The following is a 57671-nucleotide window of genomic DNA, read 5'->3' as shown; positions in this document are numbered from 1 at the left end:
AGTGACTATATAGATGAGGCTAAAAAAGAGGTGGATAATAACTTTAAAAGTGAATTAGAATGTGAAAACATAAGTGATGAATATGAGGGACAAGTTATAATAACGCTTTTGCTACCATACATCGATAGAGCAATATATTATGAAACAAAAAATAGAAGAAGGTTTTCAAAAGAAGACGTTGAATTAATTAATATAGAAAAAATAAATGATTATAGAAATTCAAATGATTATAAAGTAAAAGTCAAGGCTTACTATAAGGCTGAAGAAAGCTTTAATATGGAGTTTATAATTAAATCGAGCAGAATAGAAATAAAAAAAGTAGAAAAAATATAAGGGTTTTTGGCAATAATACTTAATAAGATAGGGGTGAAAATAATGAAAAAATTTTTTCCTATGATACTTACAAGTATTATTGTCATTTTGTTTTTAGGAATATTTATTTATTCTAAACAAAATTATTCACAGGCTAGTATGGAAAATATAGCAGGATTTGTGGATAACAGATTAGTAACTGTTAGTAATTTTAAAAACAGTATATTAGTAAAGCCAAAAGAGAGGGAGGCTATGGTAGGTTATATATTTTATCCACAAAATAATATAGATGAGAAATCTTATATTCCTGTTATGGCAGAAGTTGCACAACGAGGTTTTAATATATATATAATAAAAACTCCGCTGCATTTAAATTTAAATACAAATAAGCTTGGTGAACAAATAGTATCTACAAATCAATATATAAAAAAATGGGTTATTGGAGGAGTTGGTGAAGGTGAGAAATCTGCAAGCGATTTTCATGATAAAATAAAGGAGACTGGAAATGCTGAACTAGTATTATATAATGATGTTATTCCGGTCTTAGATGGAAGTAATTATTATTGTGATATAGACTATAAAGAAAATGTATTAGAGAGTAGCAAAAATTTGCTTAAATATTTAAATAAAGTTAGGAATTAAGATGTCTTAAGGATAAATTTATTATATATTTGCAAAAATTTAAGAGTAAATTAAGATTAGTGAATTAAACTAGTATTTATATGAAATACGGTTTAGTAAAGGAGTTATGTGATGGAATGTAGAGAATCTTATGATATAGGGAAAAATGAAAAAATAATAGGGTTAACAGAGGAACAGGTGAAAGAGCGAATTTTAAGGGGAGAAACAAATAAAATTCCTAAGGCTCCATCAAAAACCTTTCCACAAATTTTAAGATCTAACTTTTTTACTATGTTTAATGCACTAAATCTTGTTCTTGCAGCAGCAGTAATAATTGCAGGTTCGCCTAAAAATGCAATATTTGCAGGTGTAATAGTTGTAAATAGTTTAATTGGGGTTATACAGGAAGTTAAAGCAAAGAACATAATAGAAAAGCTTTCAGTAATTAGCGAAGCTAATTGTAATGTAATAAGAAGTGGATTTATTAGAAGAATAGGAATAGAAGAGATAGTAAAGGATGATATAGTATATGTTACATCCGGAGATCAGATTTTGGCTGATGGAGTTTTAAGTGAAGGAAATGAACTTGAAATAGATGAATCAATGCTTACAGGAGAAGCAGATCCTATTCATAAGAAAAAAGATGATAAAATTCTTTCTGGTAGTTTCGTTGTAGCTGGGGAAGGATATATGAGAATTACTAAGGTTGGAGCTAATACATATTCTTCAAAACTTGCAAATGAGGCAAGAAAATTCAAAATAACAAATTCAGAATTACAAAATTCATTAAATAAAATATTAAAAGTACTACTTTTCCTAATAATTCCTATAGGGATAATACTTGCAACTACTCAACTTATATTTATAAAAGCTAGTTGGCAAGATGCGGTAATAGGAACTGTATCAGGAATAATAGGTATGGTACCAGAAGGTTTAGTGTTACTTACAAGTGCAACGTTTATTGTTGCAATAATAAAGTTGTCTCAATATGATACTTTGGTACAAGAGCTTTCAGCAACTGAAGTTTTAGCAAGAGTAGATGTTTTATGCGTAGATAAGACTGGGACAATAACAGAAGGTACTTTAAAATTAATAGATGTAATAAACTTATCAGATTATGAAAACAAAGAAATAGATGATGTATTATCATCTATAGCACATAATTTACCTAGTAAAAATCCAACTCAACAAGCAGTACTAGATAGATATAAAGAAGATTCAGGACTCGAGATAATAGAAAAGGTTCCTTTCTCATCAAAAAGAAAATGGGGAGGAATAGTAACTAAAGATAATGGATCTTGGATATTTGGAGCTCCAGAGATAGTAATGGGAAATAAATATCTAGAAATTAAAGCTAAGGTTGAAGAAGAAGCGATGAAGGGTAGAAGAGTACTTATACTTGCAAAATCAGATCTTAACTCATTAAGAGGAGAAAAGCTTAAAGATGTAGAGAAAGTTGCATTAATCTTAATTGAAGACATAATAAGACAAGATGCTCCAGAAACTTTAAAATTCTTTAAAGATGAAGGAGTAAAAGTTAAAGTAATATCAGGAGATAATCCTGTTACCGTATCTTCAGTTGCAAAGAGAGCTGGAGTAGAAGGTGCTGAAAATTATATAGATGCAAGAGAACTTCCAGAGGATATGGAAGAGCTAAAAAAAGAAGTTGAGAAGTATAGTGTATTTGGAAGAGTTACTCCTCATCAAAAAAAATCACTTGTAATTGCACTTCAAGAAAATGAGCATACTGTTGCCATGACAGGTGATGGAGTTAACGATGTTTTAGCACTTAAAGAAGCTGATTGTGGAATAGCTATGGCAAATGGATCAGATGCCACAAAAGCAGTATCACAACTTGTGCTTATGAAATCAAACTTTAGTGCATTACCTAAGGTTGTTGCTGAAGGAAGACAGCAAATAAATAACTTAGAGAGAGTAGCACAGTTATTTTTAACAAAGACAACTTACTCAATAATACTTGCAGTTGTATTTTCAATACTATTACTTCCATTCCCAATACAACCAATACAGCTTTCATTAATAGGAAGTTGCGCAATAGGAATACCAGCACTGTTCTTAGCACTACTACCTAATAGAGAAAGAGTTAAAAAAGGATTCCTTGGAAGAATACTAACAGCTAGTATACCAAATGGTGTCTTGATAGCAATATTTGTTTCAGCTACCTTTGCTATATCATATAACTATGCAGGTGCATCTATTGAAACAGCAAGAACACTTGCAGTACTTATGCTTGCAGGAGTAAGTATGGTAATACTATTTAAGGTTGCACTACCACTTACACCATTTAAAGTTGCATTGGTATTTATAATGATGGGAATAGTATTACTTGGATTTATTACTCCAATAGGAAGAGTTATATTTACTTTAAATAAACTTACAACAATGCAATGGATATTATCAGGGGCTACAATAGCAGCATCAATACCAATACTTGCTGCGGTAGTAAGCTTAATTAGAGTTAGAAGACATGTTGAACAATAAAAGCATATAAAATACTAATAGAAGCAGTTTAACTGCTTCTATTTTTAATTATTTTAGTAAAAAAGTTTATAATGATATTTTGAGAAAACCATTGAAAATAATTACGAATAAGCTTTAGAGGAAAGTTTATAGAAAGATATTGGTGGTATTTTCCATATAATGTTTGACATATAGATTATATTGTAATAAAATTAATGTGTTACGCCCCTATAGTTTAATGGATAGAATAGTCCCCTCCTAAGGGATAGATACAGGTTCGATTCCTGTTAGGGGTGCCATATACAATAAATAAATGACTTAACCACGTAGGTTAAGTCATTTATTTTGCTTAAAAAGTGCTTAAAAAGTGCTTAAAAAGTGATAAAAAGGTGACTAAAAGTTTTTCCGAGAACGTAGTCACCTTTTTTATTGAATAAAATATATAATAATTAAATAATTCAAGTTAAGCTATATTAGTATTCTAGTCTTAAAGTATAGCAAAAAATTTCAAAAGATTAATTAAAGTGCAGAGAGAGCATTGAGTAAGGTATTAAAATTAAATAGTTTGTTAATAGGATAGAAACCTACAATTCCATATACTAGAGCACTATGTAAGAGTGTAGAAATTAAAACTAAAAAAGTAGCAAAAGAATGGGCTATTGGAAGTAAATCAATAAATGAGATATTATTATATAAGATTTATAAATCAAACAAAACAGAATTATTTAATCATTAATTCTGTTTTGTTTGATTAAATATTGTTTAAAGGAGAGAGCAAAATGAGAGTATTAGAAAATTTAGAACCTAAAAAAGTATTTGAATTTTTTGAAGATTTAACAAGAATACCTCATGATTCTGGAAATGAAAAAGAAATTAGTGATTATCTTGTTAAGTTTGCAAAAGAGAGAAATCTTGAAGTCATTCAAGATAAGGCTTTAAATGTAATAATTAAAAAACCTGCTACAAAAGGGTATGAGAATATACCAGGAGTTATAATCCAAGGTCATATGGATATGGTATGTGAGAAGCTAAAGCATAGCAATCATGACTTTGAAAAAGATCCATTAAAATTAAGAATTGTTGATGATGAATTTGTTTATGCAACAGATACTACTTTAGGAGCTGATGATGGTATAGCAGTAGCATATGGGCTAGCTATATTAGATTCTAATGTAATAGAGCATCCAGCAATAGAGTTTGTAGTAACTACAGAAGAAGAGACCGTTATGGGTGGAGCTAATGAGTTAGACACATCAGGATTGAAAGGAAAAGTTCTTTTAAATATAGATGCTGAAGAAGAGGGAGTATTTATTTTAGGTTGTGCTGGTGGAATTCTGGTTTACCCAGAAATAAAAATAGAATTTGAAGATTTTAATGGAGAGTCTTTGCAATTAGAGGTTGCAGGACTTAAAGGTGGGCATTCTGGAATGGAAATTCACAAGCAAAGAGGAAATGCTAATAAGTTAATGGGAAGACTTTTATATACGTTAGGTAAAGAAGTTAACTTTAATATTGCAACAATTAATGGTGGATCGAAATCTAATGCTATACCTCGTTCTTGTAAAACTATAATTAGTGTAAGAAAAGAAGAAATAGAAAAAGTTAAAGAGATTTGCGCTAATTTAGAAAAAGACTTTAAGAATGAATATAAAGTAGAAGATTCAGATATTCATATTATAGTTAAAAGTGATGAAAAGTTAGAGAAACAATTAACTAAAAAGGTTACGGATAGTTTAATAAAATTATTATTTTTAGTTCCAGATGGAATACAATCTATGAGTAAAGAAATACAAGGGTTAGTAGAAAGTAGCTTAAATGTTGGGATAGTAGAAACCTTAGAAGATAGAATTAAATTTATTATTGATATAAGAAGTTCAGTTAGGAGCAAAACATATGAAATTGTAAATAGAATAGAGGCTCTTTGTTATGCAATAGGGGCTACTATGGACAAAAATGGTGAATATCCAGAGTGGCAATATGAACCAAAATCAAGAATAAAAGATTTAAGCGTAAAAACGTATAATGATTTATTTGGAATTGAGCCGCAAATAACCGCTCTACATGCAGGGCTTGAAAGTGGAATATTTAAAGAAAAATTACCATCTGATGTAGAAATAATAAGTTTTGGACCAGATATATTTGATGTACATACTGCAAATGAGCATTTTAGCATAGAATCTGTTGGACGATTCTATAAATTCTTAACTCAGCTATTAAAGAATATGAAATAACAAAGTTATTTTATCGCGTAGTTTATAGCTATCATAAAAAATAAAATTACTATTAAAGAGTTAAATAGATCTTAAGATAATAAGTATATCTCGATGTTAAATTTAAAAACATTAAATTTGTTATATATAGTAAGATAACTTTATCATATAATTTTATCATATAATTTTATGGTATAATTTACTATACAAATAAAAATGAAAAATTTATATATAAAAATTAGAGGTGAAGAAGGAATTTATGAGTAAAGAGGAAGCACTCAGTAAGTTAAGTAAAGAAGAGGTGGCAATTGTATTTAAGCATTCTGCACTCGTTACAATATTGTGTAGTGCCATCTATATTTTATTATCTTTTATGGAATTTGAGCTATTTAGTTCTATATGGATAGAGATATTATCTGCAATAGTATTTTTTGCTCTTCAGTTTACCTTTTTGTATTTAGCAAAATCGCTAGATAAAAAATTAGAAGAATTAAAACAATTATAAAGAATAGAAAAAAGATAGACATTTAATATATGTCTATCTTTTTGTTTTAATTTAAGTTTAAGATTATCATTAATCCAATCTCTTATATATTATAGGAGACTCGAATCCAAATGTTATTTTATCATCCTTTTTAAACACTTCACTTACTTCTAGAACACCATCTGACATTCTTTCTTTCAATATGAATGTTGTACTAGGTGTAAAATGACTTATACTTTCTCCAATAAAGCTACCATCTTTATAAGAATATATCATTGGAGTAAATTTAGGAGATACTTTTAATTCGTTAAAATCCATAATTAAATTTACATTATCATTTCTAAAGTCTTCTTTTACTATACCTTCAGGTAATTCATAAGATTCTAATACTACATTTCCTTCTTTATTTAATTTAAATAAGAATAAATGAGGAAGAATATTTTTGAAGTTCCCCATATCATAATAACTTTCTTCTATAACAAAGTAACCATTAAAGCCTTCAGGAATATTTTTAATTTTATCATTGCATACTCCATTTATATGATGAGCTTTTGGATGAATTATTTTTCCTAAAGCTTTTTCTTTAGATATTTGTTCATCATTATTGAATTCTCCGCATAGATTTTTAATAAATAGCTCTAATTTTTCCAAAATAAGCACCTCCATAAAAGTATATAAGTTAATTATAATACTTTTATTTTAGGATAAACGTTAAAATTTTATGATTTAATGAAAATAATTTAAGTATGTAGGGGGAATGTATGGGAATACAAGCAAAACTAATAAAGAGGTTAATAAAAATAAAGGTTTATGAATGTTTAAAAGGACAAGTAGTAATAGAGATGAAGTGCTTAAAGATGTTATCAGAGGAATATAGAAGTTATGAAGTATTTTTAGAGAAGGCTCTTAGCAAGCTAAATGGTATTACAAGTATAGATGTTGAGATATCCAAAGGATTTATAACTATAAATTATGATGATAATAAGCAAAGCGAGGAGAATGTAATAAAGTGGGCTTATAAAGTTAAAGATATTGGAATAGATAACTTTGATTTAATAAAAACAGAGGGAGAGAAAAATTTAGATAATGTAGTGAAAATTATAGAAAATAAGCTTGATAAAGAACTAAAAAACTATTGTTAAAAATATAACATGCAAAGTTCGACAAAGTCCAACACCTTGAAAATACAAGCTTTGACACGGATTATCAGTAGTTAAAAAAACGATATGTGTTAAAATATTAACAAATAGATACAAAAAGGTTAAAATTTTAACAAAGTATAAAGTTAGAAGGTATTTTCAGGTCATAGAAGATATTAGATATATTTATAAAAAATATTAAATCTAAAGGAGGAAAAATGAGAAGAAGTAGTGGAATATTGATGCATATATCATCATTGCCAGGAGACTTTGGAATAGGAACTTTAGGGGAAAAGGCATATGACTTTATTGACTTCTTAAAGGCAAGTGGACAAAGTTATTGGCAGATCCTACCTCTAGGGCAAACTAGTTATGGTGATTCTCCTTATCAAAGTTTTTCAGCCTTTGCTGGGAATCCTTATTTTATCGACTTTAACTTATTAAAGGATGAGGGATTATTAAAGGAAGATGACTATATAAATGAAAGCTATGGAGCAAATAGGGAATCCATAGACTATGCTTTACTTTTTACGGTTAAATATAAGATTTTAAACAAAGCCTATAAGAATTTCAATAAGGATGACTTTAAAGACTATGAGGAATTTAAAACCAAAAATAAATTCTGGTTAGATGATTATTCTTTATATATGGCGATTAAGAAAAACTTAGCATTATGCAGCTGGAGAAATTGGGATAAAGGAATAAGGGTGAGAGAAGATAAGATACTTAAAGAGTGTAGAGATAAATTATCTTATGAAATAGATTTTTGGAAGTTTGTTCAATACGAATTCTTTAAACAGTGGATGAGATTAAGAGCATATGCAAATAAAAATGGAATAAAAATAATAGGAGATATACCTATATATGTAGCGGAAGATAGTGCGGATATATGGGCAAATCCTAAGCTATTTAAGACAGATAAAGATTTGAAATTAGAAGTTGTATCAGGTTGCCCTCCAGATGCTTTTACAGAAGATGGACAGTTATGGGGTAATCCTATATATGATTGGAAGGAACATGAGAAGGATGGTTTTAAATGGTGGATATCTAGAATTAAAGAGAGTTTTAAACTATATGATATGGTAAGAATTGATCACTTTAGAGGTTTTGAATCTTATTGGGAAGTTCCTTATGGAGAAAGTACTGCAAAGAATGGAAAATGGGTTAAAGGACCTGGTATTAAGCTGTTTAATTCAGTTAAGAGTGAACTTGGAGACCTTGATATAATAGCAGAAGATTTAGGTTTTTTAACTGATGAAGTAAAAGAATTTAAAGATAAAGCAGGATTTCCAGGTATGAAGGTGCTGGAGTTTGCATTTGGAGAAGAGGATAGTGATTATTTGCCACATAATGTAGATGAAAATTGTGTTTATTATATAGGCACTCATGATAATGAAACTATAGTTGGTTGGTATAATAATATTAAAAATAAAAAAGATAGGGAGATGGCTAAGGACTACTTTTATATAAATAAAGAAGAGGGAATAAACTTTGGGTTTTTAAGAGGAGTACTATCAAGTAGGAGTAAACTTGTTATAATGCAAATGCAAGATATATTAGGGCTTGGCAACGAAGCTAGAATGAATGAGCCATCAACACTAGGATGCAATTGGAGATTTAGAATAAGAGAAGAAGATTTAAGTGAAAACCTTAGTAAAAAGCTTTTAAAGGTGACTAAACTATATAGTAGATTTTAGACTTTGATTAAATAGCTTAAAATCCTTTATTATATTAGAGGATTTTAGGCTATTTTTATTTATATAATGACTGTATATTAAGGCTTTTTTATGGCATATAATAAGGCGTAGGAATATATAAAAATTTTTTAGTATATGATATAATGGAAAATAATATAATAAAATAACTAAAATTGTGAATTGTGGGAGAGTGATAATTATTGGACTCTAGTTATACGGGGCAGATAGTTTTATTATTAATACTTCTTGTTTTATCAGCATTCTTCTCTATGTCAGAGACTGCGCTTATGTCATTAAGTAAGATTAGAATAAGGCATATGGTTGAAGAGGGAGTAAAAGGAGCTAAGTTAGTAGAAAAGTTAATAGAAGATCCAAACAAGCTTCTAGGAGCTATTTTGATAGGTAATAATATAGTAAATATAGGTGCATCAGCTATAGCGACATCACTTGCTGTTAAAGTATCAGGTGGAAGTGAAAGTGCGGTAGCGATTGTAACTGCAGTTATGACTGTTTTAATTTTAATTTTTGGGGAAATTACTCCGAAGTCTATTGCAAAACAAAAGTCAGAGCAAGTATCTTTAGGGGTTAGTAAACCTATAAAGTTATGTGTGTTTATATTTAAACCTTTTGTAGTAATATTTACTGCTATTTCATCAGTATTTATTAGATTATTCGGTGGAGATCCAAAAGCTACTGAACCATTTATTACAGAAGAAGAGCTTAAGACAATGGTTGGTGTAAGTGAAGAAGAAGGGGTCCTTGAGGATGTTGAAAAAGAAATGATTTTTAATGTTTTTGATTTCGCAGATCTTCAAGTTAAAGATGTAATGGTTCAAAGAGTAGACGTTACAGCCATTGAAGTAAATGATTCATATGAAGATTTATTAAAGATAATAAAAGAAGATCAATATTCAAGAATTCCTGTCTATGATGATACTATAGATGACATAGTTGGAATACTTAATGTAAAAGATCTTATAATAGCAGGATACAAGGGTGAAGCATTTAATGTAACGGAATATATGCGTGAACCTTTATATACATTTGAATTTAAGAAGATAACGGAACTTTTCAATGAAATGAAAAAATCAAGAAATCATATGGCAGTTGTACTTGATGAATATGGTGGAACTGTTGGGATAGTAACAATTGAAGACTTAGTTGAAGAAATTGTTGGTGATATTCAAGATGAGTATGACAAAGAAAGAGATATGATTGAAGTAATAAAGGAAGATGAATATGTAGTTGACGGAAGTGCAAGACTAGATGATATAAGTGATCTTATAGGGGTTAATATGGAATCAGAAGAATTTGATTCTGTAGGTGGACTTATTATAGGTGAACTTGGAAGAATTCCTGAAGAACATGAAGAGATAGTAATAGATAGAATTAGATTTGTCGTTGAAGAAATTGAAAAAAATAGAATAATGAAAGTAAGAATATATACTTAAAATTAAAGGACGGCGAAGTGCTGTCCTTTAATTCTATAATTTTATAATTGAAGTGGTGATTTTATGAATTACATAGATTTAGCATTAGAAGAGGCAAGAAAAGCACTAGAGATTGGAGAAATACCAGTTGGAGCAGTAATTGTAAAGGATAATAAAGTTATTGGAAAGGGATATAATTTAAAAGAATATAGGAAAAGTGTTATTGCACATGCAGAGATAATCGCTATAGAAGAGGCGTGTAAGACTATTGGAGATTGGAGATTGAATGGGGCAGAAATGTATGTAACTTTAGAGCCATGTCCAATGTGTGCAAGTGCTATAATACAGAGCAGGATATCAAGGCTTCATATAGGTACATTTAATAAAGATATGGGGGCTTGTGGATCTGTTATTGATATTGTGAACAATAGATATATAAACTCTTATATACATATAAATTGGTTATATAACGAAGAATGTAGCAAACTTATAACTGATTTTTTTAAAAATAAAAGAAATGAGAAAAAACTTTATAAAAAAGTAATGAAGAAATAATCATTATCTGTTATATTATAGAAAAACATAAGGAGGTATGGTATGAACAATCCAGTGGCATTTGAAATTTATGGCTTTAAGGTTATGTGGTATGGTATTCTTATAGGATTAGGTATAGTTCTAGCATTTATATTAGCGTATAAAAATGCTAAGAAAAAAGGATTAGATTTTGATGTGTTAATAGATGTATTCTTAATTTCTTTTCCTTGTGCAATAATAGGAGCTAGAGCATATTATGTAATATTTGAGTGGAGTAATTATAAGGATAACTTATCAGATATATTTAGGATAAGAGAGGGTGGTCTTGCAATCCATGGAGGGCTTATTGGCGCATTCTTAGCTGCGTTCATATATACAAGAATTAAGAAAATAAGCTTCTTGGCATATGCAGATTTAGTTGCACCATCAATTATATTGGCTCAAGCTGTTGGTAGATGGGGAAATTTTATGAACAGTGAAGCGCACGGTGGACCTGTATCACGTGAATTTATATCAAAATTCCCTGAATTTATTCAAGATGGAATGAATATAAATGGACAGTATTATCATCCGACATTTTTATATGAATCGATATGGGATATTTTAGTTTGTATAATACTAGTTATAATATTGTATAAAGTGAAAAAAGGATATGAGGGAGTAGTGATAAGCTCATATATGATATTATACTCAATTGGAAGATTCTTTATTGAGGGGCTTAGGACAGATAGTCTTATGTTTATGGGACTTAGAATGGCACAACTTATATCACTTGCAGGAATAGTGCTAGGGTTAATATTTATATTTATTATAGTTAAAAAGAATAAAAATAGAAATGTTATAAAATAGTTTATATAAAAAATAAAAGGAATGTGTACTGAGATGCACATTCCTTTTGTTATTAAATATTTCCTAATTGAAGGATTTTTGTTGCTGTTAATTCATCAGTAACAAGGGAATCTATTAAATTTCCATTTAATGCGCCTAAAATAGAAACTGATTTAAATTTACCTGTGACAATACATATTTTATTTTCTACTGAAAGGATAGAATCAAGATCTACTCCGAAAACCTTATTATTTAAGTCTATATCTAAGAATTCACCATTCTTATTATATAATCGTCCAAATAATGCACCAACTGCTTCGTGTTTTATAAAATCATTTTGATAAAATGATTCCTTCCAAAGTAAGGTTGAATAAATTGATTCTGGAGTACCGATTCCTGTCAATAAGATATTCATTTTTTGAGATTTTAAAAGAGATTGATTTATAATTAACTCCATAGCTAAGTTTTTCCTTGTAACATCATTCATTATGTAAAGAGGTGCATAAAGAAAACGATAATTTGCATCATACTTAGTAGACAATAAATGTATTAAACTTGGAGTATCCATAGTTATATTTTTCTTTCCAAAAGTACCGAAAGGTTGAACTATTGTAAGAGGAAGCTTTTTCTCGGGTTTTATATTTCTAATTGCTTGATATAATGTTTTTCCCCAAGTTACTCCAACGATGCTATCTTCCTCTAGAATTGATTGAATATAATCAGCCGCAGCTTTTCCGACGGTTTGTGAAATATCTATAGTATCATTATTGTTTACTTTAGTAATGATAACTTCCTTCAAGTTGAAGTGTTCTTTGAATTTTTTTTCTAGTGAGGTCACTCTAGATTCAGGGCGATTTATTTCTATATTCACTATATTTTTTTCGCGTGCTTCTTGCAAATATTTTGCGATTTTAAAGCGAGTGGTATCGAACTCTTTTGCTATCTCGGATTGTGTTTTATTTTCATTGTAGTATAGATTTGATATATCTGCCAGAAAATCATTGTATTGCTTTTCAAAATTATCTTCGAATTTCATGTAATCATACCTCGATTTTAGATTATTCTCATTAAATATGCTTCTAAGATAAAAAATATAAATTTAATAATATTTTTTATCTTAAAATTTATAGTAATAATAAACTACATTTAATTATAAAGGAAAATAATCTTTAATACCATCTAAAAAAACAGTTACCGCCAATAAATCAGCGCTTCCACCGGGGCTTATCTTTCTTTCTGAGAATTCTTTATCTAGTTTTATTACTTCTTTTTCGATAGATTTTAAGTTTTTATATTCCATGAGATTAAGTATTTCTGTAGATCTTGTATTTACTTCTTCTAAAACGTCTATATTGTGTCTGTGTAAAAGAGTAGAATCTTCACAATGTGCCATTATACAAATTAATGTAAGATATAACCTTTGATTTGTTTTTAGGTTTGAATATTTTTCATAAAAAGGTAGGCTGTGATTAAATACAGTTGGTAGACCTTTCTCAACTTCGCCTCTAATCCCTGTTATTCCGTATTTTTTGAATATTTTTTCTCCGTAAGTTATTGTATTCTTGCTGTTCTTAGAACATAATTCATTCTCAACTAAGTTAGATGAAATCTCCTTTATTACACTGTGCACTGAATTAAAGGGTAAATTGTTATAAAATGCTCTTGATACAGAAGCAGCTACAACTCCAAGTAAGAATATTAATCCTTTATGGGTGTTTATTTTTTTTGTAGCAGTAAACATTGCATCTTCTATATTAATGCCTATAGGTCTTATTGTAGATAATAATTTATTAAGTGGGATTTGGGACATGCTCATCTCTATTATTTCTTTAAATAAAGGTCCTATTTCAGAAATGCTATCGATAAATGTGTAATAATCCATATCATTATGAGCTCCTGTTGAAACAGGAGATACTAATCCTGGAGAGGGATAGCAGCTTACCTCGTACAATAAAGATTTTATTATTAAACTAGTCGCTTTTTCTATGAAAAGTTTTCTATCAACTTTCAAAACACTCTCTCCTTTTCTTTAACATATGAAAAAATATATCACAAATGATAAAAAGAGACAACTTTGTGTAGCTTGAGAAACGTTTTCATTTTATAAAAACATGAAAAATAATACAATTTAGTACAAAATATATATAAAAATAAGCAAAAAAGTAACAAATTTTAGGTTAAACAATGTGAAATATCGTAAATAATTAAAAAAATTAAAAAGTATTGTACTTTGAAAAGGGTGTGGTAAAATAAAGTCACAAGCACAAATGTTAAAAAAATAAACAAAAGTAAAATAATTAGGAGAAAATATATATGGGAGTATGGATGTATGAAGGAGAGTTGAAAATTGATTTAACATTTATTTCATTTGATCCTCAAAGAGATATAAGAAATAAAAAGAAGGTTGAAAAATTCTTAGACGAAGAAGGACTTAGCTATTTAGATGATATTGAATTCACGATAGCAGTATTTAATCATAATGAAGTAATAGCTACTGGATCATTAGATGATAATGTACTAAAATGCTTTGCTGTAAGAGAGGATTTTAAGAATAGGGGTTTAACAAATGAGATAGTTAAGTTACTTACTGAAAAAGAATTTGAAAATAATAAAACACACTTATTCATATATACAAAACCAGAAAATTGCGAGCTTTTTGAAAGTCTTGGTTATCATACAATAGTAAAAATTGAAGGATTAGTAGCTTTATTAGAAAATAAAGCTAATGGATTAAAGAAATATCTTCAGAAACTTAGTGAGGCTAGGGTAGAAGGAGATAATATTTCATCCATTGTTATGAATTGTAATCCATTTACAAAGGGGCATCTTTTCCTAATTGAAAAGGCAGCAAAAGAAAATGATATAGTTCATTTATTTATCTTAACAGAAGATAAGTCAGAGTTTAGTACATATGATAGATTGGCTATGGTAAAGGTAGGTGTAGCTCATTTAGATAACGTTATCATACATGAAGCAGGAAAATATATAATTTCAAATGCTACGTTTCCTTCTTATTTTATAAAAGGAAAAGAGAAGATTGTAAAGGCTCATGCTTATTTAGATTTAAATTTATTTTCTAAGTACATTGCTAAAACTCTTAATATTACATGTAGATATGTTGGAGAAGAACCACTGTCTAATGTAACAAATGATTACAATGAATATATGAAAGATATACTTCCTGACTATGGTATAGATGTTATTGAAGTGCCAAGGTTAGAATACAACGGACAAGCTATATCAGCTTCACGTGTTCGTGAATTTTTGCTTGAAAATAAATTAGATATGATAAAGGAGCTTGTTCCTAAGACAACATTTGATTATTTATTGAATTTAAATAAACAAAATAATATTTTTGGAGGTATTTAGTATGAGAATTAAAAAGCCTGCAGTAGCAGGAACACTTGAATCAAGTGATTGCATAGTTTCAGTAGAACCATCAGATACAAATAATATTGAAATAAATTTGACCAGTACTGTTAAAAAACAATTTGGTAATGAAATAATGGAGGTTGCAAGAGAAACTCTTAAGAGATTAAAAGTAGATGAAGTTATCATGGAGATAAATGATAAAGGAGCTTTAAACTGTGTTATAGAAGCCCGTATTGAATCTGCAATTTATAGAGCTGCTGAATTAAAAGAATTTGATTGGAGGAATTATTAATGACAAGATTAAGAAGATCAATGATGTTTGTACCAGGAAGCAAGCCTGCAATGATAAAAGATTGCACTATATATGGAGCTGATTCAGTAATGTTTGATTTGGAGGATTCAGTTTCTATTTTAGAAAAGGATACAGCTAGGAGACTTGTGTATCATGCATTAAAATCAATGGATTTTGGAGACACTGAGACTGTTGTTCGTGTTAATGCTTTAGATTCTGAGTTTGGGTTAGAAGATTTAAAAGCTATGGTCAGGGCACAGCCTGATGTTATACGTTTACCAAAGACAGAAACTGCACAGGATGTAATAGATATGGAGAATGTAATTGCATCTATTGAAAAAGAGGTAGGTTTACCTATTGGAACTACAAAAATGATGGCTGCTATAGAATCAGCATTAGGTGTTTTAAATGCTTATGACATTGCAACTTCATCTAAACGTTTAATGGGTATAGCACTTGGCGCAGAAGATTTTGTAACAGATATGAAAACTAATAGATCACCAGAAGGTATTGAGTTATTAGCAGCACGTAGTCAAATAATACTAGCATCAAGAGCAGCAAAAATTTCAGCTTTTGATACTGTATACTCAGACGTAAATAATGAAGAGGGTTTTATAAGGGAAGCTACATTAATAAAACAATTAGGATTTGATGGTAAATCACTTATAAATCCAAAACAAATAGATTTATTACATAAAATTTATGAACCAACTATAAAGGAAATTGAAAAATCTATACTAATAATTGAAGCGGCAGAGGAAGCTGAAAGAAGAGGTTCAGGAGTTGTTTCTGTTAATGGTAAGATGATTGATAAACCGATTATTGCAAGAGCAGAGCGTGTATTAATGATTGCAAAAGCTTCAGGAATAACATATGAAAAGGAAGTGTAATTTATGGGGTTAAATAGTATAGGTGTAAATATACCAGATGAAATATTAAAAGATAGAAAAACTGTAGGATTTGAAGGTGAATTTAGCTTAAAGCCAGAGGGAAATATTGAAGGAAGAAAAATTACTGCTACATTTAGAGGTCATAATAAGAAGTTAGATTCTTTATCAGAAGCTATTAAGAAAACAGGTCTTAAAGATGGAATGACTATTTCATTTCACCATCATTTCCGTGCTGGAGATTATGTAATGAAAATGGTTATGGATGAGATATCAAAGCTTGGAATAAGAGATTTAACTTTATGTGCAAGTTCTTTAACAAGTGCTCATGTATTTCTTATTGATTATATTGAGGATGGAATTATTACTGGAATTGAAACAAGTGGAGTCCGTGGAAAGCTAGGAGAAGCTATTTCAAAGGGGATTATGAAAAAGCCTATAATTATTCGTTCTCATGGTGGACGTGCACGTGCAATTGAAGCTGGAGATTCTAAAATAGATATAGCATTTTTAGGAGTGCCATGTGCAGATGAATATGGCAATGCTAATGGTATATATGGGAAATCACAATGTGGGTCATTAGGTTATGCTATCATAGATTCCAAATATGCAGATCAAGTTGTTTTAATAACAGATACTATGATGCCATACCCTAATGTTCCAGCAAGTATATCACAACAAGATGTAGATTATGTAGTTTGTGTGGACGAAATTGGAGATCCAAATGGAATAGCTTCTGGAGCTACACGTTTTACAAATGATCCAAAAGAATTACTAATCGCAAAATATGCAGCAGCTGTTATTGAAGCTTCAGGATATTTAAAAGAAGGGTTTTCTATACAAGCTGGTACTGGAGGAGCATCTCTTGCGGTTGCACGTTTTTTAAAGGAAAAAATGCAGGAAGAAAATATTACAGCAAGCTTTGGATTAGGTGGTATTAGCAGACAGTTTGTTGATTTGCATGAAGAAGGCTTTATAAAGACATTATTTGATGTCCAAAGTTTTGATTTAAAAGCTGTTGAGTCAATAGGTAAAAATAACAGACATGTAGAGATAGATGCATCATTGTATGCTAATCCATACAATAAAGGATGTATAGCTAATAAACTAGATATTGTTATTTTAAGCGCATTAGAAGTAGATAAGAACTTTAATGTTAATGTTATTACAGGATCAGATGGATTTATACGTGGAGCGTCTGGTGGACACTCAGATACAGCGGCAGGTGCAAAACTATCAATGATAGTAGCTCCACTTGTACGTGGAAGAATACCAACAGTTGTAGATAAAGTAAATACTGTTATTACTCCAGGAGATTCCATTGATGTAGTAGTTACAGAACGTGGTGTGGCAATTAATTTATCTAATCCTAATAATAAAGAATTAAAAGACAAATTAGAGAAAAATAAGAGAATACCTATATTTGATATAGAAGAATTATATGAAAAGGCAATATTAATAACAGGGAAACCAGAAGCTATTAAGTATGAAGATAGAGTTGTTGGTGTAGTAGAATATCGTGATGGGTCAATTATTGATGTTATTCGTAAAGTAAAAGAGGATTAGTTATGACAATTCAAAATAAATTATTACATGAGATATTAAAAGGGAGAGAGGAGAGAGCAAGTGAGATAAAAAAGTTAAATGAAGAAAACTTAGGGAATATCATATGTTTTACAATTAATATTCCAGGTCCGTATAAGTTGTCTGATAATTATTACTTTGCATTTAATGAAGGTGTTTTAGCATTAGAAGAGATTCTAAATGCTAAGGCACTAAAAAGAATAAAGCGTATGTCGGGGTTTGAGGCATATTTTATTTCAGATAAATCTCCGATTGATTTAAAGAAATTAACTGTAAATTTAGAAGAAAGACATCCTTTAGGGAGGCTGTTTGATATAGATATTTTTTATAAAAATTTATCAAAGATAAGTAGAGAGCAGCTTAGTATTTCTAAAAGGAAGTGTCTTCTATGCGATAGTCCAGCAGTAGAATGTGGCAGAAGTAGAACTCATTCGGTAGAAGAGCTAATTATTTGCATAAATAAGCTAATAAATGAATATAGAGAAAATAATTTTCAAGAAAAATATAAATAATAAATTATAGACTCTTGGTAAACGTTTACCAATAAGAAGTTTTATTTGATTTATATGAATTTAGAAAAGAGGTATTTTATTATGACTAAAGAAGAGATATTAAAGACACGAGAATCAGCACATGGGTTAATTAGTATAAACTCAAATTTTAATATAGAAAATAAGGAGGATTTATCTCAAATATATACACCAGGTGTTTCAACTGTTTGTAAGGAAGTTGAACATTGTCCTGAAAGTATTAAAAAATTAACATCTATTGGAAATTCAATAGCAGTAATTACTGATGGAACAGCAGTCTTAGGCTTTGGTAATATTGGTACATTAGCTGGATATCCAATAGTAGAGGCAAAGGCTTCAGTATACAATCAATTGGCAGGGGTTAACGCAATTCCTTTATGTGTTGACCAGATGGATAAAGATGAGTTAATTAAGACTATAAAAAGTATAGCCAATAGTTTTAGTGGAATACATTTAGAAGATATTAAAGCACCTGAATGTTTTTACATAGAAGAGGTATTAAAGAAAGAGCTTAATATACCTGTGTATCATGATGATCAACATGGAACAGCTATTGCAGTACTAGCGGCTTTATATAATGCTACTAAGGTTGTGAAAAAGGATTTTGAAAGTTTAAAAGTTGTAGTTCTAGGGGCAGGAGCTTCAGGTATTGCAACAGCTAAATTATTAAAAGAAGCTGGAATAGACAATATAATTTTAGTAGATAGAAAAGGATCTTTAGTATATGGAGATACGGATTTAAATGAACCACAGCAAGAAATAGCAAAAATAACGAATCCAGATAAGCTTAAAGGCTCCCTTGAAGATGTCATTAACAATAGTGATGTATTTATTGGTTTGTCAGAGGGGAATGTCTTAACATATGACATGATAAAAACTATGGGTAAAGATCCTATTATATTTGCTCTCGCAAATCCAACACCAGAAGTTAAACCCGAGATAGCTAAGGAGGCTGGAGCAGCTGTAATAGCTACAGGTGGACCAGCGTATCCAAATCAAGTAAATAATATTTTGGTTTTTCCAGGCTTATTTAAGGGGCTATTAGAAGCCAATGCTAATGATGTAACTTATGATTTAATGTTAAGTATTGCAAAGAAATTAGCTTCATTGGTGGATAATCCTACGCCAAATAAAGTGATACCTGGAGTGTTTGAAGGGAATATAGTCGATGCAGTTTCAGAGACTGTAAGATTAAATTTTAAATAATAAATATCTAAGGAGGAAAATTATATGGAATTACAAAGTGGAAATAAGAATGAGAGTCAAGAAATTGGACCTTTGAAAAAGTTTATTAAATTAAATCTTTTTGGGATTCCTATGCCATTATTTATTATTGGAGCGGTCATAATTATATTGGGAATAGAAACTAAGTCTTTACCAAAAGATATGGTTGGAAGTATATTTTTAGTATTTACTTGTGGGATAATCTTAGGTAAAATTGGTGATTCAATTCCAATTTGGAAAGATTATTTAGGCGGTGGAGCTATATTAGCATTTTTAGCTACTTCATGGGCTGTATATATGGGATTTATTCCAACTGTATATGTTCATAATGTGAAAACCCTTTTTGATAGTGGATTTTTAGAATTATACATATCTATAATGATTTGTGGATCATTGTTATCAATTGATAGAAAATTTTTAGCAAAGACTATTGGAGGATTTATTCCTATGGTACTTATAGCGACAATTACTGCGGCAGGGTTTGCTGTAATTGGAGGATTAATTACAGGAGTTTCACCTAAGGAAGTTATATTAAATTATGCTCTTCCTATCATGGGAGGTGGAAATGGAGCAGGTGCTATACCTATGAGCCAAATATGGGGTCAAGTAACCGGAAAGGATCCTAAAGTATGGTATTCTTCTGCTATGGCAATATTAACTATAGCAAATATTATAGCTATTATTGCGGGAGCGATATTAAATGGAATAGGAAACAAGAAGCCAAATTTAACAGGCCATGGTGAATTAATAAAGGGTAGCGTTAATGCGAAAGAAGAAAAGTCTAACTTAAAAGTAACCATGGAAGATGCGGCTGCTGGATTATTTATAATACTTGCATTCTATTGTTTAGCAAACTTATTTGGTAAAGGATTCTTCCCAACTATAGGTGGTATAGTAATTCATCCATTTGCATATATGGTTGTATTTGTATTAATAGCCTGTGCTCTAAATATAGTTCCAGAAGGTATAAGGGTTGGAGCAAAGCAAGTTCAAAAATTTATGGTAGGTAATTTATTCTACGTATTAATAGCTGGTGTTGGTATAGCTATGGTTGATTTTGGAGAATTGCTGAAAGCATTTAATGTGACTACTGTAATAATATCATTATTTGCTGTTTTAGGAGCAATAATTGGACCTTGGATAACTGCTAAAATATTTGGGTTCTATCCAATAGAATCTTCTATAGCAGCTGGATTATGCCATGTTAATAGAGGTGGATCAGGAGATTTAGAAATATTAGGAGCAGCAAAAAGAATGAATTTGATGGCATATGCTCAGATTGCTACAAGGCTTGGAGGAGCTCTAATTTTAGTAGTTGCAGGAGTACTTTTCAGTATATGGCTTTAGTTTATAAAGGAAATAAGATGATATTGCAATTTAGGTAAACGATTTCTGATATTGAGATTAAAAAAATCCTCCTTTGATTAGCTTAATACAAATAGGTAGAGGAGGATTTTTTAATTTATATAAACTAGGTATTTAAGAGCTATTTTATTATAATGTATATTAGAGGTGATTATATGTTTTCAAATAAACTTACTCATATACTAAGTATTATTGAGATAATTGGACTAATATCAATGATATTTATACATAATAATGTAATTAGAATAGCTATATTCGTACTCTTAATGCCTATATTTTTAATAAATGGACAAATAAAAAAGCAATTATATGCTGAAGAGAGAAAAGCTAATAGTAATAAAAAGAGTGATGATAAAAAGATTAAAAAATAAATTCTATAAAAAATAATTATAATATTATTTATAAACATACAAAAGGTAGAAATATTTATCTAATTTTTATATGTTTATTATAATTTAATAAGTAAAATTAAAGTCAATTAAAAAATATTGCAACAATAAAAATATAAGAATTTTAAGGATAAATCTTTCTATTGAACTAAAATAGTATTTATGATAGAATGAAAAAGTATCAAAACTAAATATAGTTTTATAACGGATTTAGTATATTAAGTTTAATTGTAGTTAAAACTATTTAAGCTTAATAATTAAATACTTTATGGAGAGATGTCCGAGTGGTCGAAGGAGCACGCCTGGAACGCGTGTGTAGGGGAAACTCTACCGTGGGTTCAAATCCCACTCTCTCCGCCAGAACCGTGCTAGATGGGGAGTTAGCGGTGCCCTGTAACCTGCAATCCGCTACAGCAGGGTCGAATTCCTCGGGGAGGCTTTAGTTTGTACGGCCTGCCCTATGTAAGTGGTGTTGATGGCTGGGTCCCACGCAACGGGAGCCCATGAATCTTGTCAGGTCCGGAAGGAAGCAGCAATAAGTGGATCCTTCCGTGTGCCGTGGATAAATCTGGCCTGAGCTAACTGCATAGGTAACGCGTATAAGCTACTGTCGAAGCGAGGTGCACGGTTTTTTAATGTTAATTTTGAATATTAAAGTACATATTCAATAAAATAATTTAATTCGGTTACTCTTCAATAGGATTAACAATATAGGACAAAAACAATAGGATAAGAAAGTGAGGGAACTTTGCAAGCCAAGAAGTAAAGAGCCCTCTTTTTCTTGTTAAAGATAAAATAAATCTATACAAAATATTTATAACTATATATTTTGTATAGATTTATTTATATAATGAATTAATTTTTTATATCCATTCTACTATTTTATCAAGAGACTGCCTTGTTTTAGCAAATTGAGGATCAGCTTTTCTATATCCAAAAGCAACCATACAAGAAACACCAAAATGTTTTTTATCTAATATACCTTTATTTATAAGTAAATTCTCAACTTGATCTTTATCAAAGCCTTCCATAGGACAAGAATCTATTCCTATTTGAGCTGCTGCTGTCATCATATTTGCTAATGTTATATAAGTTTGCTTGCATGCCCAATCAAAAATTGCTCGATCGCTTTCTAAAAGTTTAAATTGATTTTCTTGAAAATCTTTATAGAACTTATTCTTAACAGGTATTACATCACTAGGTAATTTTTGAACATTTTCCATAAAGTTTAATATATATTTAGAGTCATATTTCATGTCATTTATGTTTCTAGATAATATTATTAAAAAGTGACTTGCTGTAGGTAGTTGACCTTGAGCTCCCCAACAAAGTGGTTTAAGTTCTTCTCTTAAACTCATATCTTGAATAACTAAGAATTTCCAAGGTTCAAATCCAAAGGAGCTAGGAGATAGTCTAGCTGTTTCAAGTATAAATTTAAAATCATCATCAGAAATCTTTTTTGATGAATCAAATTCCTTACAAGCATGTCTAAAATTATAAGCCTTTATAATAGAATTTTTTATATTTTCCATAGTTTTACCACCTTTCATTTATACGTTACTTATCTTAATATTAGTTTTCCTTAGTTTGTATAATAGTATTAGATAAATTTTATTACAAGTAGGCACTTTTTAGAAACTATAGAGAAATAACTATATATACATTGAAAAATTTAAAGAAAATACTTTTATAACACTTAATAATTAGATTATTGGTTATATTAGATAAAAAATAAAAAAAGCTACCTCAAGTATGAGGTAGCTTAAAATTACTTTCTAATAAGATCTATAAATTCAAAAATTAATCCACTTTTATCATCAGTTTTATCACCAGAAGTGTGGATAACTTCCCATTTATTCATATCAATCTGTGGAAAGAATGTATCTGCATTAAAATCTTTCTTAACTTTTGTTAAGTATAGCTTATCTGCATAAGGCATAAGTAAATTATATATCTCTCCGCCACCAATTATAAATATTTCTTCATCAGAGTTTTTATAATTACTTATAACTTCATCTAAGTTATGAATTACAGTTACTTTATCAGAGTCTACGCTAAAATTCATATCTCTAGTAAGAACTATATGTGGCCTATTTGGAAGTATTCCAGGTAGAGATTCAAATGTTTTTCTTCCCATAAGTATCTTATGACCTGAAGTTATTTCTTTAAATCTTTTAAGGTCCTCTGAAATATGCCATAAAAGAGAATTATCCTTACCTATTGCATTATTTTGAGCAGTGGCAACTATTATTGATAACATTAAACTGATACCTCCATTTTTATTGATGGGTGGTATTTATAGTCTTCTAATTTAATGTCATCAGGTGTAAAGTCATAGAAATCCTTAATCTCTGGATTAACCCAAAGTTTTGGAGCATCATAAGCTTCATTTCTTCTTGTTAATTGAAGTTTCATTCCTTCAATTTGGTTTTCGTAAATGTGTGCATTGTTTATAACGTGAGTAAATAATCCAGGCTTTAATCCAGTTACTTGAGCTATTAGGTGAACAAGAACTGCATATTGTGTAGTATTAAATGGTACTCCAAGCGGAATATCTCCTGAACGTTGTACAAGCATGCAATTTAATCTACCGTCTGTTACATCCCACATAGTAAGGAAACAACATGGGTGAAGAGCTCCTGTATCTAGATATGGAATTTGCCAAAGGTTAATCATCATTCTTCTATCTTGTGGATTATTTTTAAGTGCATCTATTAATTTATCTAATTGATCAAATTTTTTAACAACCCATCCGTATGATGTTCCTATTGTTCCGTCATCCATCATCCATTCGTTCCAAATCTTAACGTTTTGTTCTTGTAATTTCTTAACGCTGTTTGATTGATCTTTATATATCCATAAAAGTTCCTTAACAGCTGTTTTGAAGGCAACAAATTTAGTTGTTAATATAGGGAATTCTCTTTCTAAGTCAAATTGAAGTATTTGATGAGGAATTTTATATGTAGCAACTCCAGTTCTATTTTGATCGTAATATCCGTGGTCCAGAATTTTTTCTACAATATCAAGGTATTGTTTATCATATAAGCTCATTTAAAATTCTCCTTTCGTTTTTTCAGCATATTATTATCATATTATTTTAACATATAAAAAGGATTATTTGTGAGGGAAAATAAAAGCATTAATTTATAAGTAGCAATCTAAGAAAAGGATAGTTAATTTAAAAAGTATTAAGTGAAAGAGCCATTATCCTTATAAATTGTATAAATAATGTGCTTATTAGTGTATAATTAATATAGACTTTAACTTTAGAAAAAGAGGTGACAAAACCTTGGCATATACAGCGTTATATAGAGAATGGAGACCAAAAACATTTGAAGATGTAGTAGGTCAGGAACATATAACTACAACACTTAAAAATCAAATATTAAACGAAAGAATAGCACATGCATATCTTTTCTGTGGTACAAGAGGAACAGGTAAAACATCAACAGCTAAGGTATTTGCAAAGGCTTTAAATTGTACTGATTTAAGAGATGGAGAGCCATGCAATGAATGTGAAATGTGCAAAAAGATAAATGAAGGGCTTGCGATAGATGTTACTGAATTAGATGCAGCTTCAAACAATGGGGTAGATAAAATAAGAGATATTATAGATGATTCTAAATATCCACCTCAAGAGGCTAAATATAAAGTTTATATAATGGATGAGGTTCACATGCTTTCAACAGGAGCCGTTAATGCATTCCTTAAAACTTTAGAAGAGCCACCTGCAAATGTAATATTTATTCTAGCAACTACAGACCCTCAAAAGCTCCCTATAACAATACTTTCAAGATGTCAAAGATTCGATTTTAAAAGAATTAGTAATAAAGAAATTACAGCAAGACTTAGAGAAATTGCTGAAAATAAAGGCGTTTTTGCAGAGGATAAGAGTTTAGATCTTATTGCGAGGGTATCAGATGGTGCTATGAGAGATTCACTTAGTATATTAGATCAAGCAATTGCTATGGGTGATGGTAATGTAGATTATGATGAATTAGTATCAATGCTTGGATTAGTTACTAATGAATATTTATTTGAGATAACATCAGCTACTATAGAGAGAAACATTGAGGATGCAATGACTATAATTGATAAAATAGTTTATGCAGGTAAAGATGTATTCCTGTTTATTAAGGATTTAATAGCTCACTATAGAAATCTTCTTATGATTAAAGTTACAAATAATCCAGAAGAAGTACTTGATATGTCTCTTGAGAATATTGCTTTAGTAAAAGAGCAAGGAGACAGAATAAGAGTTGAGGAAATAATGAGAAGTATAAGGATACTTCAAGAGGCTGAAGGCAATGCAAAAATGTCAAAGCAAGCAAGACTTTACCTAGAACTTGCTATAATTAAGATATGTAAAATTGAGTATGATACATCAAACGAGGTTATACTTGGTAGATTAAATAGATTAGAATCAGCCTTAAAATCAGGAAAGATAAAAGTTGCAGCCTCTAATCAAGCTGTAAGTACAGATGGAGCAGCTAATATTAATGATTTAAAAAGGCAAGTAACAGCTAAGAATCAAAACAATAGTCAATCTGTAGAAAATAACGTTAAGAGAGATGAAAATCTTTCAACTAATGTAAGTATTCAAAGTGTAAAATCAGCTTGGAAAGATATACTAGAAGAATTAAAGAATAGAAGAGCAATGATAGTATATGCATCAATAACAACAGGAAGACCTGTTGACTGCAAAGATGGAGTTATAACGGTTCAATATACTGATCAGTACTCATTTAATAAAGAGAGATTAGAAAAAGCTGAGAATAATAAATTAGTAAATGAAGTATTCTCAGAAGTTTTAAGAAATAATGTAAGAGTTAGATTTACAGTTTCTGATGAGCAAAAAGAAAATGCTGCTCCAGAGCAAGTTTTAAGTGATGTCATTGGAGCAGATTTTTTAGAGATTATTGATGAATAAAGACTAATACTATTTGGTACACTATAAAAATTTAAGGCATAAATTATATAAGGAACATATAGATAAATACTAATAGGTTATGTATAGTAAAGTTATAAAAAATACTATATAATTAAAATTAGATTTTATTATTAAGGAGGACATATATATGGCAAAAGGTGGATTCCCAGGCGGCATGGGAGGAATGAATAACTTAATGAAACAAGCGCAAAAGATGCAAAAGCAAATGGAGCAAATGCAAAAAGATCTTGAAGAACAAGAATTCGTTGCATCAGTTGGAGGCGGAGCTGTAACTGTAACTGCAAATGGTAAAAAAGATATATTAGCTATTAACATAAAGCCAGAAGTTGTTGATGAAGACGACGTAGAAATGTTAGAAGATTTAGTTCTAAGTGCGGTAAATGAAGCATTAAGAAAAGCAGAAGAAGAAACTGCAAATAAGATGGGTAAAGTAACTGGTGGAATGAACATACCAGGATTATTTTAATCAATAGCAGTCTAAGATAATAAACTATTTATTTGATTTTAGTAGAGTGTCGATAAATTCGGCACTCTTTTATTTTATATGTATAGATAAATAAAAGATAGTTAGAATTCTAACTATTAGAACATTGACAATTAGGTATATAGATGTTAATCTGTATTTAATATTTAGTTAGTAATCTAATTAGTTAATAAAGGAGTTGATATTTATGAACCAACATAATGAAAAGATAGATACAACTTTTTCAGATTTGTTTCGTATAATTAGTATAAAGCTTAAAATAGAAGCTGATGAAAGCATAAGACAACTTGGATTAAATTCTCAACAAGGTAGGATTCTTGATTATATATATAACCATCAAGATGAAGGAATAATTCAAAAAGATTTAGCTGAGGTTTTTAACAGAAGAGGTGCTACTATTACGAGCATGCTAAAGGGACTTGAGAAAAAAGGATACATTGAGCGTCGTATTCCTAAAGATAATGAACGTCAAAAAAATATTTATCTTTTATCTAAAGGAGAAGAATTAATTAATGATTTTAATGAAGCTTTTTCTAAGGTTGAATCAAGTATTACAGCTTCCCTTACAGTTGAAGAGCGTAAGACTTTAGAAAAATTATTATCTAAAATAAATCATTCTTTATAATTAACTTTAAGTAGTAGCTATAAGCTACTATTAACTAATTAGTTAGAACTCTAACTATATTAAATCTAATTGTTAGATATTTAATTATTTATAAGGAGGTATTTTATTATGGAAAATACTATAGATATAACAAATGAATATTATTTAGAAAAGGCACCCATAAAGAAAGCGATCAGACATCTTTCAATTCCAATGATGATAGGGATGTCAATTGGAACTGTGTATAATATTATTAATGCATACTTTATAGGACTATTACATAATACTGAGATGTTATCTGCAATAACATTAGGTCTTCCAATTTTCACTATACTAATGGCCTTTGGAAATGTATTTGGTGTTGGAGGCGGAACTTACATAACTCGTTTAATTGCTAAAAGTGAAATAAATAAAGCAAAAAGAGTGGCTAGTTATACTGTATTTGCAAGTATAGTAGCAGGAATTATTATAGCAACTATTTCTTTATTTGTAATGAACCCACTTATAAAATTACTAGGTACAAATGATATAACCTTTAATTTAACCAAAAATTATTCAATAGCTTTGTTTATTAGCGGATTTACAATTGTTTTAAATTTTGCATTAGAACAAGTAGTTAGATCAGAAGGTGCATCAAAAGAATCAATGTATGGTATGGGGGTTAGTGCATTAGTCAATTTAATATTTGATCCATTATTAATACTATTTTTTAATTTAAATGTAGTTGGAGCAGCACTTTCAATGTCAATAGCGAATCTTGCCTCTGCAATTTATTATATATACTATTTAGAAAAGAGAAGTGAACACCTTAGAGGTTTTATTGGTGGATTTAAACTTTCATTAAAAGAGCAATGGGAAATATATAAAATAGGTATATCAGAACTTTTGCAAATGTCCTTTATGATTGTTACAACACTGCTTTTAAATAATTACTGTATGGAGTATGGTGATAATGTCATAGCTGCGTTTGGAGTTGCTTTACGTATTGTACAAGTCCCTGAATTTTTATCAATGGGAATATTTTTAGGGATTATACCACTATTAGCTTATAATTTTTCTAATAAAAATTTCTTAAGGTTAAAATCAGCAATTAAGGAAGCGGCAAAATATATAGGTATAATTTCATTTTTATTTGTAGCAATAGTATATATATTAAGAGTACCTATAATTAGATTATTTACTACTCAATCATCTGTTGTAAGCGTAGGTACATATATTTTAATAGCTATGCTAATTTCAGCTTTATTTAATGGATTTACTGGACTACTTATGGGGATTTTTCAAGCGTCTGGACAAGCGGCGCCTACTACTATAATGGCAGTAGCACAGGGGATTTTGTATATTCCAGTAGTTATAATTGCTCATCATTTCTTAGGGCTTCATGGTGTAATTTGGTCATCAACTATAACTGAAGTTATTACATGTATAACAGGAATTGTATTATTTGCTCAATTTAATAGGAAAATTAAAAAGTTAGATAGTAATCCTGTTAGTTTATAAGATTTTAGACCAACTATTTTAGTTGGTCTTTTTATATTTAAAAATAAACATTTAATTTACAAATAAAACCTTTTGTTACATAAATGAAGAATAATTAAATAATATGGTAATATATAGATGAACTAATGAGAAATAGGGGGAAAAGTAATGAAAAAGTATCTTGGAATTTTTGGAAAGATTATAGGATTTGGTCTTATTTATCTTATTATGCAAGCTTTAGTAGGCATGATTTATGGGTTTATCATAATGGCTGGTGCAATAATGAGTCAGTCAGACATAAATATGATGGGAACTCAAATAATGAATAATCAATTTATTTTAGCTGTAATTTCTGCATTAATAACATTTTTAATATATGTCTTAATGCTTAGAAAAAGAAAGAAAAATCTTTGGGAAAGATGCAAATTTAATAAAATAAAAAAGTCGTATATTCCAATAATAATTTTAGCTACTTTAGGATTTGCAGTATTATCATCAGCTTTTGTTGCTTTAGTAGGAGATAAATTCACTAGCTATAGTGATACATCAAAGGGATTAATGACTGCATATAATTCTATATATACAATGATAAGTGTAACCATAATAATACCTATATTTGAAGAAATTTTGTTTAGGGGATTAATATTTGATCAATTAAAAAGAGGATTTAATGTAATAGTAGCGATAATATTGCAAGCAATATTATTTGGATTATTCCATTTTAATCCGGTACAAACTATGTATACAATAGTTTTAGGAATAATATTAGGAGTCATAGTTACTTGGTCTAATTCTATAATAGGAAGTATGATAGGTCATATAACTTATAATATAGTGGGAATATTAGTAATGCCGATGATTGTATATTATGTAGGAGACTATACAGCAATATATGCAATAATAGGATCTATATTATTAATAGTAGGATTAATACTTATATATAAAACATATAAAGTAAGTAATAGAAAAGTTTTATAGTTTAATAAATAATAAAAACCCTTTAAATTAATATAATTTGAAGGGTTTTTATTATTAGTTATTATATCAGGATGTTTATAATAGTTATTATAAATTAATTCTTATTTAATCTTTATTAAGTTGTTAAATGGTATAAACTATATTAAACTACTAGTATAGTTTTTAGTGATAATTATTGAAAATAGAGATTTGAAAGGAAGAGGGTTATGGAATTTTATCCAGTTGCGATAGAGAAATTAATAGAGGAATTTGCTAAGTTGCCAAGTATAGGTCAAAAGACAGCACAAAGGTTAACGCTTCATGTATTAAACTTACCAGAGGATGAAGTGAAAGAGTTTGCAGAAGCATTAGTAAAGGCTAGAGGAACAATTAAATATTGTTCAGTTTGTGGTAATTTTACTGATTCAGATCCTTGTGCTATATGTGCAAATCCTAACAGAGATAAGAGTACTATATGTGTAGTAGAACAACCAAAAGATATAATGACTATGGAAAAAGTTAAAGAATATAATGGAGTTTACCATGTTCTTCATGGAAATCTTTCACCAATGCAAGGTAGAGGACCACAAGATATTAGAATAAGAGAATTAGTCTCTAGAATGAGAGAAGAAATTAAAGAGGTTATTATAGCTACAAATCCTAATATAGAAGGTGAAGCTACAGCTATGTATATAGCAAAGATACTTAAACCTTTAGATGTTAAGGTAACAAGAATAGCAGCTGGTATACCAGTGGGTGGAGATCTAGAATATGCTGATGAAGTAACTCTTTCAAAAGCATTAGAGGGAAGAACTCAAATATAAAAAGAAGGACTCAAAAAATTGAGTCCTTAATATAGATGGGAGTTAGAAGTTTTGTTTGAGAATGAGTGAAAAGCTTCTTATGATAATAATGTATGAGGATGTTTGAAAATGTGTTACTAAATTTTTAATAGCTTGCATACTAATTACAATTTTTGGATAAAATTTAATTATAAATGAATTTTAAGGGGTTAGTATATGAATAAAAATTTTATAGTTAAATATCTTAGGGGTGTAATTGGTTATAAAAGTGAAAAAATGGACTTGCTAATGGCAATTGAAGGTGCAAAGGCTGAAATGGAGATTGCAAATAGTATTTTTGAAAATGTAGAAGATCCATTACTTATAGAGGTGGCTATATATACAGAGCAAGCCGCTAAAAAAAGATATTCATATTTGATGGATCAAGCTAAGAAAAAAGGAATTAAAGCTAATAGAAAATATATTATGAATAAAAATCTAAGACTAGCAGAATAAAGAGGTGTTTTTAATGTTAGATGCTAAGTTACTTGTATATGGGCTTATTGGATTAGTAGTTTTATATGTTATTATAAGATTATTAAAATGGCCAATTAAATTGTTGTTAAACGGAATATTTGGAGTTGTATTACTATATATAGTCAACACAATCGGAGCGGGATTTGGATTCCATATAGCTATTAATATTATTACCGCATTAATTGCTGGTATATTTGGAATACCTGGTGTAGCAGCTCTTATATTATTTCAAATATTTTTATAAAAAAGAACCAAGCTAAATTAATTTAGCTTGGTTCTTTTATCTTAATTAAATCTTTAATACCTCTTGCTTATCTAAAGATATCTAATTTTAATTTATCATTGATATCATTAAGTAATTTAATACTAGCAACGCTATTTCCAGGAACATCTAATGCAGGACTAAACAATCCAATACCACATTTACTTGGAACTGCTGATAGTATTCCTCCACCTACACCACTCTTTGATGGAAGACCGATGTGAACTGAGAAAGTACCAGATTCATCATATAATCCGCAAGTAGTCATTAAAGATTTAACTACTGTAGCTGTTTCAATTGGGAATAATCTTTCATTATTCCAAGGACATACACCTTCATTTGCAAGAACAGCACCCATTCTAGATAGACCAACTGCTGTTACTTCCATAGAGCATTGTCTAAAGTATGAGTCAAGTATATCAGGAACATCGCCTTCGATCATATTATTACCTTTCATGTAGTAAGCTAATGATCTATTTATATCTCCAGTTCTCTTTTCTGATAAATAAATTTCAGTGTTTAATTTAACACCATCATCACCCATGATTTTCTTGAAGAATTCTAAAATTCTAGCTGAACGTTCTTCAGTATCTTTTCCTTTTACTAAAGATGTTGTTGCAATTGCACCAGCATTTACAAATGGATTTGTTGGTTTATTTCTATGATTTATTTGCATATTTAATATTGAATTAAATGCAAAACCAGTAGGTTCAGTATCAACTTTCTTAAATACTTCTTCTAATCCATTATCTAAAGTTGCAAGTATAAGAGTTGGAACTTTAGAGATACTTTCTATAGCAAATCTTGTATCATAATCACCGGCAAAATATTCTTTATTACTTTCTAAATCATAAATTGCAACACCTAATTGATTAGGGTCCACTACTGCAAGACCAGGAATGTATGTTGCTACATGACCATCCTTAATATACTTTTTATTCTTTTCTACTAATTCTTCTAAGTCATTATTGTTAATCATAAAATCACCTCGTAGTATTAATTTTCTAGTTATTCACATCATCTTAAATCGCTTAACCAAAGCATAGCACTTTGAATTTTGCTATTCAATAAACGCTTTATGAATATTTGCATATATTTGTAAAAATAATAAGAATGAGGATTTTATATATATTTAAAATAATCTTAAAGGTAAAATAATTTTAGTATTTTCATGGAAAAATTATTTGGAATTGATACTTAAATAAGAACTAGAGTATACTCTAGTTCTTATTGTTATAGTTATTTTATATAGCTAGTTTGCTTTGGATTTATGTCTTTAAAAATTAATATTTTAATAATAAAAAGTATATGCTATTAACAAATAGAGTAGAAATTTTTTTAATTAAATGTTTACAGTAAAAATTTAAAAAGTATTATATATTATTTATTGTGATAAGCCTTTATACAGCTTGTGTAAAGGTTTAGGTATGTGTAACAAAAGATTAGATAGAAATTATATATTATCTTAAGGTAGTAATAGTTTAAATATAAGGAGTAGCAATGAACAAAAGGTTAGAAGAATTAAAGAACGGAACTGATATAAGAGGTATAGCAATTAAAAATAAATACAAAGAAGTAAACTTATCTAAAGATGAAGTGAGAGAAATAGCAATAGGATTTTATAATTGGCTTGTAAAAGAAAAGAATTCAAATTCTTTAAAGGTAGCTATAGGATGCGATTCAAGATTATCAGGAGAAGAGTTGAAGGAAGTATTTATAGAAACACTAAGGGAATTAGGTTGTGACGTTTATGATTGTAGTATGGCTACAACACCAGCTATGTTTATGTCAACTGTAATGGATGGATATAAGTGTGATGGTGCAGCGATGATAACAGCAAGTCATTTACCTTTCTATTATAATGGAATAAAGTTTTTTACAGATAAAGGTGGAGTAGAAAAATCTGATATAGATGAAATAGTAGCTTTATCGGAGGTTAATAAAATCACTACACAGAATATAGGTAAGCTAGAAAAAAGAAATCTTATTGATGATTATTCAAAAATTTTAGTAGATAAAATAAGAGTTGGTGCAGATAGTAAGGGTAATTTTGATAAACCTCTTGATGGATTAAATATAATAGTAGATGCTGGAAATGGTGCTGGTGGATTCTTTGCAGAAAAGGTACTTAAAGAATTAGGGGCAAATACATCAGGAAGTCAATTTTTAGACCCAGACGGCAATTTTCCAAATCATATTCCTAATCCTGAAAATAAGGAAGCTATAGAATCAATATGTGAGGCCGTAAAGAGAACTAAAAGTGATATGGGAATAATCTTCGATACAGATGTTGATAGAGCTGCAATTGTGGATAAAAACGGAAATCCAATAAATAAAGATGCACTTATAGCATTGATATCAACAATAATTCTTAAAGAATATCCAAATAGTACAATAGTTACAGATTCAGTTACAACTGAAGGGCTTGGAAGATTCATTGAAAGTAAAGGTGGAATACATCATAGATTTAAAAGAGGATATAAAAATGTAATAAATGAAGGTATTAGATTAAATAAAGAAGGCACAGAATGTCATCTTGCAATAGAAACCTCAGGACATGCAGCTATAAAAGAAAATTATTTTTTAGATGACGGAGCATTTTTAGTATCAAAAATATTAATTGAAGTTTCAAAGCTGCATGAAGAAGGAAGAGAGATTGGAAGTCTTATAGATAATCTTGAAGAACCTTTAGAAAAAGTAGAATATAGAATAAATATAGAAAAAGATAACTATAGAGAATTTGGAGAGGGGATCCTAAAGGATTTAGAGTCGTTGGTTAAGAGTCATACTTCATGGAAATTACCTGAAAAAAATTATGAAGGAGTAAGAGTTATGTGTCCATCAGAAAAAGAAGATGGATGGTTTCTATTAAGATTATCCCTTCATGAACCTCTATTAGCATTAAATGTTCAATCAGATGTAGAAGGTGGAGCTGATGCGATGATAGAATCAATAAGAAGATTTTTAGAAAAATATAATATGAAATTTTAAATAAAGATATAACAAATAATCCAAAATAATATATAAATAATTAAAGCTTTAAGTAGTTAAATTTAAATATTAATTACTTAGAGCTTTTTTTAATATCTAAGTTTATTCCATTAGAAATTTTGTATTGTCTTTACAATATAATGTTAGAGGGGATTGAGTTATTCTTAATAATTAAGGGTAGACTTTTTACAGTTATATATGGATAATTAAGGAATTGTTAAGAAATTAATAAGAAAATACTCCTCTTTATATTAAGATTTAATGTTTAGAATTATATTATAGTAATCACTGGAGGGGTAGTTAATGAATGTTTTAGAGGTGAAAAACCTTAAAAAGGTTATTGGGAAGAGAGAGATAATAAAAAATTTAAACTTTACAGTTAAAGAAGGGGAAATATATGGATTCTTAGGACCTAATGGTGCTGGTAAGACAACAACAATTAGAATGTTAGTTGGGCTTATATCACAAACATCAGGTGAAGTTAGAATTTGTGGAGCAAATCTTAAAGATAATAAAGAGAAAGCATTAAAGGATGTAGGGGCTGTAGTTGAAAATCCTGAGCTTTATAAGTATCTTTCAGGAAGAGAAAATCTTATGCAAATTGCAAGAATAAGAAAAGTATCAAAGGAAGAGGTAGAAGAATTAATAAAGCTTGTTGGATTAGAAAACAGAATAAATGATAAAGTAAAGAAATATTCTCTTGGAATGAAACAGAGATTAGGTCTTGCTGCAGCACTTATCGGAAATCCAAAACTTTTAATATTAGATGAACCAACAAATGGACTAGATCCATCAGGAATTATAGATTTTAGAAACATAGTAAAGAGCGCTTCAAGAGAAAGAGGAATGGCCGTATTTGTATCTTCACATATATTAAGTGAAGTTCAACAACTTTGTGATAGAGTAGCATTTATTAATGATGGTGTTATAAAAGCAGTAGAAAATATGAATGAAGCTGTACAAGGAACAGAAAAAGAAAGTCTTACATTAGTTGCAAAGAATGATGATGAAATAGTGCTTAAGGTATTGAGAAATCAACCATTTGTATTAACTTCAGAGAAATCAGAAGACGGAATAAATATTGTTATAGACTCAGGAACAACTCCAGAACTTGTAAAAGCCTTAGTAAAAGAAGATATTTTAATTGAAGAAATATTTAAAAACAGAGAAGGCTTAGAACAAAGATATATGGAGCTTGTTGAAGGAGGTATAAGATAATGATATTTACTCTAATAAAAAATGAACTTATTAAGATAACAAGAAGGGGTAAGACTTGGGTTGTATTTGGATTATTTGCATTAGCTATGGTAGGATTTATATTTATGGCGAAAATAAGTGCAAATCAAATGGCTCATTGGCAATCACCTGAGGGTCAAATTGAAAATATAGATAACCAATTAGGATGGAGTAAAGATAACTTAAAGCATAATGAGGATTATTTAAATGAAGTTAAAAATAATAAATCTTCTAGTAAAGAAGAAATAGAAAATGCTAAAAGCAATGTAGAGTATGCTAAAAATGATATAGAAAGATTACAAGCTGATAGAAAGATTCAAGAGAAACTTATAGGTCAAGAAACTCCTGATTGGAGGATTGCAGTTAAATCAAATATTGCTAGTTTAAAAAGTGAATTAGAAAGAGCAAAGACACAAAAAGGTTATACTAGCAAAGAGCATATAGATAGTATGACGAAGGAACTAGAAAGAAATCAATATTTCTTAGGCAATGATATAAAGCCAATACAAGAGTGGGAATTCTATCCTAGTAATTTTGGAATACAAGTTATGATGATGCTTGGTATGGTTATACTAGTTGCAGGTATTGCAGTATTTATGAGTGATATAATCTCAGGGGAATGTACTCCAGCAACACTTAAGTTCTTATTAGTTCAACCTATTTCAAGAGGAAAAGTGGTATTATCTAAATTTATTGCTATAATAATAACTGTAGTAAGTATGATATGTGGACTTGAAGTCGCAACATTTGGTATAATTGGAGCTTTCACAGGATTTGATGCAATGAAAATGCCAGTTGAATTGGCTTTAAAATATCAGATTAATCAAGAGGTTTTAATTCAGCAAGGATTTAAGCAATTAGATTTAGTTGCAAATTCAGGATATAACTCAACAATGGGTGAGTTTGTACTTAAGAGCTTTTTACTGCAAGTATTATTTATTATTGCATGTTGTGCATTTATATTTATGATATCTGCTTTATTTAAAAGTAGTATGATAACAATGGCAGTTTCAGTAATTGTTTCAGTGGCCGCTACAATGTTACCTATGATGAGCCAAAAGATTGGAGAGTATGCACATCTTATATTCTTAAATTACGGTAATACACCGGCAGTGATTCAAGGTAATATAGCACACAATTATTCTAACGTAAACTTTACACCGCAACTTGGTGCTATACTTATGATTGGAACTATAATAGTTTCATATATAGTAGCCCATGTAGTATTTAGTAAGAGAGATATGCTTGTATAGTATATTTGAATATAAAAAAGTTAGAGATTATAAAGTTTCCCCTATGTTAAGTAGATTTTAAAAAAGAGAGTTAAGAAGATAAAAGCTGACTTCTGTATTGAACAGGAGTCAGCTTTTTTAAAAATTTTGTAATTATTTTCTCTTTTTCTATTAAAATAATCTTATTTAAATATTTTTCAATCAACCAAGAGTAATATTATCGTTTGGAATATATAGTATATACATAACAGCAACAGGAATTTAATTTACATATTCTTTTAATTATATTCCAATCATTATTTTTTATTTTCGGATTTTATAACTGGATTATTATTTATTTTTTTGTAGTATCTTCAAAGAAATTTAGCATTCTTCCTGTAAAGAAAACATTTTCTGGATTCCCATAAGTATTTACAGCTTGAAGTTTAACAAACTTAGCATTTGTTGGTGTATTTAAGTTCAAAGTTTTAACATTATCATTGTTTTGAAGATTACGTACTTCACCAGATTTTGTCCAATTAACACCATCTAAACTTGTATAAATATCTACATTTTTTAATCTTCCATTTACATTACTAGGTTTATACTCTATAGAAGTAATATAATGTGGCTTATTAAACTTAACAGAATAATATTTATTTTTTTCTCCATTCCATGTATTGTGCCATCCTGTGTTTGTATTTCCATCTATCATATTTAAAGCAGCAGCTCCGTTATTATTTTCTTGTGAAGAATAGCTATTAAGTGTTATACCTTCTAGCTGAATATATTTTCTTGTATCAGGCTGATTATCTTCTGTAAATTTATATTTAACTGTATTACTCTGCATTTTATTTCCAGACGAAGCGTATCTTACATGAACTGTTTTGTTTCCAGTAAATCTAGTACTAGAAGCATCATATTTATTCCATGTGTTTCCACCATCTTCACTATATTCTAAGTTTCCATTAACATCTCTAAATTGATTTTCAAGGTCATTAACATATAGTTTTGAAGGAGCATCATGTTGTGTAATATCAATAGTATAAATTTGTGGAGTTCCTACAAGTGAAATCTGAATATCTTGTTTTGAATTAACTTTTTCAAGTTCTTCTTTAGATAATGTAACTTCCTTCGCATCAGTTTCATTTTTTGTATCCCATCCATCTACACTATATTCCCATCTAATTGATGAATTTGAGTAAATATCATTTATCTTAATTTTATTAGTATTTTTGCCATCAAAGGAGAAAGTTGCAAGTTCTACTTTGTTTTGTCCTAAAAGGTGTTTTGCCATAGTTTTACATGCATTAGCTTGAACAGAATCAGCTTCAGTAGCTTCTGAAGCTCTTTTAAGTGTTTTTGTCTTAAGCATATCAAAAATTACTTTATCTGAATCATTAGTTATATTTTTATCTAAAAGTTTCATCACATCTACATATGGTAGTGGAAAAAACTCAAGGCCATTCGATACTTTTTTAGCAAGATATAAATAATCATTACTTGTTTTATTACCTGAACCTTTATATGCATTAATAAGTCCTACAAGAGAATCAAGATTATAATTCTGAATTGTAAGAGCTTTTTTATAAATATCTATTTGCTTTTCATGATTACCATTATATACATCTGCAAGATAATTATAATATGAAGCCTTTATTAAATTATCATAATCATCAAGAGCATGCTGTGCTAAAAGTATATAACTAACAGAATAATAAGAATCCCAATCTTTAGAGCCCCATCCTAAAGGCATTCTTTCTCCCTTTTCAGATTTTACCCATCCTGAAATATCATTTTTAATACTCCATATACCTTTACCTTGAGCATTTTTATTGTAAGTTAAAGCTGCTGCATGTCCAGGTTGTCCTACAACAGCTGCTGGAATTCCAAATACTTGTGCAAGGTTTGCGTAAGTTTTTGCAAGTCCACCACATACTGAACCTTCTTCAAATACCATCCATAATTTATGAGCTCCACGTTTCCCATAATCAGATAAAGAGTCTATGTTATATTTTTTATTCCATTCATCAAATTTTGATTTATCATAATACTTGTCCTTATTATAATTAAATCCATTAGTGTAAAGAATATATGTATATGCATCTAAGTAACTTTTATTTTTAGCCTTTTTATCTAATGCATTATTTACTAGCCAGTTTATTTCTTCATCATCAATATTATTATTCATTACCCATCTCATAAGCTCAACAGGTAAATCTTTAAATAATTCAGAATTTCCACCTTTATTCATAAGTCCATTATCATAAAGATCTTTATATATTTTATATCTTTCACATGCATTAGAAGCTTTTGAATTGCCTGTCCATAATCCAATAGACTTAGAATGACTTAATGATGTCGCAATTGCCATTTTTAAATATAGGTCACCATTTTTAGTATCATTAAAATCATTTTTATATTTTTCTCTAATATCTGCTAAAGCTTTAATTGATGTAGAATAATTTCCACCCCATTCAAGCTCTCCACCAGTTACATAAAGGTTAAGCGCTTTTTTATTATCTACAAGCCAATTAATTGTATCTTTATATTTATCTCCTAATTTAGCAATCTCTTGAAGAGTATTAAATCCAGCTCTTTTTACAAAAGTTCTCTGTAATAATAACTTCTCATAATCGCCAGAAATTTCATCATTAGTTGTATACGTTTTTTTTATTAGTTCATCATATTGTGTAACCTTTTTGATACTATCTAAATACTCAGTATTAATATCATAATTAGACTTTAATATTCTTGGGGAACCATAAACGGCATGGTCATTTCCATTATTTCCATTTTTATCTGCATAAAGTTTTAAATATTTAGCACCTTTAATATTTACATCTATAAATGCAGCATTCTTATTTGCCTTAAGAATATCTGTTTTTGCTACTTCAGTCCATTGCTTACCATCATTAGATGTAAAAACAGCGACCTTTATCCCATCACCTTTATCCCATTGAGATCTATCAATACCAGCATATGTAGTGAATCTTGAATATGTTTGAGAATATTTTGAAACATCAAAAACAACATTTGAAGTTGCATGAGCACCTATTCCCTTGTTAAATTGTAAAACTTCACCTTCAACATTTAAAGTAATTTTACCTCCATCAGTATTTTTATCTTTTTTTATGTTCCCCCAGGCTGTATTAGACATATTTTCAATATACCCTAAATCTGATAGAAACATGTAATTAGTATTACTTTGGTCTTGAGTCTGTATTATGTTATTTTTATTAATATTTTCACTTGCGAAGACCATTGAACCTTGAAAAGTTAAAGAAGTTATTAAACACCCTGTTAAAAAACTACAAATTTTTTTATTATTTATCATATTTCCCCCTATAATTTTTGATTTTATATTATTTTTGTTATATTTTACTATAGTTTTTCATTTTATCCAATATATCATTTAAATTGGATATTAAAGTTAACATAAATTTATTAATATATACATTTATCGTAAATTGAGTAAAATAAAGTTTCTGTTGCGAATGTGGTTATAAGTACACATTGATTGCTTAAATTTTAGTACTATATGTATATTTTATTATTTCTGAACTTACTGTACCTTATTATCTAATATAATATCGTTTACCCCAAAGACCACTACCAAAAAAATTATATTTATTAAATTAGGAAATACTTTAAATATTTAGTTTAGTAATAACATTTCTAAGAATTTTAACTATGTTTGTAGGGTGAATAGTTAATGGAACAGATATAAATGGATATAGTCTGACATTATTTCTTCAATTAAACCGCCCTTTTGTAATGCTGATATTCTAATACAATTAAATTATCTAATTTAAAAGTATATTATAAATATCAATATAATTAGGATAACTAGAAGAATATAGTTTTTCTTTGCTATAATAGGAGTATAAATCAAAAGAGGAGTGTTTTTATGTCAGCAGGAATTGCAGTAAATTGCGGAGATTGTCCAGAAAAAAGAAGCGGAAATTGTGATGGAAAGGATCTACAATGTGTTTGTTTTAAGTGTCCGAGAAAATTAAGTGAATGTATAGTAACTAAGTATTGTAGAGAAACTGAATCTGTATTATATTTTGGACCTGAATATTAATTAAAAGGAGATGAATTGGGGCTTATGAGAGAAACAAAGTTAAATGAACTTAAAAGTTATATTGAAAGTATTTCTAAAATGAATTCGGCTTTAGAGCTTATTTATTGGGATATGCAAACTAAAATGCCTAAAAAGGCAATAGAACAACGTTCAGGTATTATAGAGCATATATCTGGAGAGATATTTAGGATGACAACTTCAGATCGAATGGGAGAACTTTTAGATTATTTTGTTCATAATATAGAAGGGTTATCAGAAAAAGATAAGGCAATAATAAAACATGCTAGAAAAGAGTATGATGAAACAAAGAAGATTCCAGAGGAGAGATATAGAGAATTCGTAATAGCACAAGCGCTATCAGAAGGTGCATGGGAAGAAGCTAAAGAAAAAAAGGATTTTGAAATATTTAAGCCTCATCTGAAAAGGATGATAGATTTTCAAAGGGAATTCGTAGAATACTGGGGCTATAAAGATAATAAATATGATACACTTTTAGATAAGTATGAAGAAGGTTTAACCGTAAAGAAACTTGATAAGATATTTGATGAGCTTAAAAATGGGATAATAAAAATATTAAATAAAATAGAAAAGAGCGGAAAGCAGGTGAATAGAGACTTTTTACTTGGAAAGTTTGATAAGAGGTCTCAGGAAAAGTTTGCTTTATTTATTCTAAATAAAATGGGGTATGATCTTAAAGCAGGAAGACTTGATGAAAGTATGCACCCATTTACAATAAGTTTTGGGAATAAGGATGTAAGAATCACAACAAATTATGATAATGAAGATTTTACATCAGCTTTATTTAGTTCTATACATGAAGGTGGTCATGGTATATTTGATCAAGATGTTCCAGATGATCTGCAAAGAACAGGACTAGATACATCACTTTCTATGAGTATTCATGAATCCCAATCAAGGTTTTATGAAAATATATTAGGCAGAAGTAAAGAATTCTGGGAATACTTTTTCCCTTTTGCAAAGTACGAATTTAGTGAGTTTAAAGATATAAGCTTAGAGGAATTTTATGAAGCAATAAATTACGTTGAGCCATCACTTATAAGAACAGAAGCTGATGAATTAACATATAGCATTCATATAATAATTAGATATGAAATAGAAAAAGCTCTTATAAATGGAGATTTAGATATTGATGATGTTAAAGAAGTATGGAATAGAAAATATAAGGACTATTTAGGGGTAGAGCCTAAAAATGATAGTGAAGGAATACTTCAAGATATTCATTGGTCAGATGGTTCTTTTGGGTATTTCCCAAGTTATGCATTAGGAAATATTTATGGAGCTCAAATGCTTCATACAATGAAAAAGGAATACCAAGGAATGTATGATGATATAAGAAATGGAGAGTTAGGTGGAATTCATATGTGGTTATATGAAAATGTCCATAAGTATGGCGCGATGTATTCACCTAGTGAAATTATAAAAAATATTAGCAATGAAGATTTAAGTTGCAAGTACTTCTTAGATTATTTAGAAAAAAAATATCTAAGCATATATAAATAGGTTAATAAATTTGTTAAGACCAATAATTTACTATAACAAGTAAATAGAGTATTGGTCTTTTTTTTATTGCATAAATGGTAATCTTTTAAGTGTGAATGGTAAAAAAACAAAGAGTATAAGAAAAAAATAGCATATATGAGTAAACAACTATGAATACTAGGACATTGACTATTAATAATTAATCCAATATATGATTTAAATGTATAAAATTGTAACCATATATAAAAGAAAGTTAAGTTTTTAAATAAAAAGTAATTATTAGATATAAATTGATTACAATGAAATATCTAGGTAAACGTTTAACGTTAGTGATATAGCCATTTTTTAAAATTAATAATTATATGAAGTTTATTAATTATATGCGTGAAGTGGCTATTTTAAAGGCTTTAAGGGGTATTTGTAAAATTTGCAGAACGAATTTAGTAATAAAACTAAGAATAGCAGAGAATGCGAGATTATTTATAGGGATTTATTCATATAATCAAATTTTACAGTTGATTTGAATATTTTGGGTTTAAAAACAGCGTTTTACATAAAAAATAACAGTTGCTATACTTTAGCCATAGACAGGAACAAGAAAAAAGTTCCTAACTTGCTTAATACTGTCGACAAGATTAAGCCTTTTAATAAAAACAAAATATTGAAGGGTCGTGAAATTATGGATAAAGGTTCAAAGCCAAAGAGCGCTAAGTCATTAAGCTTATTTGGGTTCTTTGCAATAACAGCATCTATGGTAATGGCTTCATATGAATATCCAACATTTGCAACATCCGGATTTACTCTAGTATTCTACTTATTAGCTGGTGGTTTCTTATGGTTTATACCAGTAGCTTTATGTGCAGCAGAAATGGCGACAGTTGAAGGATGGCAAGAAGGTGGTGTTTTTGCTTGGGTTGGAAACACACTAGGAGAAAGATATGGATTCGCAGCAATAGCATTTCAGTTCTTTGAAATATCAATTGGATTTATTACAATGCTATATTTCATATTAGGAGCATTGTCATATGTATTTGATTTTCCAGCACTTAATACAGATCCAACAGTTAAATTTATTGGAGTATTAATTGTATTTTGGGCATTAACATTTACTCAATTAGCAGGAACAAAATATACAGCAAAAATTGCTAAAACAGGATTTATAATAGGTATAGTAATACCATCATTAATTCTATTTGGATTAGCAATAGCTTATATAGCACAAGGTAATCCAATGGATGTAAAAATTAGTGCGGGAACATTCTTCCCAGATTTTACTAAGTTAAATACTTTAGTTGTTTTCGTATCATTTATATTAGGATATATGGGTGTTGAAGCATCAGCTACTCATGCAAATGAAATGAAAAATCCTAAGAGAGATTACCCATTAGCAATGTTAATCTTAGTTGTTGTTGCAATAATTTTAGATACTATGGGTGGTTTATCAGTTGCAGCAGTTATACCACAATCAGAATTAAATTTAAGCTCTGGTGTTATACAAACATTTGCAGCTTTAATAGGTCACTTTACTTCTCATGGAACTTGGATTGTAAAGATTATATCATTAATGATTGCAGTTGGAGTTATGGGAGAAGTTAGTTCATGGGTTGTTGGTCCATCAAGAGGATTATATGTAGCAGCTCAAAAGGGAATTTTACCAAAAGTATTTAGAAAAGTTAATAAACATAATGTTCCAGTTCCATTAATTATGGTACAAGGTATTTTATGTACAATATGGGCCGCAGTTTTAACATTCGGAGGCGGTGGTAACAACGTTTCATTCTTAACTGCGATGTCACTTACAGTTGTTGTTTACTTAGTTGGTTACTTCTTATTCTTTATAGCTTACTTTAATTTAGTGCTAAAGAAGAAGAATTTAAAGAGAGCTTACCAAATACCAGGCGGAACAGTATTTAAAATGATAGTTAGTATAGTAGGTTTTATAATGTCAATATTTGCATTCGTTATATCCTTCGTACCACCAGCATCATTAGATGCATCAAGTGCTAAGGGATACGAAGCAATGCTTATAATATGCTTCATAATAGTGCTTATACTTCCATTTGCAATATACGCACTTCATGATAAGAGTGCACACAAGAGTCTTAAAGAACCAGTTGCATTAAAAGCCGATGAAGTTAATAAATTCGTTCCTCCTATAGCTAGAGGACAACATCAAATTAATCCAGATCCAGAAGATATTATGGATCAAGAAGAAAAGCTTCTTCCACCGGGAGATAGTTCAGGAAATAAGAAATAGTATAAAGCTAGTAGCTTTGTTCACCCAATGGCAAGACTATCAAGAAAATCACAGCCTACCTGAAGATGAACATGTTATAAATATAAAAATATAAAATAATTAATAATCAAGGGAGGTCTTACTATGTTATTTAGTAGAGATGATAAAGAATTAAAAGATACTTATAGAACACCAATATTTGGTACAGAAGAAGAAGATGTAGAAATGCCAAGATATTCAATTGGTAAGAAACCTATACAACCAAGAGTTGCATATAGATTAGTTAAAGATGAATTAATGGATGAAGGTAACGCAAGATTAAACTTAGCTACATTCTGTCAAACATATATGGAAGATGAAGCTACAAAATTAATGGCTGAAACATTAGAAAAAAATGCTATTGATAAGTCAGAATATCCTCAAACAACAGAACTTGAAAATCGTTGTGTAAATATAATTGCTGATTTATGGCATGCTCCAAAGGATATGAAGTTTATAGGTACTTCAACAGTTGGATCATCAGAAGCATGTATGTTAGCTGGTATGGCTATGAAGTTCAGATGGAGAAATAGAGCTAAGAAGCTTGGTATGGATATAAATGCTAAGAAACCAAACTTAGTTGTATCATCAGGATTCCAAGTATGTTGGGAAAAGTTCTGTGTATACTGGGATATAGAAATGAGATTAGTTCCATTAGATGAAGAGCACATGAGTTTAAATATGGATAAAGTAATGGATTATGTTGATGATTATACTATAGGTATAGTTGGTATATTAGGTATTACTTATACTGGTAAATATGATGATATTAAGAAATTAAATGATCTTGTTGAAGAATATAATAAGACTGCTAAATTATCAGTAGTAATTCACGTTGATGGTGCTTCAGGCGGATTATTTGCACCATTTATAGAACCAGATCTTGAATGGGATTTCAGATTAAAGAATGTTGTATCAATAAGTACTTCAGGTCATAAATACGGACTAGTTTATCCAGGTATCGGTTGGGTAATGTGGAAAGATGAACAATTCCTACCTAAAGAATTGATATTTGAAGTAAGCTACTTAGGAGGAAAGATGCCAACAATGGCTATAAACTTCTCAAGAAGTGCAAGCCAAGTAATAGGACAATATTACAACTTCTTAAGATATGGTTTCGAAGGATACAGACAAATACATCAAAGAACAAAAGATGTTGCAATGTATTTAGCTAAAGAAATCAAGGATATGGGATTATTTGAAATCTACAATGATGGATCAAACTTACCAATAGTTTGTTACAAATTAAAAGAAGATGCTAATGTAGAATGGAAATTAGATGATCTAGCAGATAGATTATTAATGAAAGGATGGCAAGTACCTGCTTATCCATTACCAGAAAACTTACAAAATGTAAGAATCCAACGTATCGTATGTCGTGCTGATTTAGGTCATGCAATGGCTGAACAATTAGTAAATGATATTAAATCTGGTATAAAAGCTCTTAATAATGCACATGTTTTAGAAAAAAATGAACAAAATAAAGGTGCACATGGCTTCACACACTAATTAAAAAAAGATTATTAAATAAACAAATAATAGTTCAATTCACTATATATCGCTTAAATTAGAATAAAAAAAGTTCTTTATCTATAAATTTATAGATAAAGAACTTTTTTTATTGTAAGATAATGAAATTTTTTCGTCCTAAATCATATTATTAATAAGTAAAGGGTTAAAATCATTTAAGATAAAAAATGTATTTGAAATGTAGACATTTTTGCTGAAAGGTATTTTACAGTAAAAACTATTAATGGTATTTGGAATTATGGAATATAATAGTAGAATGTATGAATAAGCAATAACGAAAAAAGAGATTTAATAATAGGGGGAATGTATATGCATAAAAAGTTGTTTATTCCAGGTCCTGTAGAAGTTCGTAAAGAGGTATTAGATCAGATGGCAAAGCCTATGATAGGTCATAGAAGTAAAGATGCATCAATGCTTCAAAGAAGAATAAGTGATAACCTAAGAAAGCTATTTTTTACAGAAAGCGAGATATTATTATCAACAAGTTCCGGAAGTGGCCTTATGGAAGGTGCTATAAGGTCATGTACATTAAAAAAGGCTGCCGTTTTTTCTTGTGGGGCTTTTGGGAAAAGATGGCATGGTATGGCCGTTAATAACAATGTACGGGCAGATATTTTTGAAGTAGATATGGGCAAAGGTATAACAAAAGAAATGGTTGATAATGTATTAAAAACTGGTGAATATGATTTAGTTGCAGTAACTCATAATGAAACATCAACAGGAGTTATGAATCCTATATATGAAATTGGTGAAGTTATCAAGAAGTATCCAGATGTCGTATTTATTGTTGATGCAGTAAGTTCAGCAGCAGGAACAAAAGTAGAGGTAGATAAAATCGGTATAGATGTATGTATTACATCTAGTCAGAAAGCTTTAGGACTTCCTCCAGGTCTTGCTATATGTACTTTTTCTAAGAAGGCAAAAGAGAGAGCTGAGAAGGTTCCAAATAGAGGTTTTTATTTAGATTTATTATCACTTTATAAGTATATTCAAAAGAAGGATTATCAGTATCCATCAACACCATCTATTTCTCATATGTATGCACTAGATTATCAGCTGGATTATATACTAAACAATGAAGGACTAGAAAATAGATTTAATAGACATTTAGAGATGGCAAAAGTAGTTAGAGAATGGGGAAAGAAGTATTTTGAGCTATTCCCAGAAAAGGATGAGCTATTATCAAATACATTAACTACTATAAAAAATACTAGAGGAATAAGTGTTGCTGATTTAAATAAGGAGCTAGGAAAAAGAGGATTTACTATATCTAATGGATATGGTGATTTAAAGGAAAAAACATTTAGAATAGCTCATATGGCAGATTGCCAGGTGGAGGATGTTAGAGAATTATTAGATAATATTGAAGATATATTGGGGTTATAGTTTAAGGTAGGGGGGCATTTTATGTATAGAATTTTAACTAATGATGGTTTGCAACAAAGTGCTATAAGTAAGTTAGAAGCTTTAGGTATAGAAGTTGTAAACACTCATTATAATCAAGATATATTAGGAGAAAAACTTAAGGATTTTGATGCAATAGTAATTAGAAGTGCTACAAAGCTAACTAAAGATGTTTTAGATGAAGCATCAAAAGGAAAGCTTAAACTTGCAATAAGGGCAGGGGTTGGAATAGATAATATAGATGTTAAATGTGCTGAGGATCTTGGAATAACTGTTAGGAATACTCCAAATGCAAGCTCAGATTCTGTTGCAGAACTTGCAATAGGCCATATGTTTTCAATTGCTAGATTTTTAGGTGAATCCAACTCAACTATGAGAAATGGTGAGTGGAACAAGAAGAAGTATCAAGGAACTGAAATTTATGGTAAGACCCTTGGAATAATAGGTATGGGAAGGATAGGGAAAAGTTTAGCTAAGAAAGCTGAAGCGCTAGGTATGAAGGTAATATATTATACAATTGAAGGAAAACATGATGAATTACACTATGAATTTTTTAATTTTGAAGATGTATTAAAATCTTCAGATTTTTTATCAATTCATGTTCCTTATAATAAGGATACTGAATCATTAATTGGAGAAAATGAATTTAATATAATGAAGGATGGAATATATATTGTAAATTGTTCAAGGGGAAAGGTTGTAGATGAAGATGCATTATTAAAAGCACTTGAAAGTGGAAAAGTATCAGGAGCTGGAATTGATGTATTTGAAAAAGAACCAACAGCAAATAAAGCATTAGTAAATCATCCAAGAGTTAGTGTAAGTCCTCATATAGGGGCCTCTACTAGAGAAGCACAAGATAGAATTGGTGAAGAGATATTTAGTGTAGTTAAAGAATTTTTTAATTTATAAAATACTATTAAAAGTATGCAGTCTTATATTAAATAAGTTTATTAAGTCTGCATACTTAAATATATTTAAAAATGGAGGGAGTTTTATGGCAATTGTTAAGCCTTTTAAGGCTGTTAGACCAGTGAAGGAATTAGCTTCAAAGATAGCAGCATTACCTTATGATGTTATGAGTAGTGAAGAAGCGAGGAAAATAGTTAGAAATAATAAATATTCATTTTTACATATAGATAGAGCGGAGATAGACTTAGATATTGGAATTGATGCTCATGATAAAAGAGTATATGAGAAAGCTAGGGATAATCTAAATAGAATGATTAAAGAGGGAGAATTTATTCAGGATGAAAGTCCATACTTTTATATATACAGGCAAATAATGAATGAAAGAGTTCAAACAGGATTAGTATTTACAGCATCAATTGATGATTATGTAAGTAATGTTATTAAAAAACATGAATTTACAAGGGCAGATAAAGAAGAAGATAGAATTAATCATGTAGATTATTGCAATGCAAATACAGGCCCAATATTTCTAACTTATAGAAAGGATAATAATATCTCAGGTATTATAGATAAATATACTAAAGAAGACCCTGAATATGATTTTCATTCAGAAGATGGTGTAAGGCAGAGTGTATGGATTATAAATGAATATAAGGATATACAGGGATTAGAAAAGTTATTTAAAAATATAGATAGAATGTATATCGCAGATGGTCATCATAGGTGTGCATCTGCTGCAAAAGTTGGACAAATGAGAAGAAAAGAAACACCAGGTTATACTGGTAATGAAGATTTTAATTATTTTTTAGCGGTAGCATTTCCGGATGAAGATCTTTATGTCATGGATTATAATAGAGTAGTTAAAGATTTGGGGAATCTTAATAAAGAGGAATTTATTGATAAGGTTTCAGAGAGCTTTGGAATAAGTAAGTATAAGGGTGAAGGCGGATATAAGCCAACTAAAAAGCATACTTTTGGAATGTATATAGATAATGAATGGTTTATATTAGAAGCAAAAAAATATAGTTTTAATGAAAATGATCCTATAGATAGATTAGATGTTTCAATTCTTCAGAAAAATTTGTTAGAAAGAGTTCTAAATATTAAGGATGTTAGAACATCAGATAGAATAGATTTTATAGGTGGAATAAGAGGACTTAAAGAACTTGAAAGACGTGTAAATAAAGATATGAAAGTTGCATTTTCTATGTATCCAACAGAAATTCATGATGTTATGGATGTTGCAGATATTAATAAAGTTATGCCACCTAAATCAACATGGTTTGAGCCAAAGCTTAGAAGTGGATTATTTATTCATAAATTGTAAGTTAAAATAAAAAAAGTCCTAATGGACTTTTTTTATTTTAACTTATTAATCATTCCTTTAAGAATTGTTGTTGAGTTTCTAACTCCGATTGGAGTAAACTTTTCATAATCCATGTGTGCTCCATTATTAGCGTTATCTGAAATTGATCTTATAACTACAAATGGAATGTGGTTTAGATAACAAACATGAGCAATACTTGCTCCTTCCATTTCAACGGCTTTAGCATCGAATTCTTTTTCAAGCCATTTAATTTTATCTACACTAGCTACGAATTGATCTCCTGAAACTATTCTTCCTGAGAAAGTATTGAATCCTTCAATTTCATCGCAAGCTTTCTTACAAACTGATACTAAGTTTTCATCACATTTGAAATCAAAAGTATCTAATCTTGGAATTTGACCATGTTTATCTCCGAATACTGTTGTATCCATATCGTATTGAACTAAGTTTTCAGCTATAACAACATCTCCAGGATATATATCCATTCCGATACCACCTGCAACTCCAACATTAATTACTGTTCCAACATTATATTCTGAAATTAATATCTGAGTACATATTGCTGCATTAACCTTACCTATTCCTGAAACAACTGCTACAACATCCTTATTCCAAAGTTTGCCTTTGTGGAAAGTCATGTTTGCTTTAACGTTTTTTTCAGTAACTTCCATATCTTTTAGAAGAATTTCTAATTCTTCACTCATTGCACTTATTATTCCAATTACCATAATCTAATCCTCCGTAAAACAATTAGTTATCTCAAAAATAGATAACTTATACAATATTATAGACTCAATAGAAAGTATAGTAAACATAAGTGAATATTTTACCGGAGAAAAAAACCTTGTATAAGGTAATAATATAAAATAAAATAGAAATAAATATTTTGAGATAACAAAGGAGATAAAATATATGGCGCAACATTCACTGTCAAGAACGGAATTACTTATAGGAAAAGAAGGTTTAGATAAATTAAAAAATGCTAAGGTAGTTGTATTTGGAGTTGGAGGAGTTGGAAGCTTTACAGTTGAAGCATTAACTAGAGCTGGAGTTGGAAATCTAGTTTTAATTGATGATGATACAGTATGCCTTACTAATTTAAACAGACAGATCCATGCAACATATAATACAATAAGCAAAGTTAAAGTAGATGTTATGAAGGAAAGAGTTTTAAGTATTAATCATAAATGTAATGTAATTACTCACCAAGCTTTTGTAACTCCAGATAATATAACTGACTTTATAACAGATGATGTTGATTATGTAGTTGATGCAATTGACACAGTAACTGCAAAGATTGCTCTTGCAAAATATTGTTATGAAAATGATATAAAAATAATTAGTTCAATGGGAACTGGTAATAAATTTGATCCAACTCAATTTAAGGTAACTGATGTGTTTAAAACAAAAGTTTGCCCTCTTGCAAAAGTAATGAGAAGTGAACTTAAAAAAAGAGGTGTTAAAAAGCTTAAGGTTGTTTACTCAGAAGAGCAACCAACTAAACCAAGAACTGAAGATGTAGTTACATGTAAAACAGGTTGTGTTTGTACAGGTGGTACAAAAAAATGTGCTGAAAAGAGGCAGATACCAGGAAGCATTTCTTTTGTTCCTCCAGTTGCAGGTATGATAATTGGTGGAGAGGTTATAAAAGATATAATAGGAATGAATGATAAATAATTTATGTGGATAACTTTTAATAAACAAAAACTATTTTACAAAAATTGGATAAAATATGACTTTTGTCGATTAAGTTAGGCAAAAAAATATAATATACAACAAGATTATAAGCACAATATATTGTGCTAAGAAAAAAGTTATCAACAACATGTTGATAAAATTGGGGATAACTTTATTTTAAAGATTCAATTGCAATAAAGTTTAGATGTATTAATTTAAAGACTTCTTTAAATAAATTTAAAGAGGTCTTTATTTATTAATCTAATAAGAGCAATTATATTTTTAAAATATAATTTTCAATTAGTGATTAAGTATAAATTATTTAAATACATTCTAAACATAATATTATTTATAAATATAATCAGTTAAACCTTGTAAACGTAGAAGTATAATATATAATATTCTTATAAGACTTTAATTTTAGGAGAATTTAATATGTCACCAAATTACAATATAAATATAGCTTTAAATAAGGGAAGTAATAATGAATATCTTATTAGGGATAAAAACAGCATAAACATAGGAAGATTTTCCATAGAAGAATTAGATCAGAGTAATAAAAGATGTAATATTGATTTAAAATTTTATAGAGAATATGATTATAGCCTATTAAGAGAAACTTTAGAGTTATTATTAATGGCGACTTTTAAGGATAAGAATATTTTTAAGGTTAACATAAAAGTAATTGAAGGAATTAGTCTTTCGCCATTTCTTGATTTAGGATTCATTTTAGAGGGTATATTATCGGATAATATATATTCTAATGGAATTTATAAGAATGAACTTATGTTAGGAATTAATAGAGAAGACTATATATATAAAAATTGTGCATCGATGATTCAATTGGAGGGTAAAAATGTTACATTAAGAAATTTAACTCCAAATGATGATGAAGCATTATTAGAATACTATACTAAAAATAAAAAACATCTTGAAAAATTTGAGCCTACAAGAGATAAAGAATTCTATACATTAGAAGCACAAAGAAATTCATTAAATGAAAGTTACAAGCAATTCTTAAACGGAACCTCAATAGATTTAGCAATTATAGATAATGACAAAATAATAGGAAAGCTTAGATTATCTAATATAGTATATGGAGTATTTAAAAGTGGAATACTTGGTTATTCTATAGACGAGGATTATCAGGGAAAAGGTTATATGAAAGAAGCTGTAAATTTGGTTGTAAATTATGCTTTTAAAGAATTAGATCTTCATAGAATAGAAGCATCAGCACTTTTAGATAATGAGAGATCAAGAGGGGTACTAATTGGTACTGGGTTTAAGGAATTGGGGATAAATGAAAAATATCTTTTTATAGATGGAGTGTGGAAAGATCATATAACATATTACAAAATAAAGGGTTAAAATGTAAGTGAGGGGAAAAAGATGGGCAAATTATTAAAGGATGATGTGGTGGTAACTAAAGTTTTTAACAATAGTATAGTTTTAGTAAAGTCTGAAGGGAAAGAAAAAATATTATTTTCAAAAGGTATAGGGTTTGGAAAAAAATTTGGAAATATAATTTTAAAAGATACTGAAGTAGATAAAATTTTTAAAATTGAAAATGAAGACAATATAAAGAATTTTAATAGAATAATTTCAAAGATAGATGATGAATTCTTTGCTTTATGTGAGGAAATTATTTATGATATATCAGAGAGTCTTGGGGAAGACCTTAGTGAAAATATTCACATAGGGCTTATAGATCATCTATTTTTTGCTACGAAAAGATTACAAAATAATGAAGAGATTCAAAATCCTTTCATTGTAGAGATAGAGACATTATATCCTAAGGAATTTTTACTTGCAGCAGAAGCAGCGAGAAAGATAGGAAAATCAATTAATATAAATATACCAGATGGAGAGATTGGATTTATAGCACTTCACATACATTCATCTAGGAATAATGGGAAACTCTCAAACACTATAAAGTATAGTTACTTAAGTAGTTCTATAATCGAATATGTTGAAGAGACTTTAAGTATAAAGATAAATAGAAAATCATTAGATTACGCAAGATTCTTAACACATATAAGATTTGCAATAGAGAGAATAATGACTAAAAGTCCAATAAAAAATGATTTGATATCAGTGATAAAAGAAAAATATAAAAAATCATATAATATAGCAATAGGAATAGGTAAATTCTTAGAAGAAGAACTAGATACGGAAATAGTTGAAGATGAAATTGCTTATTTGGCAATGCATATAGAAAGATTTAGATATTCTATAAAAGTAGAATAATAATTAAAATTTAGAGTTTGAAAAAATGATAAATATAACTGATAAAGGGTAAAAATACTAAATATGTAATTGCAAGAATATTATTACACACAAATAATTAAATATTTAGGTTATAATTAAAATGTTGCTATTAGGAGAGTGTTAGAAAATGAGAAAAAAAAGGGAAGAGGAAGAGGGTAAAAAAATCCCTAAAAAAAGAAGTAAGCTTCTTACTATATTTGGAGTTATATTCATTTTAGGTGGGTTACTACTTATAGCATATCCTTTTATAGAAATTGGGTTAGATAAAAGAGATATATCAAAGAATATAAATGAGTGGGACAAGCAAAGAACAGAGGCACTTAAAAATGATAAGGATAATTCAAATAAAGAAGATACAAAGAAAGGGAATAAAATAAAATATCCTATTGTAAAAGTGAACGGAAAAGATATAATAGGAAAGCTTGTTGTTACTAAGACAGGTGAGCAAATTCCAATACTCATGGGAGCAACAGAAGAAAATCTAAGAGGTGGTGCAACTCTTTATGATAACGGGATATATCCAGGGGATAAAGGCACTGCAATTATATTAGGTCATAGAGAAACTACTTTTGGATTCTTAGAAAATATAAAGGATTCAGATATAGTTGAAGTACAAAGTTTAAATCACACATATAAATTTAAAGTTAAGAAGACATATATAACAAATCCAGAAGATGAATCAATACTCGCTCAGGAAGAAGGCCCAAGTATGACTTTAGTTACTTGTTATCCTTTTAGATATGTAGGACCTGCACCTGATAGATTTATTGTTAAGCTTGATTTGATTGAATAAATAATTAATAAAAAAATACACGAGAAAAAACAAGGTGATAATAGTATGAAAAGTGATAAAAATATTGGAAGGTGGCTAAGTTTGGTCTTAGTCACTGTAGTAATATTACAGCTCTTGCAAGCAGTTGGAGCAAATAATGTATATGCTAATGAGAATAATGGTGATAGCGTAGCCATAAAAAACAATAATATTAAAGGTGTTCAAGGTACAGAAGACCTATATTATTCATATCCATATTTAAGAGAAATTAAATATCATATAGCACCTGATGCCTATAAAAAAGAAAGATTGAATTCATCAGATGATAATTCAATGACAATAGGAGATTATAAAAGTGTATTGGCACAACGTATTTTAGAAAATTCCGGAACTGATAATGAAAATGCAGTACATCATTCAGCAATAGGAGGAAAGGTATGGCATGATATCAATGGTGATGGAATACAAGAAGATAATGAGACATTAATAGAAGGAATAGATGTATATCTTTTAGATAGAAATAAAAATATAATAAATAGTACTAAAACAGATGCGTTTGGTAGATATGAGTTTGATGATTTATATGCAGGAACTTATTATGTAAAGGTTAATAAGTCTGATGAGTTTAAGCTATTTACAAAAAGACAAGGAACAGGTGATACTAACCTAGATAATGATTTCGATAAAGAGGGATTTACATCAAAAATAGAAATAGCAGATAAAGAAGAAAACTTTAGTATTGATGCTGGAATGACAAAGCCTATAACTATAGGTAATTTTGTTTGGAATGATATTAACTGGAATGGCAAGCAAGATGAAGGTGAACATGGAATCCCAGGAATCCTTGTTAAGTTATACAAGGATGGTAAGTTAAGTCTTGAAACAAGAACAGATGAAAGTGGACATTATTCATTTAATAATCTTGAGCCAGGTGAATATAGTCTAAAATTTGTTGATTTAAAGGATATATATGCGCCAACTATAATATTGAATAGTGACAGTAGTTCATCTAATGTAATAGATGAAAACGGGTTTACAAAAATATACAATTTATTATCTGGAGATAAAAAAAAGGATATTGATGTAGCTTTTCATAAAGCTAAGATAAAGAGTAATATTTTTGAAGATAAGAATTTTAATGGTAGACAAGATGAAGGTGAATCCGGAATAAATGATGTTATCGTAAAGCTATATTTAGAGAATGGAACATTTGTAAAAGAGACTAGAACAAATAACTTAGGTATATATGAATTTAATAATTTATTACCCGGAAAATACTATATTAAGGTACAAAAAGCAAAAGGATATAATTATTTTTCACCTAAAAAGATAGGAGTATATGCTAAAGGTAGTGTAGTAAATGGAGATGGAGTATCAGATGTTTTTAATATAAATAAAGGCCAACGTTATCTTTATCTGAATGCAGGTATGACTTTTTTTGGAGAAGTGAATGCTAGAGTTTTTGAAGATAAAAATTATAATGGTAAAAGAGATAAAGATGATAAACTCATAGAAGATACTAGGGTAAAATTATTAAGCGCTAATGGTGATGAAGTTAAAGATATCTATGGAAATAGTGTTGAAGATCAAATTACCGATAAGTATGGCAGAGTTTATTTTAAAAATTTACCGAAGGGTGAATATAAAATTAGTGTATCAATGCCTAAAGGGTATAGTAGTTTTACAAAGCAAAGTACTGATATAAGTTCAAATTTTAGTAATGTAAATACTGGTGGATTTAGTGAAAATATAAATGTTAAAAATCTAGACAAGGATAATGTAATTAATGCAGGGGTTATAAAGTCAGGCAGTATTGGAAGTAAAGTTTGGAATGACAACAATAAAGATGGAAAACAGAATGATAATGAAAAGGGTGTTGAAGGAATAGATGTATTCCTTTGTGATTCAAATGGTAAATTACTATCAGTAACAGATACTGATAAGGATGGTAAGTATAAATTCGACAATTTAGATCCTGGTAAGTACTATGTTTTATTTGAGACACCAAAAAACTTAGGGGTAACTAATTTAAAAGATAATGGTTCACAATCACATAAAAGCAGAGATATAAATCTATCATCAGGAGAAGCTGATAATAGTATTAATTTAGGTGTTTATGTAAAACCAGATTTATCAAAAGAAGTTAAGAAACTGCCTGTTACAAGCAAACAAGGATTTAATGATGTACTAGGTGGAAGTGCTTTAATTATACTTGGGATATCAGTTTTAGCATATAAAAAAAATAGGAGTTACAGGAACTGTAAAGATGAATAGATGGTAAAATAGAAAAACTCATTGCATGATAGCAATGAGTTTTCTTATTATTTATTAAATAGTATATTCTAAAACTACAGTTTCACCAGCTACTACATCCATGCCAGTTTTAACATCTAGTGATTTAACTGTATCTGGGTTAGTTATAAGAACTGGAGTAACTAATGATAGTCCTTTATTTTTAATGAATTCTCTATCTATTTTAATGATAGGAGTTCCAGCTTTAACTCTTGTTCCTTGTTCTGCTAATTGTTCAAAACCTTCTCCATTTAGAGATACAGTTTCTATTCCTATGTGAACAAGTACTTCGATTCCGTTATCTAAAGTCATAGCAAATGCATGTTTAGTTTTAAATACTAAAGTTAATTCTCCATCACAAGGTGCTACGATTATATCTCCTGTTGAGTCAATTCCTAATCCATCTCCAGCCATCTTTTGAGCAAATACTGGATCTGGAACTTCTGATAAATCTACAGCTTTTCCACTAACTGGAGCTACAAAATTTAATGATTCTTCTTTTTTATTTTTCTTAAATAATCCAAACATAACTTTCAAGTCCTTTCTATTTTACAAATGTTTTTAAATATCAATTATTAGGTTGTTTAAATTTTAAACATAGTATACCACATGCTCTTTAAAATAAAAAAAGGCATAAGTTTAATAAATAAACTTATGCCTCAGAGTGTCGACAAAGTCGACACTCTTTTGTTTTTCAAGTAAAATAAGTTTGGGTGATATAAATGTTAACTAAAAGAGAAATGAATTCAAGAGA

51 protein-coding genes, 2 tRNA genes and 1 other RNA gene (1 of these 54 running past the window's edge) are annotated in these 57671 nt (G+C 29.2%); 44 read left to right on the top strand and 10 right to left on the bottom strand.

Features of this window, described 5'->3' with window-relative positions; translation table 11 throughout:
- From JOC62_RS15455 to JOC62_RS15430, 6 genes are all read left to right on the top strand, one after another.
- On the top strand, positions 1–333 hold the 3' portion of the coding sequence (locus JOC62_RS15455; RefSeq protein WP_204596190.1) for a staygreen family protein. It extends 447 nt beyond the left edge of the window; only the last 333 of its 780 coding nucleotides appear in the window; the start codon falls outside the window, past its left edge; its stop codon occupies positions 331–333.
- A 42-nt stretch (positions 334–375) separates the two neighbouring features.
- Positions 376–954, top strand: coding sequence for an alpha/beta hydrolase (locus tag JOC62_RS15450; RefSeq protein WP_204596189.1), 579 nt, complete (start codon positions 376–378; stop codon positions 952–954).
- A gap of 111 nt (positions 955–1065) precedes the next feature.
- Positions 1066–3435, top strand: a complete 2370-nt coding sequence (locus tag JOC62_RS15445) for a cation-translocating P-type ATPase (protein ID WP_204596188.1) — start codon at positions 1066–1068, stop codon at positions 3433–3435.
- 203 nt (positions 3436–3638) lie between these two features.
- Positions 3639–3713: transfer RNA gene (locus JOC62_RS15440), tRNA-Arg, on the top strand.
- A gap of 480 nt (positions 3714–4193) precedes the next feature.
- A complete protein-coding gene (locus tag JOC62_RS15435) occupies positions 4194–5645 on the top strand; it encodes an aminoacyl-histidine dipeptidase (RefSeq protein WP_204596187.1) in 1452 nt (483 codons plus the stop codon).
- A gap of 238 nt (positions 5646–5883) precedes the next feature.
- Positions 5884–6129: a hypothetical protein gene (locus JOC62_RS15430; protein ID WP_204596186.1), complete on the top strand. Its 246-nt coding sequence runs from the start codon at positions 5884–5886 to the stop codon at positions 6127–6129.
- 69 nt (positions 6130–6198) lie between these two features.
- Here JOC62_RS15430 and JOC62_RS15425 read toward each other — a convergent pair whose 3' ends face one another.
- A complete protein-coding gene (locus JOC62_RS15425; RefSeq protein WP_204596185.1) occupies positions 6199–6759 on the bottom strand; it encodes a hypothetical protein in 561 nt (186 codons plus the stop codon).
- A 110-nt stretch (positions 6760–6869) separates the two neighbouring features.
- On the opposite strand from JOC62_RS15425, the gene JOC62_RS15420 reads away from it, so the two are divergent.
- From JOC62_RS15420 to lgt, 5 genes are all read left to right on the top strand, one after another.
- On the top strand, positions 6870–7250 hold the full coding sequence (locus tag JOC62_RS15420) for a hypothetical protein (protein WP_204596184.1): 381 nt from the start codon (positions 6870–6872) through the stop codon (positions 7248–7250).
- A gap of 215 nt (positions 7251–7465) precedes the next feature.
- On the top strand, positions 7466–8944 hold the full coding sequence (gene malQ / locus JOC62_RS15415; protein ID WP_204596183.1) for a 4-alpha-glucanotransferase: 1479 nt from the start codon (positions 7466–7468) through the stop codon (positions 8942–8944).
- A 200-nt stretch (positions 8945–9144) separates the two neighbouring features.
- On the top strand, positions 9145–10395 hold the full coding sequence (locus JOC62_RS15410; RefSeq protein WP_204596182.1) for an HlyC/CorC family transporter: 1251 nt from the start codon (positions 9145–9147) through the stop codon (positions 10393–10395).
- A gap of 63 nt (positions 10396–10458) precedes the next feature.
- Positions 10459–10929: a nucleoside deaminase gene (locus JOC62_RS15405; RefSeq protein ID WP_204596181.1), complete on the top strand. Its 471-nt coding sequence runs from the start codon at positions 10459–10461 to the stop codon at positions 10927–10929.
- Positions 10930–10971: 42 nt separating this feature from the next.
- A complete protein-coding gene (gene lgt, locus JOC62_RS15400) occupies positions 10972–11757 on the top strand; it encodes a prolipoprotein diacylglyceryl transferase (RefSeq protein ID WP_204596180.1) in 786 nt (261 codons plus the stop codon).
- A gap of 52 nt (positions 11758–11809) precedes the next feature.
- Here the strand turns inward: lgt and JOC62_RS15395 are convergent, their stop codons facing one another.
- Together JOC62_RS15395 and citG are read right to left on the bottom strand one after the other, a co-directional pair.
- A complete protein-coding gene (locus JOC62_RS15395) occupies positions 11810–12772 on the bottom strand; it encodes a sugar-binding transcriptional regulator (protein ID WP_204596179.1) in 963 nt (320 codons plus the stop codon).
- 114 nt (positions 12773–12886) lie between these two features.
- The gene (citG, locus tag JOC62_RS15390) at positions 12887–13747 is read right to left on the bottom strand and encodes a triphosphoribosyl-dephospho-CoA synthase CitG (protein ID WP_204596178.1); all 861 of its coding nucleotides are present in this window, start codon (positions 13745–13747) and stop codon (positions 12887–12889) included.
- Positions 13748–14049: 302 nt separating this feature from the next.
- Here citG and citC point away from each other — a divergent pair, with 302 nt between their 5' ends.
- The 10 genes from citC (at position 14050) to ffs (ending at position 22007) form a co-directional block, all read left to right on the top strand.
- The gene (citC, locus tag JOC62_RS15385; protein ID WP_204596177.1) at positions 14050–15105 is read left to right on the top strand and encodes a [citrate (pro-3S)-lyase] ligase; all 1056 of its coding nucleotides are present in this window, start codon (positions 14050–14052) and stop codon (positions 15103–15105) included.
- Between the two features lies 1 nt (position 15106).
- Positions 15107–15400: a citrate lyase acyl carrier protein gene (gene citD / locus JOC62_RS15380; protein WP_204596176.1), complete on the top strand. Its 294-nt coding sequence runs from the start codon at positions 15107–15109 to the stop codon at positions 15398–15400.
- Positions 15400–16290, top strand: coding sequence for a citrate (pro-3S)-lyase subunit beta (gene citE, locus JOC62_RS15375; protein ID WP_204596175.1), 891 nt, complete (start codon positions 15400–15402; stop codon positions 16288–16290). The genes citD and citE overlap by 1 nt, the downstream gene beginning before the upstream one ends.
- A gap of 3 nt (positions 16291–16293) precedes the next feature.
- Positions 16294–17853: a citrate lyase subunit alpha gene (gene citF, locus JOC62_RS15370; RefSeq protein WP_204596174.1), complete on the top strand. Its 1560-nt coding sequence runs from the start codon at positions 16294–16296 to the stop codon at positions 17851–17853.
- Positions 17854–17855: 2 nt separating this feature from the next.
- On the top strand, positions 17856–18383 hold the full coding sequence (gene citX / locus JOC62_RS15365) for a citrate lyase holo-[acyl-carrier protein] synthase (RefSeq protein WP_204596173.1): 528 nt from the start codon (positions 17856–17858) through the stop codon (positions 18381–18383).
- 81 nt (positions 18384–18464) lie between these two features.
- Positions 18465–19607, top strand: a complete 1143-nt coding sequence (locus JOC62_RS15360; protein WP_204596172.1) for an NAD(P)-dependent malic enzyme — start codon at positions 18465–18467, stop codon at positions 19605–19607.
- A 24-nt stretch (positions 19608–19631) separates the two neighbouring features.
- Positions 19632–20972 carry a 2-hydroxycarboxylate transporter family protein gene (locus tag JOC62_RS15355; RefSeq protein ID WP_204596171.1) on the top strand — a complete coding sequence of 447 codons (1341 nt, stop codon included), beginning with the start codon at positions 19632–19634 and terminating at the stop codon, positions 20970–20972.
- Between the two features lie 173 nt (positions 20973–21145).
- Entirely contained in the window at positions 21146–21361 is a 216-nt protein-coding gene (locus JOC62_RS15350; RefSeq protein WP_204596170.1) for a hypothetical protein, read from the top strand.
- A 288-nt stretch (positions 21362–21649) separates the two neighbouring features.
- A tRNA-Ser gene (locus JOC62_RS15345) sits at positions 21650–21739 on the top strand.
- Between the two features lie 3 nt (positions 21740–21742).
- An RNA gene (gene ffs, locus JOC62_RS15340) (signal recognition particle sRNA large type) lies at positions 21743–22007 on the top strand.
- A gap of 235 nt (positions 22008–22242) precedes the next feature.
- Here the strand turns inward: ffs and JOC62_RS15335 are convergent.
- The 3 genes from JOC62_RS15335 to JOC62_RS15325 all read right to left on the bottom strand — a co-directional run bounded on the left by JOC62_RS15335 (position 22243) and on the right by JOC62_RS15325 (position 24430).
- The gene (locus JOC62_RS15335) at positions 22243–22911 is read right to left on the bottom strand and encodes an NAD(P)H-dependent oxidoreductase (RefSeq protein ID WP_204596169.1); all 669 of its coding nucleotides are present in this window, start codon (positions 22909–22911) and stop codon (positions 22243–22245) included.
- Positions 22912–23147: 236 nt separating this feature from the next.
- Complete coding sequence (locus JOC62_RS15330; RefSeq protein ID WP_204596168.1) at positions 23148–23639, bottom strand: dihydrofolate reductase; 492 nt, start codon at positions 23637–23639, stop codon at positions 23148–23150.
- The gene (locus JOC62_RS15325; RefSeq protein WP_204596167.1) at positions 23639–24430 is read right to left on the bottom strand and encodes a thymidylate synthase; all 792 of its coding nucleotides are present in this window, start codon (positions 24428–24430) and stop codon (positions 23639–23641) included. Before JOC62_RS15325 ends, JOC62_RS15330 begins: the two co-directional genes overlap by 1 nt.
- A 238-nt stretch (positions 24431–24668) precedes the next feature.
- Here JOC62_RS15325 and dnaX point away from each other — a divergent pair, with 238 nt between their 5' ends.
- The 8 genes from dnaX (at position 24669) to JOC62_RS15285 (ending at position 31417) form a co-directional block, all read left to right on the top strand.
- Entirely contained in the window at positions 24669–26309 is a 1641-nt protein-coding gene (gene dnaX, locus JOC62_RS15320; protein WP_204596166.1) for a DNA polymerase III subunit gamma/tau, read from the top strand.
- A 148-nt stretch (positions 26310–26457) separates the two neighbouring features.
- The gene (locus JOC62_RS15315) at positions 26458–26796 is read left to right on the top strand and encodes a YbaB/EbfC family nucleoid-associated protein (protein WP_204596165.1); all 339 of its coding nucleotides are present in this window, start codon (positions 26458–26460) and stop codon (positions 26794–26796) included.
- 205 nt (positions 26797–27001) lie between these two features.
- Positions 27002–27439, top strand: coding sequence for a MarR family winged helix-turn-helix transcriptional regulator (locus JOC62_RS15310; RefSeq protein ID WP_204596164.1), 438 nt, complete (start codon positions 27002–27004; stop codon positions 27437–27439).
- 108 nt (positions 27440–27547) lie between these two features.
- Positions 27548–28918 carry an MATE family efflux transporter gene (locus JOC62_RS15305; RefSeq protein ID WP_207758204.1) on the top strand — a complete coding sequence of 457 codons (1371 nt, stop codon included), beginning with the start codon at positions 27548–27550 and terminating at the stop codon, positions 28916–28918.
- 147 nt (positions 28919–29065) lie between these two features.
- Positions 29066–29875 (top strand): CPBP family intramembrane glutamic endopeptidase, encoded by an 810-nt coding sequence (locus tag JOC62_RS15300; RefSeq protein WP_204596163.1) that lies wholly within the window; start codon positions 29066–29068, stop codon positions 29873–29875.
- A gap of 206 nt (positions 29876–30081) precedes the next feature.
- Positions 30082–30678 (top strand): recombination mediator RecR, encoded by a 597-nt coding sequence (gene recR, locus JOC62_RS15295; protein WP_204596162.1) that lies wholly within the window; start codon positions 30082–30084, stop codon positions 30676–30678.
- A 195-nt stretch (positions 30679–30873) separates the two neighbouring features.
- Positions 30874–31152, top strand: coding sequence for a DUF2508 family protein (locus JOC62_RS15290; RefSeq protein WP_204596161.1), 279 nt, complete (start codon positions 30874–30876; stop codon positions 31150–31152).
- 13 nt (positions 31153–31165) lie between these two features.
- The gene (locus JOC62_RS15285; RefSeq protein ID WP_204596160.1) at positions 31166–31417 is read left to right on the top strand and encodes a pro-sigmaK processing inhibitor BofA family protein; all 252 of its coding nucleotides are present in this window, start codon (positions 31166–31168) and stop codon (positions 31415–31417) included.
- 67 nt (positions 31418–31484) lie between these two features.
- On the opposite strand, the gene glsA is transcribed toward JOC62_RS15285, so the two are convergent.
- A complete protein-coding gene (gene glsA / locus JOC62_RS15280; RefSeq protein WP_204596159.1) occupies positions 31485–32414 on the bottom strand; it encodes a glutaminase A in 930 nt (309 codons plus the stop codon).
- A gap of 521 nt (positions 32415–32935) precedes the next feature.
- On the opposite strand from glsA, the gene JOC62_RS15275 reads away from it, so the two are divergent.
- The 3 genes from JOC62_RS15275 (at position 32936) to JOC62_RS15265 (ending at position 36915) form a co-directional block, all read left to right on the top strand.
- Positions 32936–34426: a phosphohexomutase domain-containing protein gene (locus JOC62_RS15275; RefSeq protein WP_204596158.1), complete on the top strand. Its 1491-nt coding sequence runs from the start codon at positions 32936–32938 to the stop codon at positions 34424–34426.
- A gap of 303 nt (positions 34427–34729) precedes the next feature.
- Positions 34730–35644, top strand: coding sequence for an ABC transporter ATP-binding protein (locus JOC62_RS15270; RefSeq protein ID WP_204596157.1), 915 nt, complete (start codon positions 34730–34732; stop codon positions 35642–35644).
- Entirely contained in the window at positions 35644–36915 is a 1272-nt protein-coding gene (locus JOC62_RS15265; protein WP_204596156.1) for an ABC transporter permease subunit, read from the top strand. The genes JOC62_RS15270 and JOC62_RS15265 overlap by 1 nt, the downstream gene beginning before the upstream one ends.
- 313 nt (positions 36916–37228) lie before the next feature.
- Here JOC62_RS15265 and JOC62_RS15260 read toward each other — a convergent pair whose 3' ends face one another.
- On the bottom strand, positions 37229–40210 hold the full coding sequence (locus JOC62_RS15260) for an NPCBM/NEW2 domain-containing protein (protein WP_204596155.1): 2982 nt from the start codon (positions 40208–40210) through the stop codon (positions 37229–37231).
- 573 nt (positions 40211–40783) lie between these two features.
- Between JOC62_RS15260 and JOC62_RS15255 the strand changes: the two genes are divergently transcribed.
- The 7 genes from JOC62_RS15255 (at position 40784) to JOC62_RS15225 (ending at position 49908) form a co-directional block, all read left to right on the top strand.
- Positions 40784–40960: a hypothetical protein gene (locus JOC62_RS15255; RefSeq protein WP_204596154.1), complete on the top strand. Its 177-nt coding sequence runs from the start codon at positions 40784–40786 to the stop codon at positions 40958–40960.
- 24 nt (positions 40961–40984) lie between these two features.
- Complete coding sequence (locus tag JOC62_RS15250; protein WP_204596153.1) at positions 40985–42481, top strand: carboxypeptidase M32; 1497 nt, start codon at positions 40985–40987, stop codon at positions 42479–42481.
- 658 nt (positions 42482–43139) lie between these two features.
- Positions 43140–44717 (top strand): glutamate/gamma-aminobutyrate antiporter, encoded by a 1578-nt coding sequence (gadC, locus tag JOC62_RS15245; RefSeq protein WP_204596152.1) that lies wholly within the window; start codon positions 43140–43142, stop codon positions 44715–44717.
- Positions 44718–44840: 123 nt separating this feature from the next.
- Positions 44841–46244: a glutamate decarboxylase gene (gene gad / locus JOC62_RS15240; RefSeq protein WP_204596151.1), complete on the top strand. Its 1404-nt coding sequence runs from the start codon at positions 44841–44843 to the stop codon at positions 46242–46244.
- Between the two features lie 330 nt (positions 46245–46574).
- On the top strand, positions 46575–47651 hold the full coding sequence (locus tag JOC62_RS15235) for a pyridoxal-phosphate-dependent aminotransferase family protein (protein WP_204596150.1): 1077 nt from the start codon (positions 46575–46577) through the stop codon (positions 47649–47651).
- 21 nt (positions 47652–47672) lie between these two features.
- Positions 47673–48581, top strand: a complete 909-nt coding sequence (locus JOC62_RS15230) for a D-2-hydroxyacid dehydrogenase (protein WP_204596149.1) — start codon at positions 47673–47675, stop codon at positions 48579–48581.
- A gap of 85 nt (positions 48582–48666) precedes the next feature.
- Positions 48667–49908, top strand: a complete 1242-nt coding sequence (locus tag JOC62_RS15225) for a DUF1015 domain-containing protein (RefSeq protein ID WP_204596148.1) — start codon at positions 48667–48669, stop codon at positions 49906–49908.
- Positions 49909–49940: 32 nt separating this feature from the next.
- Here JOC62_RS15225 and JOC62_RS15220 read toward each other — a convergent pair whose 3' ends face one another.
- Positions 49941–50636 (bottom strand): 5'-methylthioadenosine/adenosylhomocysteine nucleosidase, encoded by a 696-nt coding sequence (locus JOC62_RS15220; protein WP_204596147.1) that lies wholly within the window; start codon positions 50634–50636, stop codon positions 49941–49943.
- 184 nt (positions 50637–50820) lie between these two features.
- Between JOC62_RS15220 and JOC62_RS15215 the strand changes: the two genes are divergently transcribed.
- From JOC62_RS15215 to JOC62_RS15195, 5 genes are all read left to right on the top strand, one after another.
- Positions 50821–51585 (top strand): tRNA threonylcarbamoyladenosine dehydratase, encoded by a 765-nt coding sequence (locus JOC62_RS15215; protein ID WP_204596146.1) that lies wholly within the window; start codon positions 50821–50823, stop codon positions 51583–51585.
- A 435-nt stretch (positions 51586–52020) separates the two neighbouring features.
- The gene (locus tag JOC62_RS15210; RefSeq protein WP_204596145.1) at positions 52021–52953 is read left to right on the top strand and encodes a GNAT family N-acetyltransferase; all 933 of its coding nucleotides are present in this window, start codon (positions 52021–52023) and stop codon (positions 52951–52953) included.
- A 21-nt stretch (positions 52954–52974) separates the two neighbouring features.
- Complete coding sequence (glcT, locus tag JOC62_RS15205) at positions 52975–53832, top strand: glucose PTS transporter transcription antiterminator GlcT (protein WP_204596144.1); 858 nt, start codon at positions 52975–52977, stop codon at positions 53830–53832.
- 148 nt (positions 53833–53980) lie between these two features.
- Positions 53981–54646, top strand: coding sequence for a class D sortase (locus JOC62_RS15200; protein ID WP_204596140.1), 666 nt, complete (start codon positions 53981–53983; stop codon positions 54644–54646).
- 45 nt (positions 54647–54691) lie between these two features.
- The gene (locus tag JOC62_RS15195) at positions 54692–56899 is read left to right on the top strand and encodes an SdrD B-like domain-containing protein (protein WP_204596139.1); all 2208 of its coding nucleotides are present in this window, start codon (positions 54692–54694) and stop codon (positions 56897–56899) included.
- Between the two features lie 54 nt (positions 56900–56953).
- On the opposite strand, the gene JOC62_RS15190 is transcribed toward JOC62_RS15195, so the two are convergent.
- Positions 56954–57445, bottom strand: a complete 492-nt coding sequence (locus JOC62_RS15190) for a PTS sugar transporter subunit IIA (protein WP_204596138.1) — start codon at positions 57443–57445, stop codon at positions 56954–56956.
- Positions 57446–57671: the final 226 nt, after the last annotated feature.

This window comes from Clostridium sardiniense (genome assembly GCF_016907995.1).
GTDB classification, from domain to species: Bacteria; Bacillota; Clostridia; order Clostridiales; family Clostridiaceae; genus Clostridium; species Clostridium sardiniense.
Note: the sequence above shows the minus strand (reverse complement) of the source record. Positions and strands in the feature narration are given on the sequence as shown.

Coding starts and splice junctions, on each gene's coding strand:
- citD (WP_204596176.1), top strand. CDS start 15,107: ATGAGAATTAAAAAGCCTGCAGTAGCAGGAACACTTGAATCAAGTGAT.
- JOC62_RS15220 (WP_204596147.1), bottom strand. CDS start 50,636: ATGGTAATTGGAATAATAAGTGCAATGAGTGAAGAATTAGAAATTCTT.
- JOC62_RS15195 (WP_204596139.1), top strand. CDS start 54,692: ATGAAAAGTGATAAAAATATTGGAAGGTGGCTAAGTTTGGTCTTAGTC.
- JOC62_RS15325 (WP_204596167.1), bottom strand. CDS start 24,430: ATGAGCTTATATGATAAACAATACCTTGATATTGTAGAAAAAATTCTG.
- JOC62_RS15250 (WP_204596153.1), top strand. CDS start 40,985: ATGAGAGAAACAAAGTTAAATGAACTTAAAAGTTATATTGAAAGTATT.
- JOC62_RS15420 (WP_204596184.1), top strand. CDS start 6,870: ATGGGAATACAAGCAAAACTAATAAAGAGGTTAATAAAAATAAAGGTT.
- JOC62_RS15355 (WP_204596171.1), top strand. CDS start 19,632: ATGGAATTACAAAGTGGAAATAAGAATGAGAGTCAAGAAATTGGACCT.
- JOC62_RS15450 (WP_204596189.1), top strand. CDS start 376: ATGAAAAAATTTTTTCCTATGATACTTACAAGTATTATTGTCATTTTG.
- citE (WP_204596175.1), top strand. CDS start 15,400: ATGACAAGATTAAGAAGATCAATGATGTTTGTACCAGGAAGCAAGCCT.
- JOC62_RS15335 (WP_204596169.1), bottom strand. CDS start 22,911: ATGGAAAATATAAAAAATTCTATTATAAAGGCTTATAATTTTAGACAT.
- JOC62_RS15210 (WP_204596145.1), top strand. CDS start 52,021: ATGTCACCAAATTACAATATAAATATAGCTTTAAATAAGGGAAGTAAT.
- JOC62_RS15310 (WP_204596164.1), top strand. CDS start 27,002: ATGAACCAACATAATGAAAAGATAGATACAACTTTTTCAGATTTGTTT.
- JOC62_RS15330 (WP_204596168.1), bottom strand. CDS start 23,639: ATGTTATCAATAATAGTTGCCACTGCTCAAAATAATGCAATAGGTAAG.
- JOC62_RS15285 (WP_204596160.1), top strand. CDS start 31,166: ATGTTAGATGCTAAGTTACTTGTATATGGGCTTATTGGATTAGTAGTT.
- JOC62_RS15230 (WP_204596149.1), top strand. CDS start 47,673: ATGTATAGAATTTTAACTAATGATGGTTTGCAACAAAGTGCTATAAGT.
- JOC62_RS15190 (WP_204596138.1), bottom strand. CDS start 57,445: ATGTTTGGATTATTTAAGAAAAATAAAAAAGAAGAATCATTAAATTTT.
- glsA (WP_204596159.1), bottom strand. CDS start 32,414: ATGATTAACAATAATGACTTAGAAGAATTAGTAGAAAAGAATAAAAAG.
- citX (WP_204596173.1), top strand. CDS start 17,856: ATGACAATTCAAAATAAATTATTACATGAGATATTAAAAGGGAGAGAG.
- JOC62_RS15305 (WP_207758204.1), top strand. CDS start 27,548: ATGGAAAATACTATAGATATAACAAATGAATATTATTTAGAAAAGGCA.
- JOC62_RS15275 (WP_204596158.1), top strand. CDS start 32,936: ATGAACAAAAGGTTAGAAGAATTAAAGAACGGAACTGATATAAGAGGT.
- JOC62_RS15315 (WP_204596165.1), top strand. CDS start 26,458: ATGGCAAAAGGTGGATTCCCAGGCGGCATGGGAGGAATGAATAACTTA.
- JOC62_RS15445 (WP_204596188.1), top strand. CDS start 1,066: ATGGAATGTAGAGAATCTTATGATATAGGGAAAAATGAAAAAATAATA.
- citC (WP_204596177.1), top strand. CDS start 14,050: ATGGGAGTATGGATGTATGAAGGAGAGTTGAAAATTGATTTAACATTT.
- gad (WP_204596151.1), top strand. CDS start 44,841: ATGTTATTTAGTAGAGATGATAAAGAATTAAAAGATACTTATAGAACA.
- JOC62_RS15215 (WP_204596146.1), top strand. CDS start 50,821: ATGGCGCAACATTCACTGTCAAGAACGGAATTACTTATAGGAAAAGAA.
- JOC62_RS15260 (WP_204596155.1), bottom strand. CDS start 40,210: ATGATAAATAATAAAAAAATTTGTAGTTTTTTAACAGGGTGTTTAATA.
- JOC62_RS15360 (WP_204596172.1), top strand. CDS start 18,465: ATGACTAAAGAAGAGATATTAAAGACACGAGAATCAGCACATGGGTTA.
- lgt (WP_204596180.1), top strand. CDS start 10,972: ATGAACAATCCAGTGGCATTTGAAATTTATGGCTTTAAGGTTATGTGG.
- recR (WP_204596162.1), top strand. CDS start 30,082: ATGGAATTTTATCCAGTTGCGATAGAGAAATTAATAGAGGAATTTGCT.
- JOC62_RS15270 (WP_204596157.1), top strand. CDS start 34,730: ATGAATGTTTTAGAGGTGAAAAACCTTAAAAAGGTTATTGGGAAGAGA.
- JOC62_RS15395 (WP_204596179.1), bottom strand. CDS start 12,772: ATGAAATTCGAAGATAATTTTGAAAAGCAATACAATGATTTTCTGGCA.
- glcT (WP_204596144.1), top strand. CDS start 52,975: ATGGGCAAATTATTAAAGGATGATGTGGTGGTAACTAAAGTTTTTAAC.
- JOC62_RS15255 (WP_204596154.1), top strand. CDS start 40,784: ATGTCAGCAGGAATTGCAGTAAATTGCGGAGATTGTCCAGAAAAAAGA.
- JOC62_RS15405 (WP_204596181.1), top strand. CDS start 10,459: ATGAATTACATAGATTTAGCATTAGAAGAGGCAAGAAAAGCACTAGAG.
- JOC62_RS15290 (WP_204596161.1), top strand. CDS start 30,874: ATGAATAAAAATTTTATAGTTAAATATCTTAGGGGTGTAATTGGTTAT.
- JOC62_RS15430 (WP_204596186.1), top strand. CDS start 5,884: ATGAGTAAAGAGGAAGCACTCAGTAAGTTAAGTAAAGAAGAGGTGGCA.
- JOC62_RS15350 (WP_204596170.1), top strand. CDS start 21,146: ATGTTTTCAAATAAACTTACTCATATACTAAGTATTATTGAGATAATT.
- JOC62_RS15235 (WP_204596150.1), top strand. CDS start 46,575: ATGCATAAAAAGTTGTTTATTCCAGGTCCTGTAGAAGTTCGTAAAGAG.
- citF (WP_204596174.1), top strand. CDS start 16,294: ATGGGGTTAAATAGTATAGGTGTAAATATACCAGATGAAATATTAAAA.
- JOC62_RS15200 (WP_204596140.1), top strand. CDS start 53,981: ATGAGAAAAAAAAGGGAAGAGGAAGAGGGTAAAAAAATCCCTAAAAAA.
- JOC62_RS15225 (WP_204596148.1), top strand. CDS start 48,667: ATGGCAATTGTTAAGCCTTTTAAGGCTGTTAGACCAGTGAAGGAATTA.
- JOC62_RS15265 (WP_204596156.1), top strand. CDS start 35,644: ATGATATTTACTCTAATAAAAAATGAACTTATTAAGATAACAAGAAGG.
- JOC62_RS15435 (WP_204596187.1), top strand. CDS start 4,194: ATGAGAGTATTAGAAAATTTAGAACCTAAAAAAGTATTTGAATTTTTT.
- malQ (WP_204596183.1), top strand. CDS start 7,466: ATGAGAAGAAGTAGTGGAATATTGATGCATATATCATCATTGCCAGGA.
- gadC (WP_204596152.1), top strand. CDS start 43,140: ATGGATAAAGGTTCAAAGCCAAAGAGCGCTAAGTCATTAAGCTTATTT.
- JOC62_RS15300 (WP_204596163.1), top strand. CDS start 29,066: ATGAAAAAGTATCTTGGAATTTTTGGAAAGATTATAGGATTTGGTCTT.